This is a genomic window from Pseudoalteromonas sp. P1-8, assembly GCF_001399985.1.
Taxonomy (GTDB): Bacteria; Pseudomonadota; Gammaproteobacteria; order Enterobacterales; family Alteromonadaceae; genus Pseudoalteromonas.
On record NZ_LJSO01000001.1, the window covers coordinates 488,288 to 545,958 of the forward strand.

Sequence of the window (57,671 nt, forward strand, 5' to 3'; positions counted from 1 at the left end):
GCGGAAATTTAAAAAGCTTGAACGAAATACTAAAAATGTTTCCTCGCTCAGCGTTACTCCATACCCATGGGTACAAGGCAAGTATCATGGGCAAGTTAGTGTGTCGCTGGCAAAACCGCCCTTGTATTTCAACCTATCATGCCGGTGAAGCAGGCACGGGTAAGGTTTATTTTTACAATAAGCTCGACAAACTACTAAGTTACTTTTCACTTAACTTTGCTGTGTCTAGCAAACTCACCGAAGAGCTGTACAATGCTGAATTACTTGAAAATTTTATTCCAGTAAATGAATCTACTAAAGTTTTAGGTCTTAAACATAATAATGAATTAAACGTCGGATTTGTTGGTCGTTTATCCCATGAAAAAGGCCCTGACATTTTTATTGAAACAGCCAAACGATTCAACACGGCAAACTTAAAATTTCATATGTTTGGTGATGGCCCTATGCTCAATGAGCTTGATATGTCAGCGGTGAGTTATCATGGACAGTGTGAGCAACAACAAATATGGCAACAACTTGATGTATTGGTGATCTGCTCTCGGGCTGAAGGTCTACCTATGGTGGCATTAGAAGCAATGGCACACGGGGTACTCGTTATTGCATCGCCTGTTGGTCAGTTACCTCAGATAATTAATCACCTATCCAATGGGTTAATGATGACTGAAAGTACAAGCGATGCTTTGCATAAACAGCTGAACAACGTAATTATGTTGAGTGTTGATCAAAGAAGCTACATGCTAGGCAATGCACAAAGACTTGTTAAACAACGTTTTTCTGGAGAGCAGCAATTTAAGCAGCTAGATAGAGTCTATAGCTCTAGCTTACTTGCATCTCTTCCCAGCTTTTAATTTTACGATAAATCGTAGATGGACTCACATCCAAAAGAGCTGCAGCTTTAGGAATATTGTTATCACAAGCATCAATGGCTTGCTCAATATAACGTTTTTCTACCAACCAAAGCGGTTCAATATCGGCTTGAGAAAATGCTGTTGCAACTTCGCTTATAACAGGAGTGGCTTCAGTTGATGGCGATGTAAAGCTTTGTGACGGCATCACCTCCGAGGCTACAGTATTAACAGTTGCTGCTACTGGTTGTGATTGATTTTGTGCGTTTGGTAGTGCTGGTATCATACTCGCTTCAATGTAAGATTCATCATGCAAAACAAGAATGTTACGTATGGTGTTTTCTAATTGGCGAACATTACCAGGCCAGCCATAGCTCAAAAATAGATTTTTAACGCCTTCTGACATGCCTTTGTATGCACGGCCTTCTTCTTTACTTATTTTTTTAAATAATGCATCGGCAATTTCGATCACATCTTTGCCACGCTGATTCAACGGTGGTAAGGCAATAGGGATAACATGTAGGCGATAATATAAGTCTTCACGAAAACGGCCTTCTTGCACTTCTAATAATGGGTCGCGGTTGGTGGCGCACACAAAGCGCACATCAACTTTAACTTCTTTTTCGCTGCCTACCTGCTGGTAACAACCGGTTTGAATAAAGCGCAGTAGCTTACTTTGCAGATTGATGTCCATTTCACATAGTTCATCTAAAAACAACGTACCACCATCAGCTTGGCCAGCCGCCCCTTCACGATTGGCAATCGCGCCAGTGAACGCCCCTTTTAAGTGACCGAATATTTCACTTTCGATTAGATCTTTTGGTATTGCTGCACAGTTAAGGGCTACAAAGGGTTTATTCGCACGCGGTGACGCTAAATGTACCGCACGGGCGCACAGCTCTTTACCAGTTCCACTTTCACCAGTGATAAACACAGTGGCTTTACTTGCCGATGCTGATTTTATGATTTGGTAAACAGATTGCATTTCTGATGAGCTACCAATCAAATCATAGTATTTACCGTTCTCGTAAGTTGTTTGATAGCTTTTGACTGTTTGTTTTAAATCTTTAAGTTTTAATGCGTTGTTTACTGTAATGCGAAAACGATCTGCTTCGATTGGTTTTTCTAGAAAGTCACTGGCACCGAGTTTAATGGCTTTGATTGCCATTTCTTTAGTGGCATGCCCTGTTAAAACAATCACTTGTGGAGCTGTGTCAGAGTCTAAAGAGGATAAAATATCTAGCCCGTTCATATCTGGCAACATAACATCTAAAATCACTAAATCAGGCTCAAACTCCTGCAGAGCAACGACGGCTTGTTCACCATTATAGGCAATGCGTGTTTCGACCCCGGTTGGGATCAAATATGATTGGTACATCAGCGCTAGCGATTCTGTATCTTCAACAATGAGTATTTTAGGTGGCATTACAGACTTCCTTTATTATCGTTTTATGCTGAGATAAAGTGATTATTTAACAGTTCCTTATTAGTAGCTTAGTGCGTATTTGACCGGTTTGTAAACTCAAACTTTAGTGTTTATTGATCACAATTAACGAGGCATCGTCTATTTCAGCAGATAACTCAACTTGGCTTCCCTGCCAAAGTGCATAAGCAAGCTCTTCACTTTGCACATTTTCGTCAGTTAATTTAGTAATAATTTGGTCTACATCGCTTAATTGCTGATTATCAAGCCAACCATCGGTGAATAATAAAATGTGTTCAACGTCATTTAAGTTATAACTATAGTGTTGATAAACATGATCATCACTAAGGCCAAGCAAGGGATCAGTGCCGCTTAGCTGGATCAATTTACCATTTTTGGTTATCACACAGGGGGCTGGATGACCTGCGTTAAACCAGTGAAGTGTGTTATTTTCAATAAAACTTATTAGTAAAGTGACTAAACTAGTTTTACATAACCGCTGTTCATACAGGGCTTGGTTCAAGGTTGTTAAAACATTTCTTATTGGTATTTCTGTCGCTAAACAGCCACTTAAAAAGCCCTTTATGGCAAAACTTTCTTTTAGTGCTGTTATACCGTGCCCCATCATATCGCCAATGATCACAGGTGCTTGCTGCTGGTGGGGATACATACAAAAATCCCCCCCATTTTGGCTGATAATGGAGCCAAAATTATAGGCATTAAACTCCCCTATTTTTTGCCTTGTTTGCATGCGCTCTTCGTTAATTAAATACTTTAATGCAGAAAAACGATGCACAATGCGTTCAATACTTTGTAATAACCGAGTTTTGCTTACGGGTTTTACTAAATAATCATCAACCCCTAATAGGTTTATACGTTTTATAAGTTCTTCACTGTCATCACCTGTCAGCATAACCACAGATAAATTAATTTTTAGGTTAGATTGATTAAGCTTTTTAAGTAAAGGCTCACTAGTACCATTTTTAAGTTTATGATCAAGCAATAAAATTGTTGCCCCAGAGGTGAGAATTTCTTGCCACCCCGATTCACTATCCTCACAGCAAATAACCTGAAAATGCTCAGATAAATAAGCATTCAGTAAAGCAAGTTGTGCCTTATCATCATCTATGTAGATAAGCGTGGGTCGTTTATCGATATTGGTTAAACAAAAAGAGAATGTATTCTGCTGGCCAACAGTTTTATAACAAGCGTTTGGAAAGTAATGCTTGATGAGCGCCACCCCCATACCCCCTTCAACTAATTCACCACAGTCTAATTGCCAACCTGATGGTTGTTGATTAAATAAATCATAGCTTGGCATACTGTCTTTAAATTCAATTAGCAGCTGTTTATCGGGCAGTTTATGCATAGCAAACTGCACATGCATTGACGTTTCTTGGCTATGGCGTAACAGATTAGTTAGGTATTCGGTTGCTACTAACCCTGCTGCATCTATATCTTGATTTTTAACACTGATCGCCGTCAAAACATGTTTTAAAATATGGCGAATCTCACTGACTGTGGGCCAATCTAGACTAAATGATTTTTGATATAAGCAGTCCATACAGGTTCTCAATAAGGTAAAAACAACCAGCGCTGTTTAATAACTTTGTTTAATAAGTACTCTGTGAGTTTAGGCCATTTTGGTCGAAACGCTTTGAGCGTTTTCACGATGCGGCTACCCAATGGAGCAAACTGATGCTGCGCAACAACAATCTTTACGTTATTGACGCCTGCGTGTTCAAGATTTGCCATACCGTGACATAGAGCTTCTTCGTCGTTATAACCAAGCGATACCGTTAAAAATGTCAGTTCGGTACATAAACTAAGCGCATGCAGCGGTACATTGCCCCGATTACATTTAAGAGCTGGGCTCATATCTAAAAATATATAGTCATATTCTTGTTTTATGCGTTCTATTGCATCATTTAGTACGCTTTTGTTTTTCACCGATTCAAGCTCTTTAAGATGCGCCATGGTGAGCAGGTCTACCTGTTCAGTATTGATGATATTCAGCTGACACGAAATATCGCTGAAGCACCAAGATTCTGGTTTTTTTGGTTCATCAAACTTAAATGGATTTAACGGATTTAAGTCGATTATAAGTACTTTGGCGGCTTGCAAACTTAAGCGCTGTGCAACACTCGCACAAAGTGATGTAGAGCCTTCGTTGCCGGTTAACGAAATAAAGCAGATACAACGGGCTTTACTGTTATCTATTTCGTTACACACGGCTTCAAGTTCTTGGTATTGCGCTGGTATTAGTTTCATAAGCCCACCACTAAAGCTACAACAGTAATAAAATCTAAGAAGTTTGATTTAAACTGGCTCATTAAATCTTGGCCTTTGTCTGGTACATACAGGGTATCGCCAGCACGTAACACAGGGATATACGCTGAGTTAGGGTTTTTAACGAACTCTTCTAAATCAAATACACGAGACTGCTCTTTACAGCATGAATGATTTACCACCACGATTTTGTCGATAAGCGCTGAGCTTGATGGGCCGCCCGCTTCTGCAAGTACATCAAGTACAGTCATAGTGTCATCAAAGCTATAACGACCAGGCTTTTCAACTGCGCCCATGATGCGAACTACTTGCTCTTTTGGCGTACGTAACCAGTCTTTATCTTTTTCTGGGATATAGATGGTATCGCCCGGTAAAACGTGTGGAAATAAAGTTTCATCACCGGTTTCAAAATACAGTGCAAGGTTTAATTTGCTGACTCTTGCTGTATTGCCGTTACGATGAGTAATACGAATATTGCGTAAGTCAGCGTTATCTGTAGGGCCATCAGCAGCGGCTAAAATGTCGATAAAGTGCATATTAGTATTAAATGCATAGCGACCTGGTGAGCCCACTTGCCCCATAATGTAAATAGACTTGCTTGATTCTTGACGGATCCATTGAGATTTATTGTCTGCAGGGTCAACTGGTAACTCTTCAACAATAATGGTATCGCCAGCCATTAAATTTGGTAGTTCATATTTGCCCGAATCATTAATAGTGTATTGCTCTAAATCGAAACGTTTGGTCACCTCACCGTTTCTTACAATTTTAATATCATTGATATTGGCACCTTTAGTTGGGCCGCCGGCATGCGCAAGTAAATCGGTAAAGTCCATTTCAGGGCTCCACTCATAACGACCCGGAGATAAAATGGCTCCGATAATTTTGATGGCACGTTTTGGGGGTACTTTTAACCAGCTTTTTTCGTTTTGATCGGTTTTCTCTGGTACAAAAATCACATCGCCAGGGTTAAGGCTTGGCACTTTTACTGTAACTATGCCTTCGCTATAACCTTGTAAGTCAAATAAGATGCTTTCGCCTGCTGGAGTTAAGATTTTAATCTGACGAGTTTCTGCAAAACGGGTTGGGCCACCTGCATTAGCCAGAATATCTAAAAAGCTGGTGCTTTCGCCTGCTTCATAAGCGCCCGGCTTTTGTACTTCGCCCATGATATAAACTGTTCTTGAAGTGGTATTTACATCATCAACCATGATAGGCACATAAATAGTAGAACCCGCTTTTAGCTCTGGCATAGTGTCGTTATTAGGTTTATCTAAATATGCTTTTAAATCGAACACGACTGGGGTTTTATCAACGATAACGCGAATTTTGGTTACATCTGCATAGCGGGTTACACCCTCAGCACGCATTAGCGCATCAAGTACACTCATGTTTTCTTTAAATGAAAAGCTACCAGGATTGTGCACCTCGCCAAGCAAAGTAATAGCACTGTTATCACTTGCATCACCTGATGCACTTAAGGTTTGTGCATCAAAGTCAATTTGTACGTTACCTAACAGCGGAGACACAGGCACAAAGACCGTGTCAGCGCTTTGTAATGCAGGTAATAAATCAATGTTGCCTGAATCTAAGTAGGCTTTATAGTTAAACTCAATCATCTCGGTGCCACGGCGAATTTGTAAACGGTCTAGTTGAGCGCCTGGTTTTAAGCCGCCTGCACGGGCGATGACCATTTGAATGTTGCCATCTTTAGGAATACTTACTTGTGATGGGTCGTTCACATAGCCCATAACATTGATAAAAATATCTCGTGAATGAATTTCGACATAAAAGTCATCCATCGCCACATACATTTCACTTAATGCTGTGCGTAGCTGGCTTTGCACATCATCTAGCTGTAAGCCTGCTACTTTAAAACGACCTAGCTCTGGTAAGGTAATAGCACCTTCTTTATCAACTTCAAACGGTTCGCTAAATTCAGCTTCGCCTGGTAGGTATAAGTAAAGTTTATTACCGACTTCAATCTCTTCTGCGAAAGTAGGTAACGCGAATATAAGTAAGCAAAGTAAGATTAACTGTTTCATGTTATTGCTCCTTAGGACCATTTAAGATTTTGGTCCAGCTGGATAATGCATGTTTTTGTTTAGTGGCTTTATCGTCACTCATGTCGATAATAATTGCCTCTACTCGTCTATCTGAATGACGTTTTGAGCGTGAGTCAGGTTCGTCGCTGTACGGTGTTAAACTACCTTGCGTTAAGGTTGTTATTGTTGCTGGGTTTACACCATAGATACCTAGCCAGTGTTTTACTGTTTCGGCACGCTTAAGTGCTAACTCATAGTTGTTTTGTTGCTGACCACTAATGTCAGCATGACCAACAAGCAGTAAGTTAACCTCATCAACTTGTTTAATTAAGTCAGCCGCTTGTGCTAAGCGTGTGATGTATTTAGGAGTAACCTGAAAATCATTTAACGAAAACTGGTTATCACTATTTAAAAGCTCAGTGATCTGGTCTTTGAGTGATGCTGTCATGTTTTTTTCAGTATCAGTAACGCCTGCACATTGGCTCATCGCATTAACAGTTTCAAAGTGCTTCGCAAGCTGATTTAAACCGTGATAGTGAATAAGTAAATCATGCTCAGCATCAGACCACATTTGCGCTGCTATTAGGCGTCTTATACGGTTTTCGTATATTTGTGCTTTTAGCAATTGCGCTGGCATACATTGCTGTATACCTTGTGCTTTTAATAAATCTAACTTTAAAACATGATGTTCAAATTCGCTTAGCACCACGGTTTCTTGTGTGTCGTAAATCATCTCGTGTTGTTCATCAGTAAGCGGATAATTTTGATATTTTTCAGCCCAGCCTCCTTGCCCCTCATCAGGCCAAGAAGCACATCCACCAAGCGTTAGCAAAATGATTGTAAATAGTATGTGCTTCATAAATCACCTCACGCGATATCAGCTTGTTCGATGAATGGAATCGTCTTATCAACTCTTAATAGACTCATTAATTTGTGTGGTTGCCCAGACACATTAAGCAGTGATAGTTTTTGCCCTTTTTTCTCAATCCGTTTGTATAGGAACACCATGGCACCAATGCCAGATGAATCAATAAATGTAGTAGAGCTAAAATCGAGTACCACACTTTGCTGTTTGCCGTGTGCAACTTCTTCAAACTGATCTTTAAAGCCATCGACGGCTAGACCAGAAAAGTCACTAGGTAGTGAAATTAGTTTGGTATCGTTAGAAAATGATGTGTTGTTAGCCATGATCTTCACCTTAGTTAAATTGGTTAGTCATAGTAACTAGTACAACTAAAATGCCAGTTTATAAGATCTTGAAATTTAAAGGCTAAATGATGGAGCGATGCATAATGCAATTAACTTTTTACTGTTAATTTGCATTATGCAACGTGATTTGCTTAATTTATTTGGTAAAAAAGACGTGGATTGGTATCACTGCCCTTTGCCAGTAAAGATAACTTGTAATGTTTTAACCACAATTGAAAACTCAAGCTTCGCCCAAGCACGCGGTGATGACATACTCAGTGAATAGGCGTAATCCCAGCCAATTTTACTGCGTGCATCGTCAATGGTTTCATCGTAGCCGTTCATCACTTGAGCAAGACCAGAAATACCTGGTTTAACCCCGTAAGTACGCTGGCAAAAATAAGGAATGTCTTTTTCTAATTTACCATAAAACACAGGGCGCTCTGGTCTTGGGCCAATTAATGACATCTCACCTTTAAGCACATTAATTAATTGCGGAAGTTCGTCAATTCGTGTTTTACGCATAAAGCGCCCTACTGCCGTTATTCTTGGATCATCTTTACTGGCCCACACAGCACCAGAACGTGACTCAGCATCAACCACCATAGAGCGAAACTTATAAACATAAAATAACTCAACGAAGTCATCTGAGCTTTCACCCACTCTAAGTTGCTTAAAGATGATAGGACCTTTAGATGTAAGCTTTATAGCCAGTGCTGCAATTAAACAAACAGGCCAAACTAGACTTAGTGCAAATAAGGCACCTGCAATATCTAAGCTTCTTTTGATGACTTTAATAACAGATTTGGTTTGTGCTTTACTCGCAGATTTTACACGTTGCCAAGGGGTGTCGAAGTAACCTTGTTCATAACGAATGATCCCCCAAAGTGCTAAAAAGTAGCTATTTAAGATGTAATTAACTTTATCGACGATAGGAATGCGTCTTTTAAAGGCGAATATAGTTTTAACCGCTTGCAGTGTGTGAAGCGATAAAATGCCTGTAGCAATCAATTGTGACCATACAGATTGTGTGACGATAGCTTCTATAAATACACAAGCATAAATACAGGCTAAAATAATTGGCATAACCCCACGTAATACTTTGTGCGAGAAAAAGTTCATACAAGTCCAACCTAAACGCGGGTTAAGTAATAAAAGCAGCGCTTTTATTTGTTGCCAATTACCGGCACCTAATCTTACTCGGCGTTTATAATCTTCACTTTGCTCATCGCATTCGCGCTCGTAAATGACTACGTCTTCATCGACAATGGCTTTACCACCTTTACTTAAAGCTTTCATTGATAGCACGAAGTCGTCGTTAATGGTGTTTTTTTCTAATTCATTTGCATACTGAGCGCGCATTGCAAACATTGCCCCAGGTACGCCAATCACAGCGCCAAGGTTTGACTCGGATTTTTTCACTTGGTTTTGGTACTGCCAGTAGGCTTTTTGCGCATCTGGTGCATTTTCATCTAAGGTGTAAACACCTGTCGAAATTGCCACTTGCGGATCACTAAATTGCTTAGCTACTTTGTTTAATGCATCAATACTCAATAAAGCACTAACATCAGTGAACAGTAAAATATCATTGTGATATTTTGCCATCCCCATCAAGGTATTTAACCCTTGTACTTTCCCTTGGTTTTCATCACGATGGTGAAAATAGCACTGCACGCCTTGCTTATGTAATACCTGCTGTGCTTTAAGAGCTTGTTGATAGCTTTTATCGGTGCAACCATCAAAATAAACATGAATAGAATAATGATGAGTGTCATAAACTAGTGATGCTAAGTTATAAAGCTTTTCTGCAATATGCTGTTGTTCATTGTAAGCACACATCAAAACAGCAATATTCGGTGTGTAGCTGTCATCAAAAACGGTTTGCTTGCTTGGTTTTTGCTTTTTGCTTGCAACACACTTTAGTAATAATGGGTAGCCAATATGATGATACGCAGCAATACACATTAAAATGATAAATAATGTAGTAAAAATAGTCATGGTTGGCTCCTACACTGCTAATGCAGAATATAAATTATCGTATTTACTACTCATGGTTCTTGCATCAGCGACTGCAATAGCATGATGACGAATGCAAAGACCATGTGGCAGTTTACATGCTCTCAAAATAGCCGGTGCAAGCTTGTTAAACTCGTTCAAAGACACAAGCTCACCTTCGTTATCGGTGACAACTTCATGAATTCCACCTACATCAGACGCTACAACTGGAATACCACATGCCATGGCTTCAATAATCGATAATGGCAAACCTTCACGCTGTGAGTATAAACACATCACGTCGATACTCGAATAAAAGGCTCGCATATCGTGAACGTTGCCTAAAAAGTGCACACGCTCGTTAAGCCCTAAATTACGTACCAAATTCATTAAAATGACTTTTAGATCGCCATCTCCAGCAAACACCATATGGTAATCTTCAGGTAAGTAATGCAATGCATGAATAAGATCTTTGTGTCCTTTACCTTCAATTAACCTTGCAGCACAGCCAACTAGCTTAACTTTGTGGGGTAAATTGAGCTGATTTCTGGCGGTTGATTGATTAATTGCGACAAAATTATCGCAATCTATACCATTTAAAATGGTGCGCTCAGGAATAATTGCTGTTTTAGCTCTAAATTCATCAGCAACAATACGTGCATCTGCGACCCAATAAATATTCGTTAACGAGTTAAGTAACTTAGTGAAAGTACATTGCTTAACGTTATTTAAATACCAGGCATCATGAATTGTTGATATATGACGAACCGAATCACCGGTCAACGCACAAGCAAGGCCGGCATAAATAACAGGACCAACATGATGACTGTGAATAATATCGATATCATGCTCTTTTATTAATGCCTTTATCTTTGCGATAACAGAAATACTCACGCCTGGTTTTTTGTTTAAACAAATAACTCGATGGCTATATTGTTCAAGCTCTGGCCATTGCTCAAACGCAGATTGCCTGTTTCCTTCAAGAGAAACAATAATACTCGAGCTACTAAATTGACTATTTTTGAGTAAAGTAATTGCCATTTTTTCTAGGCCACCTACTTGTAGGTGTTGAACTAAGTGCATGACATTCATGATTTATCTCCTTCAATATTTCCGAAGTTAGTTTCGGCATTGACGATAGGAAGTACTGTTACCACCTCTGCGCTGGTGAGTTTTTCGATGGTTTTAATATCTTTTAAGTGACTGTCACAAAGTGCAGCAACAAATACGCTTGCACTACCTGTGAAAATACCAAGCACAATGCCAACGATAACGGTCATCAGCATTGAGGTATTGATAGGTTGTGTTGGGCTATAAGCTCGCTCGATAGTTTTAACTTTGTCTGGTCCTTCGTATTTCACTAATTTGCCCGTAACTTTGGCCATTTCGTAACGGCTCAGCATGTCTTTATAAAGTGACTGTTTAACATCGTAATCACGCTCTAGTTTACGTAATTGTTTTTCTACATCACTGGTTACTAACAGACGTTCACTGACTAGCTGAACTTGCTCTTCGAGCATTGCAAATTCTTGTTCTTGCTGAAGTAAATTATTACGGGCCTCTTCAAGCGCAAGAAGTTGTGAAACTAAAACGCTGCTCTCTTTACCATCACCAGAAGGAAGCGTATTAACCATTTGCCATAACTGATCAAGATTCGTTGTGTCTAGCTCTTCACTAGATGCTAACAGCGCCTGTTGGCGGCTTTTTAAATTTGTAAGGGTGCGTTTTTTCTCGATAATTTTGCTATGTTTATCGGTATAGCGTGTTCTCAAAAGACTTAACTCTGATTCAGTACGAATTATCTTTTCTTCTAAATTGCCTAAAATTGGATTGGCTTGCCCTACTTTACTCACTAAGGCATTCAGTTTTGCTTTAGCCCCTGAAAGAGCAATCAGCTTTTGTTGCTTTTCACTTAGTAAGCTGTCGAAGGTTTGGCGATTGCTATGTAAAACATCGGGTAAGGTGTTACTGTTTTTGGTTTTAAAATCAGCAAGTGCCTCTTCAGATAACTCAAGTTCTTCGCGTAAACTATCCAGCTGCTTAAAGAAAAACTGCTCAGAAGTATCAAGTGATGCCTTTGTAGGTGCTAATAAACGTTCAATAAATTTTTCTACCACCTTTTCAAGCACTGGCTTCATTTGTGATTGGTCATGCCAAATAAAGTTTATGCGGACCAGCTCATCACCAATTAACGAAAGTGATAACGCTTTAGATAGTTTTTGATGGATTTCTTCAACTTGCTTTGGCGTAGCATCTTCAGCTATTAATTTGGTTTCTTTTGCTACTGCAATAAGTACCTTGCGGCTGATAACTAAGGTACGCAGTGCTGCCATACGGTCAGAAAGCTGAAACGAGAAAGACAGATCATCTAAGTAAGGATTAAGTAGTGCTGACTCTTCAATTAAGATGGTAGCGTGATTGGTATATTGTTTTTGAGCAGATAAACCAAGTGCAATGACGACGATTGGCACAATGCAAAACGGAATAATAAAGAGCTTAATACGCGTGTAAAGCGCATAAAGCCCTAAATAAATTAACCGTTTGATCTGCTCTTTAACTAACATACTTTACCTTTTGCTTTGCATTTTGCGAAATTGCTCGGTTTTAATTTGCAAATTGATAAAAACAACCGAGATTTCTATAGATAGTTAGTTAATTGCAGTTAATGAGCCAAAATGAAAAAGCCGCATCTTGTAGCGATACAAGATGCGGCTTTGGGTTGAAAGGTTTATTTAGCAAAACCTAAGTTGTTTACAGACTAGCTTGGCTTTTGCTTGCCAGCTATGATCACTTGCCTGCTGAGATTGGTTGGCTCGCCAATTTAAGTTGTTTGATTTACTTAGGCTTACAGCATAGTCTAATCGCTCAATAAAGCCCTGGTGGTTGTCTGCTATTAATATGGTCTCTTGGTACGGATTAACCGCAGCAAAGCGTGTTGTCACAATTGGTGTGCCTGTGGCTATGTATTCTTTTAATTTAAGTGGATCACAGGCCCTGATCTGCTCATTATCAACAAATGGCAAGATAGATACCTGCCAATGCTGAGAAAATGAAGCTAAACGATCATGCTCTACAGCCGGTATATGGGTTACATTGTCTAACTTGAGTAGATCAGAGAAGTCTTCGACAAGGTGGCCTATCAATACTAATTGATACTCAGGCCTATCTTTAGCTAGCCTTAACAATAAGGCTTTATCAAGCCAAGCATTCAAAGAACCATAGAAACCAATAATTGGTTTGCTTATTTGCTCAAGTTCAACGGCTTTTGTGGTTTGCGTGGCAAAAAGCTCTAAATCGACACCATGAGAAAGCATTTTAACTTTAGATTTCGGCATTTTGTTGGCAAGAAACTCACTCACAACATAGATGGTGTCAGCTTTTTCGATAAGGTCACTTTCAAAAGGCGCGACCATTTTATGATCAACCCCCGCAAGTGCAGAGAAGTCATCACCACAATAATAAATGACCTTATCTTGCTCTCGCGGTGAAATTAGACTAATTGCAGTAGGCACACTAAGCCAATAAACAATTGGTTCATCATCTATGAAACCTTTTCGATTAAAAATCCATTTATTAAATAGCCTTACTATAACGTTATCGTGCCAGGGTAAAACCGCTAATGTGTGTGATGTTAAATTAATGTTTTGGCTAGTATTCGTTGTTTTAGCATTTGACCCTGTCCGCTTTGATAAAAAAAGGCTTTTTAATTTATTAAAAACTCGTTTCACATCAATCAAGCGAAATGTTGGTTTTCGCATACCAATCGAGTTAATCCAAATAACCTGATGTTGTTTTGATAGTTGTTTAAATAGGTGCTGTGTACTACTTGGGTGACTTTGCCAGTCTTCACCGAATACAATAAATTTCATAGCGTCCCCTCCAGCTGTTTAACAATTTTTGCTGGATTGCCAGCAACAATAGTATTTGCTGGGACATCTTTAGTAACTACCGCGCTTGCAGCAACTATAGCACCCTCGCCTATTGTTACACCTGCAAGCACAGTTGCGCCGGTGCCTATCCAAGCGCCTTGTTTGATAATGATATCGCCAACTTGGCATTTATCATCAGGCTCGCCTAGAGCACGTCTTTCAGAGTTTAGAGGGTGACCAGGAAAACCTGCTAAAAATACACGACCAGCAAGGCGAACATCATCTTCTAAAACAATTTTTCGTCCAACAGAAAACGCATTTTGCCAACCAATATCTACATTACTGCCAATTATAAGTTTGGGTGTGTTATTACCATGACTACGCCCACAAAAAGTACTGATGCCACTAATTCGTGTGTTGTCATTACAGCTAATTTCAAGTTTTCCTAAAATTTGCGGCATACCAGAATATAGGTATAAATTTGCTTTTGAGCCCTTGATTTGGCTTTTAAATAGTGGTGTGTAATAAAAAATGCGCCCTAGCTCACTCACTACTGTTTTAACCAATAAATGCAATTTATATATAAATGAATGAATACCTGGGATAACCCACATTTGCGGATTGCGAATCGATTTCGCAAATTGAAAAAGTGATTTTGCAAATGGGCTGTCACTTGATTTAAGCCATTGTTTAATATTTTCACTCATGTGAGATCTCCCTTTGTTTATCGATTACAAGCTTTTCTAATGCAATAGTTAAAGCAAGAATGATATAAATAGGCCATGTAAATGCCTGAGTTAAAAAGGTGCCTGACACCATAAAGCCAATTAGGCCGCCCTTTAGAGCTTTCGCATTTACATCAATTTGTTTGTCATTAATCTGTTTATTCATTAAGAACACACGGTTCAAGGTGCGATAAATACAGGCAATCACTAATACAAAAATGCATATTCCTACGATGCCCGTTTCACCTAATACCTGAAACCACGTACTGTGTACTGCATGATTCTTGCCATCCCAATGTGGGCTGTAGAAATAGTAATTAACGACAAAGTTATTAACCCCAACCCCAGTTAATGGATTATGTATTGCCATATTGATTGCAGCTTGCCATGCGTAAATACGGCCCATAGCAGATTCATCAACACCGCCCTCATGGGAGCCGCCACTTTGTCTATCTGCAATACCTGCAAAAGCAACCATGGCTAACATGCCCACGGCACCTATGCAGCCGACCACTACAGGATTTTTAACTTTCTGGTAAATAAAGAAACTAAGTACAGCAGCAATGCCAAGTAAGCCTCCTCGGCTTTGTGTTGCAATAACACCGCTGATTGCGATAACTAAGCAAATAAATGCAATGATGCGTCTAAATTTATGGGCACTTGAATCAAATACTTCAGCAGCTAAAAAAGACACGGGAAACATCATTACAAGTGATAAATCGTTAGGATCACCAAGTTGTGAGCGAAGTTCTCGCGAAATAGTGACGCGGGTACCTTCTACTAGGCCAATACCATTCATTTTGTTACTCAGGGCAACTAAAGCAATGGCGGCACCTGAGATCATGATGCCAATTCTAACCACATTAAAATGCTTTAATGTGCTCATCCACCACGAGATTGCAAATACCATAATGAGTACTTTTGTTAGTACACCTGACCAGTACTCCATCGCTAAACCCCGATTTGAGGCACTAAAAACGCAAACAGTCAGCCAAATAAACCAAACAAAAAATATCAGATGATTGGTATGCCAATGTGGCTTTAATTTTTGTGAGATAAACAGGTGCCAAGCTATTCCCAATAGCGACGCAAGCGCGAGTAACTTAGGAATTTTAAAAGGCATTAAAAAAGGAAAAGCTTCGTGTAATCTAAAGTAGCTAAATAAAATAAACAAAATTATAAAAGCCACACTTACCTTTACTGCAGTGAAAGCGGCAAAAGGTAATAGCAGCAATGCAAATACTGCTATTGGGCCCAAAATGGCATAGGTAACAACCACAAGTAAGGTTACTAAAATGCCATTAATGAATAACTGATTTTGTTTATAGTAATTGAGCATAGTGATGCTCCTTCATTAAGCTTTTTATTACTTGCTTAATTAATGCTCTATATTGATAAGCCATACCAACAATATAGATAAAACATACAATCCATTTAGCCAAACTTAGTTCGCTAAACTGTAAAGTGATCAGTGTTATAGAGCCTAATGCTAACCAGCTTGGTATTAATGCTGCAAAATTTAGCTTTAGAGGTTCGAAATGCTGACTAACTGAGTAAAGGCAAACTAATTTAAAACTTTGCATAATGATTAGCGCCAAAATAGCGCCTTCAACACCAAGTTTTGGCACTAAAAAGTACAGCAGGCTAAGGCCTAAAAGTGCCGTAAAGAAATTTATAATTGATACAAACACACCATTTTTATGCATGTAGCAACCAATATTAAAAATATCGCTGTGATGGCGTATGGCAACAACAATAATCAACAGAATCAGCCAGCTATCTTTGCCATGGTATTCAGCAGGAAGTACTGAGTTTAATGCGATTGGTGCCAATAAACTCATTAAAACACACATAGCTAAGCCTGCATTTAATGAGGTTATTGCATAATTTTGATATTGCGTTTTATCTTGCTTAATTAAGCTAAAACGTTTGGCGAACCACCAAAGCCTAATCGGCTCAAATGTGAACGAAGTTATAATGGCAAATTGCGCTGCAACGTAATAACTCGCTAAAACACTCTCGTTAAATTCGGCAACGATAAACCAGTTTTCAGCCCCATTACCGGCATAAACAAACAAACCTGATGCGATAATTGAAGTTAAGAATACAGTCTGTGATTTTTTTATTCTCCAGCTAAAGCGAGAATAGCTCACTTTAAGTGCACTTCGCATATCACTTAAGGTTAAACACATAATAATGAACGTGCAGACAACACCTGAAACCATTACACCGGTTACATTAAAACCAAGAAATAACAAAGTGATTGTTAAACAAGTTTGTATGACAGCATGCGCAATACTATAAAAACAATACTTTTGCGCGTAACCAAATAACCGGTAGTAGGTGTACGGGATAGCAAGTACCGAGGCAAAAGTTAAATTTAAAATAAGTAACCTAAAATCAATCACCTTTATTTGCGCAGGTAAGGTTGCAATAATTTGCTCGCTAAATATAAAGCTACAGCCTAAAAAAAGCGCACTAAAACAGATTGTTAATACCAGAGAGTCTCTAAATAACGCCATTTTTTCACGAAAAGATGGGTACTGTTGTTTTAGTAGTAGCTCAGGTAAACCAAGAGAAACCACTAAAGAGCATAGCGCTGACATGGTTACTAAGAAGTTCAGCTCACCAAACTCGCTCTTTTCTAAAAAGCGAGTTGTAATTGGTAAAAGTAAAAAGCCAAACCCTTTTACTGCAAAAATAGCTAAAGCAAAGTAACCAATTTGTTTTAAGTTACTCATAAAACCTCCCTATAAAGATTCAACCCACTTGGAAAGTTGCTGAGCTTGCTTAACTGCGTTGTAATGCTCGTTTACATGTTGCTTAGCATTTTGACCTAGTAGATAACGCTTATGTGGAGATAATTGGTGAAATTTATAAAGCATTTTGCTGAGTCCTGAGATACTACCTGGCATACATTTCATACCAACACTTGGGGTTACAATTTCGTTTGCTCCCATTAAGGTGGTAGTGAGAACAGGAAGGCCACAAGCCATGGCTTCTTTTAAAACTAACGGGCCTGTATCACGGTCGCCATTTTCTGCGACGCAAAAAGGGGCGATAAGCGCAGAATAATAAATTAGGTTTGAGCTAACCCAATCATGAGGTTTTTCACCTAGAAAGCGTATAGATTTACGAATACCAAGCTCTTCAGCCATATACATTAAATCGTTCAGCATTGGCCCGTCCCCTACTATATCTAGAGTTATACCAAACTCTTTTGGAATATGCTTAAGTGCCGGTAGTAGGAATTGCAGCCCTTTCTTTTCGACTAGACGACCGATAAAAATTAAACGAACAGATTCATTTAGGGACGATGGTACAAACTTAAATTGGCTAGTATCGATACCACAATGCAACAATTTAACATTGCTCTTCGAAAAGCGTTTAAATTGCATAGCCATTTCTTCACAAACTGCTATTGAAAAATCACAAAGAGCTAATTTAGGTTTTAAGTCTGCGTTGTTTACGTAAACATCATGGCCATGACCAATAGAAGATACTGTAATGTCAGCAAGTTTTGCCGCAACGATACCGTATGCAAGAGGCCCATGCATAAAATGGCAATGTAAATGATCTATCTTTGCAGCTTTTATATAACGTGCAATTTGATAACCATAAGCAAGCAAGGATTGTGTTGAAATTGATTTAAATTGAGCTGCAGTATGCGTTGCCCTTGCTAACTTATAAATGTTCAACATAGAAGGTAAGATTGATTTAAAAGCAGGCTTAGTGATTTTTTTAACTTCAATGGCACTGGTTAAGTTAATCATGACACTGGTTTTTTCAAATGTAAGAACTGTCACCTTATGCCCTGCATTTAGAAGAGCTTTAATTTCCGTTACAACAAATGTTTCAGATGCAATTGGAAAGCTTGGAACCAAAATAGCAATGTGCTTCATAAAAACGCTCCTATAAAAACTGTTATAAGAGCTATGGCAAGTTCCATACCCAGCAAAAAAACCGAAATATTCCCGAATTGAGATAAAAAATTACCGAAGATTTGCAAAATGCAACGCACAAAGAGAAAAGGCTGAGTAATTTCACAGAAAATACAGATTTAAAGCTGGCGTTTAAATTGCGTATCCTTTACTACGTGAAGAAATGCTATTGGAGCATATTATGAACAGCCAAGTCAGTATTATCATTCCTAACTACAACTGTTTGCAGTATCTAGATACCTGTATTAACAGCATTTACCAGCAAAAAAGTGTAAATTTTGAAATCATTATTGTTGATGATGGCTCTACAGATGGCAGTAAAGAATACCTTGAGCAACTTGCTGTTGACAAGAGTGAGGTACGCATCTTTAGCCAACAAAGAAAAGGCGTTGTCGCTGCTCGTAACCTTGCAATTACACAAGCAAAATCAGAGTACTTAGCTTTTTTAGATGCCGATGATTATTGGTCAGCCGATAAACTTGCAGCTCAGTTAGCATTTCATAAAAAACATCCAGACTGTGTTTTAAGTTTTACTGACTACATGCATTTTAATGAAAACAACGAAGATATAATTGGCTGTTTTGATTATTGGCCCGAATTTAAATGCAATAAAGAAAACACAGACTTCCAGTTTCTAGATAATCCAATAAGCCAAATGATCACAACCAATATCGTTGGCACATCGTCGGTCATGGTTAAACGTTCAACCATTGTTGATGTGGGTGGTTTTGACAATAAGTTAAGTAGCGCTACCGATTTAGATTGCTGGTTAAAAATAGCAAAAAAAGGTTATGTAGGTTATTCAACGCTATGTGCAATGCACTATCTAATGCGTGCTAACTCTATAACATCAAATAGAGAAAATAGACTAGCGGCTATGGTTGAAATTATTAATCGTAACCAATCTGTTGTATCAAACAATGAACTTAAAAAAATCAAAGCACGTTTAAGTGAATGTTATGGCGAGTTCTATCGTGAACTTGGTCAGTATTCAAAAGCCCTTATGTACTCAAATAGAGCCTTTTGGCTATTCCCTCATAAACGAAACTTTAAACATATGCTCTATGACTTGAAGCACTTATTTGGAGCACATTCATGAGAAAAAACATTGTAATCATCGATGATGATGAAGCAATTTTAAGGTCGCTAAAACGATTATTAGGTACTAATAACCATGTAATTTGTTTCAGCGACCCTCTATCGGCAATTGAGTATGCGAAACAGAACCCAATTAGTTTAGTCATTTGTGATCTGTTGATGCCTGCAATCAGTGGTTTTGCTGTTTTAGAGGACATTAAATTGCTACAGCCGAACTGCTCTCGCCTTTTGATTACCGGCTATGCAGAGCTAGAAGCTTCTAAAAGTGCGCTTAACAATAATATAGCTAATATGATTACCGCAAAACCTTGGGATAACTTTGAGCTAACTATGCTGGTTGATATATTAATTGAAAATAGTCACCTTAAATTTAATCAATCCGTAGAAAATGTGAGTTCATAGTGCAGCAGTTTGTGGTCGCTGCCGTTTACAGAGTTAACACCAACATTAGATAAAGAAACATCTTCACTCACTAAACAATGATCTATTGGTAAACCCAAAACTTTTAAATCACTTAGCTGGTTTTTTAAAGACCAAGATGTATAAAAACCTGCGTGATTAAAACAACTGCTTTTAATACTCATAAAGTATCGTGACCAAGGTACTGTATTAAAATCACCAGCAACTAACCAACTCCCCTTTAACTTTTTAATTTCTGAAGCAACTTCACTTAAAACTAAGTTTCTCTGACTCCACAAATTTTGAGTTCTAGGTGATGGAGGATGTAAAAACACACTATTTAACATAACGTTATTATGTAAAAAGCTAAGCTTTACGTAGCCAAGCTTAGGATTATCAAAGCGTTTAATTTGCCTTTGTACGATTGGAAGTTTTGATAGAACAATAATGCCAAATGGCGCCCCTTCAACTTCAGCATAACCAAATAAATAATATTGTGTGTTTAGCTCATCAAGCACATGCCGCTGCGTATCATTGAATTCAAACAGTACTAAGATATCATTTTGCGCATTTATAAATTGGCTACTGATGATATTTGCTAAGTTAGGGTTACTATATTGCAAATTTACCTGGGCGATTTTGATATCTGTGTTTTGAGTCGCTTCAGATGATGAGTAAGGTTTAAAATGAAATAGTACTAAGCAAATACTTAGAACAATTAAACTGAGAGATAGTTTTTTGTTCCACCACAACAAAAAAAATGCAGGTAAAAAACTACATACAATCAGCAAGCCTCGTAAAGCGGCGGCCAAATCGAACAAGTAACTATCAAATTGATTAAAGGCTAACACTAATATAGCTATATAACAGAATAAAAATATTAAACGCATCGCTCCCCTCCTCTGATAACTTATAGCTGCATATTTTGTTCCTTGCTGAGATATGCTTAAAACAAATATAGTATGATGTGTTCTTCTTATATATTAAATTAAGCACCCGAAGGTACTTAATTTATTTAAAACTTACTGTAAGTCTTATTCGAATCCGTTGATCATTTTGTCGCACACTACCGGAGTTGGTCTGTGGTTATCATCAACAGCAACAAACGTAAAGCTACCCGAAATAGCTAAGTGTTTATCGTCTTTGTGCATTGTTTCTAAGAAGATTTCAACATCTACTTTAAGGCTAGTATTACCTACGTGTACAACTTTAGAAATAAGCTCTGCAAATGTACCAGCCGGAATGGCCTCTTTAAAATCAACACGGTCAGACGAAATCGTTACAAGTGGCTTACGGCAAAAACGTGTAGCAGCAATAAACGCTACTTCATCCATCCATGCCAAAGCGTCACCGCCAAACAAAGTATTGTGGTGGTTAGTACGGCCAGGAAAAACTGTTTTTGTTACCGACGTTGTTGAGTCAGCAATACGCTTTGCAATAATAGCGTCACGATCGATTTGTTGTGTCATAGTCTCTACTTTTTATTAGCTAATGTGTCTTGCATCATTAGCGCAGGGTCAAGGCGTTCATTCTTCCAATTAAAACGCCAGTCTAAATGTGGGCCAGTTACGCGGCCGGTCGCACCGATCTCGGCAATTTTATCGCCACGCTTAATTTCGTCACCTACTTTTACATCTAATTTGCTTAAATGAATATAAGTAGAGGTAACACCATGGCCATGGTCAAGAATCAGGGTACCACCAGAGTAATATAAGTCAGCATCAGCAAAAACAACTGTGCCGCTCACTGGTGCATACACTGGGCTACCCGTTTTATTAGCAATGTCTAAACCAAAGTGCGGGCGGCGAGGTTCACCATTAAAGTAACGCTGGCTCCCATAAACACCTGAAATGCGCCCCGTTGCCGGCTTATAAACAGGGTCTAAAAAGTACCTTAAGTCAGAATTGACTTGCCTAGCTTTACGTACAGCTACAGCTTCACGGCTAATACGCTCAGACACTTCTTTAGGTGGCGAAACATATTTTTTTGCTACACCGGTGATTTTATCAATTTTGTAATCACGCTTAGTGATCACAATTGCTTGTTCGTGGCTTACACCAGCACTATCAACCCAAGAAAGGCTATGGTTTGTCTTGGCATCACGACCAAAGCCAAATACAAACTCACCATTTGTTGAAAGCTTAAGAGGCTCACCATTGAAGCTAACACTTTTAGCGCCATCAATTTGGCCTGTTACTAAACCACCTTGAGTTAAATGTCCTTTTAATTCAACAGCACTTGCAGTTAAAGAAAACAATCCTGCAAATGCTGCTATTAATAATCCTTTAAGCATAACTGATTGACCCCTTGCCAACCCCTTCGTAAGCTGTAATTTTAACTTCTGAATCAGGGTATTGGTTTTTAACTTGTGAACTTAAGTAGTCTGCAATGCACTCAACCGTAGTATCGCAAGGTAAAATGTCGCAGCGTGATTTGTCTATCGCCATTTCAAAATAGCCCTGCTGTGATGTGTAAGCAAAGCACACATCGTTCTCTTGTGCAGTTACATGCTTAAGGTCTGATTTATTGATTTCATCTTCAGCTGTTGCTAGATAAATGTCTTCCCATTTATCTGCCCACTCTTTTTGTAAGCGAGGCATAGCCATACCATCAAGGCTAATACCAATCTGAGAGCGATGACCATGAATAATACGCTGACAATTACCATCGTGCTTTTTAAGACCATGGCTGTAATGATAATAAAAACTTTGGCTATGCTCTGGGTATAAATTAATTTCAATCTTTTCGATGTTGCCAGGGAGCTCAGGCATAATAGTTTTAATTAAAAACTCAGTTACAGATTTTTCATCAATAACATCAGCATCGATTAAACAGTATGCTTGGTTAGGAGCACTCATAGCTAAGTGATAATTATCACCGAAGTGACAATCTAGCACGCTGTGCTCAGCATGCTGTTTTAGTGAACCGTTTAGAGAAGCTGGCACAGCAAGTTTATGGTCGATACAGTTATCAATAATGCCCTTGATTTGCTTTTTAACTAAGCCAAAATCAAGCACCATCGACTCATCATTTAATTGACCGTGCAGAGTTAAATCCACAATCCAGCTCTCGCCAACTGCGCCGCGTTTATTACACAAGTAAGAAAAATCAATCACTGTCAGTGAGTTTACAAAAAGGATCATAAATTTCCTTTAGACTGGTTAAAGAATCACAGCAATTATAATGATTTTTACTTCACAATGCGCGGTTTTATCTCCCTTTATCAGCGACAGTTTAATTAAATGGTCATAAAACAAGCTAAAAATAGCAAATAATTAACTGCTCCGAGTTGTTTAGCGTACAAGTGTACGCTAAAGTACGGGGCAATTTCTAAGCGATGAATGAGAGTTATGGAACCTAAAAACAGCTATACAAAAGAAGAATTGGTCCTTTGCGGTCAAGGTGAAATGTTCGGTGAAGGCAACTGTCGTTTACCAAGTGACAACATGCTAATGATGGACCGCATTATCTCTATCACTGCTGATGGTGGTGAGCACGGTAAAGGCCAAATCGTTGCAGAACTAGATATCAACCCTGATCTTTGGTTCTTCGACTGTCATTTTAAAGGTGACCCAGTAATGCCTGGTTGTCTTGGTCTTGATGCTATGTGGCAATTAGTTGGTTTCTTCCTAGGTTGGTCTGGTGGTCCAGGTCTTGGTCGTGCACTTGGTGTAGGTGAAGTTAAATTCACTGGTCAAATCTTACCAACAGCTAAAAAAGTAACTTATCGTTTAGACATGAAGCGTGTTATTAAACGTAAATTATTCATGGGTATGGCTGATGGTACTGTAGAAGTAGATGGCCGAGTAATCTATGAAGCAAAAGATCTTAAAGTAGGTCTTTTCCAAGATACATCTGCGTTTTAATCTTTAATTTAAGATACAAAATAGCAGATACAAAAAAGCCCCTAGATGGGGCTTTTTTGCGTAAATAAGGTGCCTATATTAAGTTTTAAACATGTTTCGGTTTTCAATGGCTTCTCGCCAGCCACCTAACCACTCAGATTTAGGGTCGATTTGTTGATAAGGGCATTGTTCTTTGGAACGGCCTGCCAAGCCTGCTTTATAACCTTGAGAATGAGCTCTTTCTAAACGATCTCTTTTCTGTCTCTTCATAGGTAATATCCTCACCTTTTTATATTTATAGATATGTAGCGAAATTGACATCTACATTTAATGAATAGTTAATAAAACTGTTAAATTCAAATAGCAAAAAGCAATTAAATAAATTGACAATAACTAACGTGCTGATGCTCAAATGAATTAACATTTTAAATGACTAGGTGGTCGTACCTCTTTAACTAAAACCATCTATTAATACACTTAAATTCAGCTAAAAACGATACAGCTCTTCTAGCTTCATTATTTTTGACCAAGCCAATTTCGGCAAAGTTCCCAATTAAATTGTAATCATGACAAAATTATGATGATTACAATTTAGTCAATTTAATGCTTGCATATTAAAAACCGATCGGTCTAATATAGTCGGTATGGAAACAAATAACTCTGTGCCAAGCCGTCGTGGCAGGCCACCAAAAATAGCGCGTTCAAATGCAGATACCCGTGCCCTTTTGATTAATACGGGGCTAGCTGTATTAACCGAAAAAGGCTTTAGCGCAACCGGCATTGATTTAATATTAAAATCAGCTCAGGTACCTAAGGGCTCTTTTTATCATTACTTCAAAAGTAAGAATGATTTTGGCTTAGCACTCATTGATGCTTACGACAGCTATTTTCAGGCAAAGTTAAAACGCCACCTAAACAACGATGCAACAACCCCTCTTGAGAGGATTGTGCTATTTGCCAATGACGCCAAACAAGGCATGGCAAAGTTTGAGTTTAAACGCGGCTGCTTAATAGGTAATTTAAACCAAGAAATCAGTCACCTTGATGAGCCTATGATTGACCGCATAAAACAGGCTTACGCCAACTGGCAAGCTTTAATCGAGCAATGCTTAGTTGATGCTAAGAAGCAAAAGCAAATTCCTCAATCATCAGATTGCAAAATGCTTGCTGAGTTTTTCTGGATTGGCTGGGAAGGCGCAGTGATGCGCTCTAAACTTGATAAATCAAGTGAACCGCTTACCCTTTATACAGCACAATTTTTACACTTAATTTTATAAAGCCGTTTAAATACGGTTTTATTTTAACCATTAAAAGACGATCGGTCTAAAAGGAGTCAACATGACAACATCAGTAAAATCGGTAGTTATAAACAAAGATGATCAAGGCTACCGTGCCGAATACACAGACTTTCCTGTAGAAAGCATCCACCAGCAAGATGTAAATATTGATGTTGACTACAGTACATTGAATTACAAAGATGCCCTAGCCATTACAGGTAAAGGACCTGTGGTAAGAACATTTCCTATGATCCCCGGGATAGACCTTGCAGGTACAGTAACAGACTCTAAAAGCGATGAATTTAAAGTAGGTGATAAAGTTCTGTTAAATGGCTTTGGTGTTGGGGAAAAATACCTAGGTGGTTTGAGTTCAAAAGCGTCTATGAGTGCTGATTGGATCATCCCCCTCCCTGCTAATTTAACACCAAAACAGGCTATGCAAATTGGTACTGCAGGTTATACGGCAATGCTGAGTATCATCGCTTTAGAAAAACAAGGTATCACACCCCAAAGTGGCGAAATTCTTGTTACCGGTGCTAATGGCGGCGTGGGTAGTTTTGCTATCTATTTATTAAATAAACTAGGTTTTGATGTAGTTGCGACAACAGGACGAATGAACGAAGCAGATCACCTTGAAAAATTAGGCGCAAAACGCGTTTTATCTCGCGAAGAATTCTCAGCACCTGGGAAACCACTCGCTAAAGAGCAATTCGCTGGCGCAATTGATTCTGTGGGTAGCCACACCCTTGCAAATGTGTGTGCATCGATTAAATACGGTGGTGTTGTAACAGCGTGTGGTTTAGCACAAGGTATGGACTTTCCAGCAACGGTAGCGCCGTTTATCCTTCGTGGCATTAGTCTAATGGGTATAGATAGTGTAATGCGCCCTAAAGCTGACCGAATTGAAGCATGGCAACGTCTAAGTGAGTTAGTTGAAGCTCAGTACCTCGATGCTATTTCGCAAGAAATTCCACTTTCTGAAGCCGTTGCAAATGCAGAAGCCCTATTAAAAGGTGAAATTCGCGGCCGTGTAGTGGTCAATTGTAAGTAACATAGTTAAAGGCTCTAAACTCTTTAGAGCCTTTTCCAAAAAAGTTTTAAGCACCGAAAGATGATAGCTTTTCGTTTAGCTCATCTTTTGAAATTAATTTCATATCGTACTGTTTTTTTGCTTTGCGAATATTCTCAAAATTATCCAATTTAAGTTGAGCCTTTGCTAATTTTTCCTGCATCTCTTTTTCAGTTAATACATCCAGTTTCACAGCTTTCTCTAACTTTTCTTTTTCTTCATCAAACTCACGTTGAAAAATTGCTTTTTCTTGTAAGATTATCTGATCTTTTAATTTTTTCTCAATTTCTACTGCCTCTTTCTCAAGCTCAATTTTCTTCTCTAAAATAGGCTCTATTTTGTCGAGAGTATCTTGTAGAACAGCTTCAACGTTTTCACCCTTGTTATCGAGTAAGTTAGACACATACTTTTTACCAATGTCTTGATAAGCAATATTTAGTTGCCCGTTAAGTGAAGTAATTTCAGAATTGATTGCTGATAGCTTTGATTTTTCTTTTGACGCAGTAGAGATATCACTGGTTAGTTTAGAGGTAGATTCACTAATATTTGTTCCAATTGTATTAGCTTGTGTTTTGATCTTATCAAAAAGTCCCATTTATAGAATCCTTAATCAATTTAATAAATTAGCCTCATGCCAATTCAAGCGCATAGATTACCTATATAAGGTAAATATGTAAACTTTTAAAATGGTTACGTATATCAAATCGATAAGCGGTATCTAAATTAGATCTTTCAAATTATAATTAACTAATACGTAGACAATAAACAAGAGCATGATATGAGTAATAAAGAAATTTTCAGCAATAACCCACTGCAAGGTGTTGGTATCGAGCAAGTCGTTACAGAGCTTGTCGAGCAATATGGCTGGGAATTACTCCACGCCTATATGCGTTTGAACTGCTTTAAGAATAACCCAGATGTAAAATCTGCGGTTAAGTTTTTACGTAAAACCCAATGGGCTCAAGAAAAAGTCGAAAACTTTTATTTGTATCGTCTTAAAAATTTACCACGCCCAGACGATGTAAACTATGAATTGCCGCCGCGCGATCGTGTGATCCCTGCGGATCAAAAACCAGGTGAACCGTGTGAGTTAAGTTTTACCGATGCTAAACGCATTCACGCTAAAAAAGAAGCTAAACAAAAAGCCCGCACCCGTAAACAACGTTCAAGTGCGAGTAATCCTTGGGGTAATTAAGCTTTAGCTCTGAGCTATAAGCTTTTAGCTGTTAGTTGAAATATGCCGCCTGTTATGGCGGTTTTTTATTTGAGTTAGCGAGTTAAGATTTGAAGGGCTATCTAAAGACGTCAATATTATTTGTTATTAATTTAAGGGTAACGTGATTATGTTAGACTGAGTTAATCATCATTAATGTCATTAAAAAAGGATGTGTATGTCTAACTACAACGAATCACCTGAACAAATCGCAAATGCAACGCAAGATTTCGTGATGCAACAAACAATGTTGCGCATTAAAGATCCAAAGCCTTCTTTAGATTTCTATCAAAATGTTTTAGGCATGAAGTTACTGGGTAAATATGACTTCCCTAAAATGGAGTTTACGCTGTACTTTTTAGGTTATGAGCAAGAAATGCCAAAAGGCACAGATAAAGAAAAAGCACAGTGGGTGTTTCGTCGCCCTGCTCTTATCGAGCTTACACACAATTGGGGCACAGAAAACGACGACAGTTTTGCTGGTTACCATAGTGGTAATAATGAACCAAAAGGCTTTGGTCATATCGGTATTAGTGTGCCAGACGTATATGCAGCATGCGAGCGTTTTGCAAGATACGATGTTGAGTTTGTAAAAAAACCAGACGATGGCTCTATGAAAGGTCTAGCCTTTATAAAAGACCCAGATGGTTATTGGATAGAGATACTTTCTGCTGAAGGGATCACTGAGATAATTGAAGAGCATAAGTAAAAGCCAATTACCCACAAACCTGCTATTTAGCAGGTTTTTTAATTTATAAATTAGAAATCATAGAATCTAATTTCTAAAAATTAGAAAAGCCATTACTTTCATCATCACTTGATACTGTAACTGAAAGCTCTTCATCTATGCTTTCAAAAACTAAAAAGTTTATTGGTTTACAACAAACCTGGCAATCTTCAATATACTGCTGATTTAAGTCTGCAGGATCCAGTAAGATATCTATTTGCTCACCACAATACGGACAAGTAATCTTTTTCTCTGTTAATTGATTCATCAGCCATATCCTTACTATTGTGATCACTCTTAGTGACTTTGTTTAAATACATTCAACATGTAGTTATTAGTTTCATCAAAAAGCTCATAGCACTTAGGAAGATATCCCCAAATTCTTAATGTTGTTTTACCTTTATCGTAAGATAAGCCTATCTTATCTAAAAGCTCAGTTAAGCTCTCTGAGTGATCATGCTCTTTTATAGAGTGATGCCTTCTGACGTCTACTATCTCTTCAATAAAGTATAAATCTAGCCACTGAACACCAATAAAAGGAAATGGTAAATGATAGCACCACTCACAATCCCATTCTGATATATGCCCAGTTACCCATTTCGAACGAAAAGGTGGTTTCCAATTTTTCCATTCTCGCACTTCACAGATGAGCTCATTCCACTTTGTATTGTTTGCAGCTCCTACAAGATTCCGCATTTTAATACATCTTAATGCATCAATTTTGTCTTTCTCACTAGCTGAAGCATCAGCCATAGGCAGAAGGCTCATATGTCTAACACTCTTTTGGGATCTCGCGGATAAAACTCATCGGGCTGTTTAGTACATAAATCAAATTCACGGGTATTTTTGTAAGGTAGCTTCATAAAGCCTGCCACACCTACATCTGTGATATTAACTGCGTATTGCATAAGCTTACTTAATAAACGTTTAAATTCAGGCTCTTTACTGGCATCAAGCAAACGATAGTAATGATGTATTTTCATCCTATCAGGTAAAGCTTCAAAAATGATACAGCCTGTATGGTGTATTTGGTTTAGCTCAAATACGCACTTAATAACCTTTTTCGGGAGCTGTAATTGCTCATCAGGGTCTTTACCATCTTCAAAGTAAGAGTGTGGCCTGGTTACGTCTGAAGCTTGTACATCCATTACTTCGTAATCAAGCTCAGGTAAATTCTCAAACTTAAACGCACCTGTGCCATCACGCTCGAGCTGAATGGTTTTACGCGCATCAAACAAGCAACATTTAAAGAGACCTTTTTGTTCAATTCCTTGCGCTAACATCACCGTGTTGTTAATCGCATCGGTAAACGCAGTGCCAAGCGTTTCATCATGCAGAATAAGGGAAGACTCGACAAACAGTGAGTTTTCTTTCCAATGAAAACTTAAGCCCCCTACTACTGGGTATTTTGCTAATCGGCTTATTGAGGCCAAAAATGCTTTTTCGGTGTCGCCGGTATCAAATAAAAACTCTTTGTAGTATCTGTCGAGCTGGGCATCGTTTACATCTAGTAATTGTTGATTATGGTCCGCTTGTCTTAAAAATTGCTTACGAGAGCTATATACCACCGTGTCTGGGTGTTCATCAAACTCACTAAACCAATAAGGAATATACGGGCGAATGACTTTACGGGGCAGCTCAGGGAGGTAAGCTTTAGCCATTGTAGGCATGTTTCGCATAAAATAATCACCTGCGCCATCTCTGGTTGCCTTATCTTTTGAAAGCATACCGTCAATAACCCGGGCAAGCTCCATAGGTAAATTCAGGCTTGTAGCCGGAATAACCGCAGCACCAAATCTACAAGATTGTGCAGAGGCCAATGCATAAAGGGTTGAGGCAACACCTTGTTCATCAAAACGTGGCGATGACTGCCCGCCTGACATTTGCTCATCACCAATAAAGTACACATCACCCATACGTGCATTAGTGGTACTAATATCAGCAGACATAAGATCCATAAAATTGCTGGCAACCGGATTACCATCAGCATCTATTTGTGCATAAACAGAGCTGCCCCAGTCTACCAAAGACAACTTGTTAGTTTGTTCATCATAAACGATGTTAGAGGGTTTAATATCGCCATGCACAATTGGCTGTGGGCTTAAGCCATTTTTGTGTTCACGTAAATCTAAAAGCACATTACGTAGCCTAAGTGCCAGCGCCATAACTTTTGCTGCACTAAAACGCCCCTGTTTAATGGAGATTTTTTCTAAGTCTTCACCTAGAGCGCGCTCCATCATTAAAATGCCTTGCTTTTTAATGCGTTCAAAGGCATAAAATTTTGGCACGAGCGGATTATTAACTTGCGAGAGCATGTACGCTTCGTCTTCTAGACGATCACGTACACTTTGTGCAAGGGTTATACGTGAAAACTTAAATACCCAAGGTAAGTCTTCATCATCAACACCGGCAAAAACAAATCCAAACGCACCAGAGCCAATTAATTCAACGTCACTGTAACCAAGCAAAGTAAGCTGTTTAATACAAATATTAAGCCATTGGCGGTGCTTTTTAGCATCATGGTGAGACAGTAAATAAACAGACTGTTCTTCATTGATATAAAAATTGCGGATTTGTTTGGGATTCACTACATCTCTCAAAGTTAAGCGGCTTTTAACCGCTTAATTATTGAATGCTAGGCAGTTAATTACAAGGCTTTTGCTCTTCGATGATCCAGCCATGATTTTTAAAAACTATTTCGGAAAAAATTAAAATGGCACCAGCAAGTAAAATTAGCTCGTTCAGTGATATTGCTTCTGCCATGAATACCCATCCCAAAACAAAAAAAGCTAAGAGATCGAGATACCTGAAATACCAAGCGACTTTTCGTGTTTTACCGTATGTGAGTCTGTAGCGCTGAACTAATTCACCTTCACACTCTAATGATATAACGGCTGAGAACTTAAAAAAGGGTTTAACCCTTACACACAACTGACAGGCTTTACCATCAATACTAAACTCATGAACAGATTTAGTTTTAAAGTTACGTGATTCTGCTATTAATTCACCGTCTACTTTCAGTACTTCTTTTCCTGAATAAGCCGAACCCCAGTATTCAATTAAATGTTCACCTAGTTTGAAGTTAGCTTTGATTCCCTTGCTCATTGATACTGTAATGCCATCAGTGTTCATAACAAATCTCCTTATCATTATGAATTTAAAATACTTTAAAAATAAAAAAACGGCAAGCTAGGCTTACCGTTTTGGTACTTTCAATGGGTAAAGGGTTACCTTTTGAAATTAAAGGCGAATACCGCCATCAATTTCAACAACACGACCTGTAAAGAAGTCATTCTCTACAATGTATTGTGCTGTTTGGGCAATTTCTTCTGCTTCACCAAAACGACCCACTGGCGTTACCGCCATCATGCGTTGTTTTGCTTCTGGTTTCATTGCATCTGTCATTGCTGTGCGAATAACACCTGGTGCGATTGCACCAACACGGATACCAAAGCGACCTAATTCTTTCGCCCAACCCGTTGTCATCGCAACAACACCGGCTTTAGACGCAGCATAGTTTGTTTGGCCAATGTTACCAGCACGGGCAACACTCGACATATTAACAATAACGCCACCTTTGCTAGACTCAATCATGTGGCTCGCAGCTTCACGACCTGCTAAGAATACACCGGTCAGGTTCACATCAATAACAGATTGAAATTGAGCTAACGACATTTTATCTACCACTTTGCCTTCTTTTGCTTTGATAAACATACCATCGCGTAAGATACCTGCGTTATTAATTAACACGCCGATATGGCCAAAGTCTTTGTTGATAGTGTTGAACGTTGCTACCACGGCGTCTTCGTCGGTCACATTAGCAGCATACGCCATAACTTTTGTACCATATTTAGCAAGCGCTGATACTGCAGTATCAAGAACGTCTTGTTGCATATCGATAAGGGCGATGTTCGCGCCAAGGGATGCAAATTTCTCCGCCATCGCAAAGCCTAAACCTTGCGCACCACCGGTAATTACGATGTTGTTGTTTTTAATTTCCACAACAATCTCCTACTTCGAGAATAATTTAAAAATAGCGCTAAAATCATCACTACCCGCACCTTGATGCTGAAGCATAGTGTATAGATTCTTCGCCATTGACCCCATTGGGGTAGATGAATTACTTTGCTGAGCCGCTTCCATAGCAAGACCTAAGTCTTTTGCCATCAAATCAACCATAAAGCCAGGTTTATAATCATTACTTGCTGGTGCTGTTTCCATTACACCAGGGCATGGGTTGTAAAGCTCAAGCGTCCAGTTACGGCCAGAGCTTGCAGTCATGATGTCACTTAACACTTTTGGATCGAGCCCGTTATTTATGCCCATTTGTAGTGCTTCGCTAGTACCTGCCATTAAAATGCTTAGCAGCATGTTGTTACAGATTTTTGCGACTTGGCCTGCGCCAATATCACCAGCATGGAAGATGTTTTTACCCATATCTGCTAAAGCCAGTTTGGCTTTTTCAAAGTGGCTTTGCTCACCACCGACGATAAAGGTTAAAGTACCCGCTGTTGCACCTGCAACACCACCTGATACAGGTGCATCAACAAAATCAATGCCTTTTTGAGCAAGTTCGCTACCCACTTGACGCGCTGATTCTGCATCAATGGTTGAGCAGTCAATCACTAAAGTTTTGCTATCAAGTAAGTTGATAAGGCCTGTTTCGCCTAAATAAAGAGACTTAACGTGTTTGCTTGCTGGCAGCATACTGATAAAAATATCAGCGCCAATGGCACACTCAGCTGCATCGGTAGCAGCAATTGCACCTTTATCGGCAAGCTCACTGACCGCTGCTTTATTTAAGTCAAACACACGAACTGTATGACCTGCATTGACAAGGTTTGCCGCCATTGGGCCACCCATGTTGCCTAAACCAATAAATCCTATTGTTAATTTAGCCATTTGTTTACCCCTTGGACTTAAGATGACGTTAATGAGTTTAGTGGGTGAGATTGCTCATCCCAGCGTGCTGTAAAGAAGCTATCTACAACTGCTTCGTCGATATCGCTGAGCGATTTAAACTGCCAGCTAGGTGCACCGTCTTTGTCGATTAATAGCGCACGAACCCCTTCTTGAAACTCGCCTACTTCGCCACAGCGTACTGACATACCTAGCTCCATTTTAAAGCAATCTGCTAACGTCATCTCTTTTGAATTAGCTAATTGACGTTCAACCAGCGCACAACTAAGCGGACAACCATGTGCTAATGACTTTTGCGCACGGGTAAGCCATTTGTCTTCAGTTTGTAAAGCTTGAATGTAGTCAATTTTTCCCTGCAATGAATCAAACTCAGCCAGCTTTTGAATAACCGCTAAGTTATCTTTTACATTGCCTTTAGGAACACGGCCTGAAATATTATCAATCGAGATTAGAATGTTAGTCAGCTTTTCGTGATTTAATGAGGCTGTTTTGCCCCATTTTTCAGCGGTGATAGCCGTTAAAATAGCGTCATATTTATCTGCTGTTGCATAGTGATCAGCAAGATTAACAAACAAGGCATCTTCAGCATTGATAGACGCCGCAGTTAACCCTAAGAATAGACCCACTTGCTCAGGCATTTTATGTAAGAAGTAACTGCCGCCAACATCTGGGTATAAACCAATGGTTAGCTCAGGCATTGCAATACGCGATGTTTCTGTTACCACTCGGTGACTTGCCCCAGCCATTAAGCCAAGGCCGCCACCCATAACAATGCCATTACCCCAAAGTAATATTGGCTTTTCATAACAGTGAATTAGGTAGTCTAATTTGTACTCAAGGGTAAAAAAGTCTTCAATGTAGTTAGCAGGCTCACCTGTGCTCATTGCTTTATGCAGGCTTACTACATCGCCACCGGCACAAAATGCTTTTTCGCCAGCCCCTTTTAGCACGACCATGGCAACGGCGTCATCGTCAGCCCATTTTCTAAGCTGAGGCTCAAGCAGTTGGATCATGTCGTAATTTAAAGCATTTAACGATTTCGGCGCATTGAGTGTCGCAATTGCAATGAGGCCACTCTCGGCCTCTGCAGTTTCAAACACCACAGGCGCATCTTGATGATTTAGTAGTGTTACGTTAGTCATTAGCCATTTACCCAATTTGCTTTACGCTTTTCTAAGAACGCATTCACGCCTTCTTTTTGGTCTTGCGTATCAAACAACTGAACAAATAGCTCACGCTCTAATGGCAACGCATGAGCCATAGGTTGTGTGCGTCCTTTTTGAATAAGTTCTTTACATGCAGTCACAGCAACCGGGCTTTGTTCACCAACTTGGTTAGCAAGTTTCATTGCCGCAGCTAAACTTTCGCCAGCACCAACCACTTCTTCAACAAGGCCAATTTCGCGTGCTTTTTCAGCTTTTAGGCGCTCGCCACATAAGATCATGCGTTTTGCCCAACCTTCACCGACAAGCCATGCAAGGTTTTGCGTACCGCCAGCACAAGGCAGTAAGCCAACTTTCGCTTCAGGAAGTGCCATTTGAGCTTGCTCTTCAGCAATACGAATATCACACGCAAGAGCCACTTCTAGACCACCGCCCATGGCATAACCATTAATAGCCGCGATTGATACACCACGGAAATTAGTTAATGCTTCAAATGCATCACCAAACACTTTTGACATAGTGGCAGCAACGCCTTTGTCACCGCTGGCAAACACGTTTAAATCGGCACCTGCACTAAAGAACTTTTCACCTTGACCTGTAATCACTAATGCATAGACATTTTTGTTAGCATTTAACTCAGTTACAGTGTCTTTAAGCGCGGTTAATGTATCTTGTGTCCAGGTATTCGCTGGCGGGTTATTCATGGTTAAAACCGCTACGTTACCTTCAATATTTAAATCAATCGATGGATTAGACATAGGTTGCTCCTTATAGAATGTCGCCAGCTGACTCAGCTAAGATACGACGTGCGATAATCACACGCATGATTTCGTTTGTGCCTTCAAGAATTTGATGCACACGTACGTCTCTGAAATGACGCTCTAATGGGTATTCTTTGATGTAACCATAACCACCATGAATTTGTAGTGCGTCGTCACATACTTTAAAACCAACATCTGTAGCAAAACGTTTTGCCATCGCGCAGTAAGTGGTTTTTTCGCTGTCACCGGTATCTAGTTTAAATGCGGCTAAGCGCACCATTTGACGAGCTGCAACAAGCTCGGTGTTCATGTCGGCAATTTTAAATTGCAGTGCTTGGAAAGCAGCTAATGGCTTACCAAATTGCTCACGTTCTTTTAAGTATTCGCGCGCAGTATTAAGAGCTGCTTGTGCTGTACCTAATGAACAGGTAGCAATATTAATTCGGCCACCATCTAGGCCTTGCATTGCAAACTTAAAGCCTTCGCCTTCTTGGCCTAGTAAGTTAGCCGCAGGAATTCTGACACCTTCAAAGCTAATTAAACGTGTTGGCTGTGCATTCCAGCCCATTTTTTCTTCAGCTTTACCATATTCAATACCTGCTGCGTCAGCAGGCACAACAAATGCCGAAATACCGGCTGCGCCTTCACCACCAGTGCGCGCCATAACTACAAGTAAATCAGTTTCACCAGCACCCGAGATAAACATTTTAGAGCCTGAGATCACATACTCATCGCCCTCTTTTACCGCTTTAGTTTTTAGTGATGCTGCATCAGAGCCAGAGCCAGGCTCTGTTAAGCAGTAAGAAGCAAGTAACTCACCCATGACTAATTGCTCACAGTACTGAGCTTTAACATCTTCAGTACCAAAGCTTGCAATCATCCAGGTTGCCATATTATGAATTGTCAACATAGCAGTCGTTGCTGTACAACCCATTGCAAGCTGTTCAAAGATAATGCTTGAATCTAAGCGAGATAAACCTAAGCCGCCCGCTTCTTCTGGGGTATATAAACCACAAAAGCCAAGCTCACCGGCTGCTTTAATGGTGTCTTTAGGGAAAATGTGTTCTTGGTCCCACTTAGCAGCATGTGGAGCAAGTTCAGACTCTGCAAACTGACGGGCTGTTTCAGCAAACGCTTGCTGATCTTCGGTTAAATTAAAGTCCATAGTAGACCTCTATTTTGTTGTCTTATTCTTGTGTGAATAACGATTGTTGTCGTTTAAATGTGTGTTCTTTGAGCGAGCATGTGCTCGCTCAGCAGTAAATTAATTACGGCTTATTTAAGGTTGATACTCATGTTCGGACCTGAGGCGATATCATCCTCGAACCAACGTGAAGTAATTGTTTTCGTTTCTGTGTAAAAACGAATACCTTGCTTACCATAGGTGTGTTGGTCACCGTAGAATGAGCCTTTCCAACCTGTGAATGAGAAAAACGGTAGTGGCACAGGAATTGGCACATTGATACCAACTTGACCTACTTCGATTTCATGTTGGAATTTACGTGCAGCTGCTCCACTTGATGTGAATAACGAAGTACCGTTACCGTAAGGCGAGTTATTGATAAGCTCAATCGCCTCTTCAAGGGTATCTACAAACATACAAGCCAGTACAGGACCAAAGATCTCTTCTTTGTATAAATCCATCTCGGTTGTTACATCAGTAAATAGCGTTGGACCAACCCAGTTACCTTGCTCGTAACCTTCAACAGTAAAGTCAGAGCCATCAATTAAGCACGTTGCACCTTGTTCTTTACCACTTGCGATAAGTGATAAAATACGATCTTTAGCTGCTTTTGATGTTTGTGGGCCGTAAGCCGCGTTAGCATCATCCCATACACCTGGGCGTACGTTTTCAAAGCCTGCTTTAATTTCATCAACCCAGTCTTTTGCTTGACCAACGAATACAGCAACCGAAATACCCATACAGCGCTGACCTGCAGCACCTACAGACGCACCTACAAGGTTGTTTACAACATGCGATTTACTTGCATCAGGCATAATAACCATGTGGTTTTTTGCACCTACACAAGCTTGCACGCGTTTAAGGTTTGCTGTGCCTTTTGAATAGATGTATTCACCTACACCACACGAACCAACAAATGAAATAGCACGTACTGCTGGGTCTTCTAATAAACGGTCAACTTGTGGTTTTGTACCATGAACAACTTGTAACACCCCTTTTGGTGCACCTGCTTCAACAAATAGTTCAGCTAAACGCATTGGTGTTAGTGGATCTTGCTCTGATGGTTTCAGAATAAAGGTATTACCACACACAATAGCCAGTGGGAACATCCATAATGGGATCATCGCAGGGAAGTTAAATGGCGTAATACCCGCACATACACCTAGTGGCTGCATGTAAGAATAAGTATCGATTTTACGCGCTACGTTTTCCATTGTTTCGCCCATCATGAGTGATGGTGCATTGGCTGCTTGCTCAACAACTTCAATACCACGCCAAACATCACCTTTGGCGTCTTCAAATGTTTTACCCAACTCATGACAAATAATCGTCGCAAGCTCATCATGGTTTTCTTTTAGTAGTGCTGCGTATTTCATCATAATGCGCGCACGCTCAGAAATTGGCACTTCTTTCCATGTTTTAAATGTTTCTTTTGCAGAGGCAATGGCTGCATCCATTTCAGCATCTGTTGCACACGGAACTTGAGCTAACACTTCTTGGTTTGCAGGATTGATAACATCAATCAGCTGCGATGAACTTGATTGGGTAAATTCGCCGTTGATAAATAAAGGTACTTGGTGCATGAGGCACTCCTCCCCAGTGGGTATAAAGAGGCCGCAACATGATAGTTTTTAAAATACGTTGCGGCTGTGAGAGATTAAAATTCTAAAGCGATTAAAGAGCTTCAACTGCCATAGCAACAGCTTCACCACCACCGATACACAATGAGGCAACACCTTTGCTAAGACCACGATTCTTTAATGCATGAATTAAGGTAACTAAGATACGCGCGCCGCTTGCACCGATTGGGTGACCAAGTGCACAAGCACCGCCGTTTACGTTTACTTTGCTTTCATCAAGTTTTAGCTCGTTAATTGCAAGCATAGTCACCATGGCAAACGCTTCGTTGATTTCCCATAAATCAACATCATTAATAGACCAACCGGCTTTTTCTAAAAGCGATTGCATCGCGCCAACTGGTGCTAAAGTAAATTCGCTTGGTGCTTGAGAATGTGTGCTGTGAGCAACGATACGACACAGTGGTGTTAAACCTTGTGCTTTAGCATCAGATTCACGCATTAACACAAGCGCTGCTGCACCATCAGAAATTGATGACGAGTTTGCAGCTGTAATAGTGCCGTCTTTTTTGAATGCAGGACGTAAACCTGGGATTTTATCAGGACGTGCATTGCCTGGTTGCTCATCAATCGCAACGGTCACATCACCTTTGCGTGTAGAAATAGTGTGCGCGGCAATCTCGTTTGCAAATGCACCTGTTTCAATCGCACTATTCGCTTTTGTCAGTGAGCTAAGTGCAAAGTTATCCATTTGTTCACGACCAATTGAATACTGATCGGCAGTGTCTTGTGCAAAACAACCCATTGCTTTGTTGTCGTAAGCATCTTCAAGGCCATCACACATCATATGATCTTTTACTTCGCCATGACCCATACGCATACCTGAACGTGCATTTGGTAACATATAAGGTGCATTACTCATGCTTTCCATACCACCAGCAACCGCTGAGTCGATAGAGCCTGATTTAATTAAGTCATGGGCAAACATTGCAGCTTTTAAGCCAGAGCCACATACTTTGTTGATTGTTGTAGCGCCAGTGCCTTGATTAAGACCCGCTTTTAACATTGCTTGGCGAGCGGGTGCTTGACCAAGACCAGCTGGTAATACACAGCCCATGATCACTTCGTCAATCTTATCGGCAGATAAACCGGCTTGCTCTAAGCTACTTTTAATAGCTGTAGCACCTAAATCAGTTGCGTGTGCACCACTTAGTGCGCCCATAAAACCACCCATAGGGGTACGTTTTGCGGCAACAATAACAACGGCTTCAGTAGTCATAATTGGCTCCATGTAAGTGGTTATCATCATGTGTTCAAATCATGTGTAACCAAACAGTTAATTTGTTATAGTTTAATTTCGATTTAATTCAGCATACATAATATTTACGTTTACGCCAACGTAAATCTAAAATCAACATTTTTGCGGCCGGTAAAACTGTAAACTTATCTGTATTTTGTTGTATGAAAAATCGAACATGTGCTTACAAGGCTAGATAAATAAAGCTTTTCAACAAATCCAACCAGTTATCTTTATAAGTCTAAAGTATAACCCCTAAATCCCCCTTTACCTTTACGTAAACTTCACTTATATTGGTGTTATTCGAATGAGGTAAATAAATCATGAAACAAGATAATCAAACAAACTTTGAAAGCGCAGCAGTTGAACCTGCTAGCAATGAGCAAACGTTTAGTATCAGCGAACTAGCAAAAGAATTTGATATAACGACCCGCTCTATCCGCTTTTATGAAGACCAAGGCCTGATCTCACCTGATCGCAATGGTCAAACCCGTATTTATTCAAAACGCGACAAAGTAAGACTAAAACTTATTCTACGTGGTAAACGCTTAGGCTTTACCTTGGCTGAAACGGGCCGTTTGTTTGAACTTTACGATGCAGATAAATCGAGTGCTAAACAGCTAGTCACTATGCTTGACCTTATCGCAGAGAAAAAAGCGGACCTAAGCCAACAAATGGACGACATTAAAGTTGTACTAATGGAATTGGTGACCGCAGAACGTCGCTGTCGTGAAACCCTTAATAATTTAGACGAATAACCTGACAACAATCTCGTCAACAGACTCTCACAGGAACACACATTATGAGCACTATTTCACTTTATAAAGAAATGAACTTCGGACTTGGCGAAACAGCAGACATGATCCGCGATCATGTAAATAGCTTTGCTAGCCAAGAAATTGCCCCACTTGCAGAACAAACAGATGTAGACAATGCCTTCCCTAATCAACTTTGGCCACAGCTTGGCGAAATGGGTTTATTAGGTATGACAGTACCTGAAGAATTTGGCGGTGCTGGCCTTGGCTACCTTGAACATGTTATTGCAATGGAAGAAATTAGCCGTGCAAGTGCATCGATTGGTTTAAGTTATGGTGCTCATTCAAATTTATGTGTTAACCAAATTAACCGTAATGGGTCTCAGGCTCAAAAAGAAAAATACCTACCTAAGCTTATCAGCGGTGAGCACATTGGTGCCCTTGCGATGAGTGAGCCAAATGCGGGTTCTGATGTTGTATCAATGAAATTAAAAGCTGAGAAAAAAGGCGATGTATTTGTACTTAACGGTAACAAAATGTGGATCACTAATGGTCCAGATGCCGATACCTTTGTTATCTACGCAAAAACAGATTTAAATGCCGGCCCTAAGGGCATTACAGCGTTCATCGTAGAACGTAACACGCCAGGATTCTCTACTGCGCAAAAGCTAGACAAACTTGGTATGCGTGGCTCTAACACCTGTGAATTAGTGTTCGAGAACTGCGAAGTACCAGCAGAAAACATTCTAGGTAACTTAAACGAAGGCGTAAAAGTACTTATGAGTGGCCTTGATTATGAGCGTGTTGTTTTAGCTGCAGGCCCGCTTGGTATTATGCAAGCATGTATGGACATTGTGGTTCCTTATATTCATGAACGTAAACAATTTGATAGCCCAATTGGTCAGTTCCAACTTATTCAAGGCAAAATTGCTGACATGTACACGCAAATGAATGCAGCTCGTTCATACGTTTACACGGTAGCTCGTGCATGTGACCGCGGCGAAACAACGCGTAAAGATGCCGCTGGCGCTATTTTATATGCAGCAGAGCTTGCAACTAAGATGGCCCTAGATGCTATCCAAATCTTAGGTGGTAATGGTTATATCAACGAATATGCGACTGGTCGCTTATTACGTGATGCAAAACTATATGAAATTGGCGCAGGTACTTCAGAAATCCGCCGCATGCTAATTGGTCGCGAATTATTCACTGAAAGCCGATAGGACCTTGTTATGACGATTTTAAAATCGAGTGTAAATCCACACGATCCGCAATTTTTGCAAAATCACGACAACATGGCAGCGCTCGTAAGTGATTTACGTGAAAAAGTCGCTGATATCCGTTTAGGTGGTGGCCCTGCCCTGATTGAGCGCCACCAAGGCCGTGGTAAGTTATTTGTTCGTGACCGTATTGAAACGCTACTTGATGAAGGCTCGCCATTTTTAGAGATTTCTCAATTTGCTGCCTTTGGTGTGTACGAACAAGCTATTCCTTGTGCCGGTGTTGTGGCTGGTATTGGTCGTGTGAAAGGCGTTGAATGTATGATCATCGCCAATGATGCAACCGTAAAAGGCGGTACATACTTTCCACTAACAGTGAAAAAACATCTACGTGCCCAAGATATCGCAGAACGTTGTCATTTACCGTGTATTTATTTAGTTGATTCAGGCGGTGCAAACCTGCCTGAACAAGATGATGTATTTCCTGATAAATTACACTTTGGCCGTATTTTCTATAATCAGGCTCGTATGTCTGGTAAAGGCATTCCACAAATTGCAGTCGTAATGGGTTTATGTACCGCAGGTGGTGCTTATGTACCAGCGATGGCTGATGAGAGTATTATCGTAAAAGAACAAGGCACAATTTTCTTAGCAGGCCCGCCACTGGTTAAAGCAGCTACGGGTGAAGAAGTGAGTGCTGAAGAGCTAGGTGGTGCTGATGTTCACTGTAAAACATCCGGTGTTGCCGACCACTATGCTGAAAACGATGCCCATGCACTTTCTATCGCTCGCCAATGTATTGAACGAATAAACTATCAGCGCCCTACTGCACCATTACTTGATGATGTTAAACCACCGCGTTACGACATTAACGAAATTTACGGCATTGTGGGTACTGATCTTAAAAAGCCATTTGATGTACGCGAAGTAATTGCCCGTGTTGTTGATGATTCATCGTTTGATGAATTTAAACGCTACTTTGGCGAAACCTTAGTAACCGGCTTTGCAAAAATATTTGGTCACCCTGTCGGTATTGTTGCCAACAACGGCATTTTATTTAGTGAATCAGCGCAAAAAGGCGCGCACTTTATACAACTATGTGCACAACGCAAAATTCCTTTGGTGTTTTTACAAAACATTACTGGCTTTATGGTTGGTAAAAAGTACGAAGCCGAAGGTATCGCCAAACATGGTGCAAAAATGGTAACCGCTGTTTCATGTGCTGACGTGCCAAAATTCACCGTGTTAATTGGTGGCTCGTATGGTGCAGGTAACTACGGTATGTGCGGCCGCGCGTTTGAACCTACCATGATGTGGATGTGGCCAAATGCCCGTATCTCTGTAATGGGTGGTGAACAAGCGGCTGGCGTTCTTGCACAAGTTAAACAAGATGGTTTAGCCCGTAAAGGCGAAAGCATGACTGATGAACAAGTCAGTGAGTTTAAAAAGCCAATTATCGAGCAATACGAAAAACAAGGTCATCCATATTACGCCAGTGCCCGCCTTTGGGATGATGGCATTATCGATCCTGCTGATACTCGCAATGTATTAGGGCTTGCCTTAAGTGCAGCTAAAAATGCACCAGAGCGCGATTCTCAGTTCGGCGTATTTAGAATGTAATGGAGGCCTTATGTCAGTAACACTCGAAATAACAAAATCAAATGTGGCTGTACTGGTACTAAGTCGCCCAGAAAAACACAATGCATTTAACGAAGAAGTCATCAGTGAGCTGATCCGTTTAATTGAACACGCAAATAGCTGTGATGTGCGCGCACTGGTTTTAAGAACCGAAGGTAAGCACTTCTCTGCTGGCGCTGATTTAAACTGGATGAAGTCGATGGCAGGCAATGACTTTGCTGAAAACTTAGCGGACTCTATGCAGCTAGCAAAGCTTATGAAAGTTCTTGCTACAAGCCCACATCCAACAATTTGTGCCGTACAAGGTGCTGCATTTGGCGGTGCGTTAGGCTTGATTGCGTGTTGTGATATCGCAATTTGCCAAGACGATGCACAGTTTTGCTTAAGTGAAGTAAAGCTGGGTCTTATTCCTGCGGTTATCAGCCCTTATGTCATTAAAGCCATTGGTGAACGCGCTGCACGTCGTTATTTTTTAACGGCAGAGATTTTTGACGCGCATACAGCTAAGCAACTGGGTTTAATTCACCAGATCACCGGCGATTTACAAACAGCGCTCGATAAACACTTACAAAACCTTGTCAACAATGGTCCTGTTGCTGTTAAAGCAGCTAAGCAGCTAATCAATGATGTCGCTGGCAACGTAATAGATGATGCGCTGATTGAGTTAACCGCTGAGCGCATTGCGCGGATTCGTGTATCTGAAGAAGGCCAAGAAGGCCTAACTGCATTTTTTGAAAAACGTGCCCCTAACTGGCAGAAATAGGAACCATTATGACAACAAAATCATTGAAAAAAATTCTCGTTGCCAACCGTGGTGAAATTGCCTGCCGAGTTATGCGTACAGCTAAACAAATGGGCTTAACAACGGTTGCAGTGTACTCAGATGCCGATAAACATGCTCAACACGTAAAGCTTGCTGATGAGGCGTATCATATTGGTCCTGCGCCAAGTAAAGACTCATACTTAGTGGCAGACAAAATCATCGATGTTGCAAAACAAGCTGGTGTTGATTGTATTCACCCTGGCTATGGTTTTTTATCAGAGAACTGTGACTTTGCGCTCGCGTGTGAGAAAAATGATATCGCCTTTATAGGCCCGCCAGCATCAAGTATTGAAGCCATGGGCTCAAAAACCCGCGCTAAAGAAATTATGCACCAAGCAAATGTACCTTTAGTGCCTGGTTACTATGGTGACAATCAAGATACTGAGTTCTTACAAGCCGAAGCTGAAAAAATTGGTTACCCGGTACTGATTAAAGCGGCTTTTGGTGGCGGTGGTAAAGGTATGCGAGTTGTAGAACACGCAAAAGATTTTATCAGTGCACTTGAAGGCGCAAAACGTGAAGCAAAAGCCGGTTTTGGTAACGATTTAGTACTGTTAGAGCGCTATGTCACTAAACCTCGCCATGTTGAAGTACAAGTATTTGCTGATAGCCACGGTAACTGTGTGTACTTAGGCGACCGTGACTGCTCTTTACAGCGTCGTCACCAAAAAGTAATTGAAGAAGCCCCTGCTCCGGGTCTATCTGATGCGCTTCGTAAAGAAATGGGTGAAGCCGCGGTGCGTTGTGCCCAAGCGATTAACTATCGCGGTGCTGGTACGGTTGAGTTTTTATTATGCGGTGATGAATTCTTCTTCATGGAAATGAACACCCGTTTACAAGTAGAGCACCCAGTAACAGAAATGGTAACCGGTGTTGATTTGGTGAATTGGCAAATCAATATTGCGGCAGGTGAAGTTTTACCACTTAGCCAAGCAGATATTCAGCTACAAGGTCACAGCTTTGAAGCGCGTATTTATGCTGAAGATCCAAGTAATGACTTTATTCCGTGTTCTGGTCACATTGATGCCCTATTTACACCGAACGAATCTGAATTTGTACGTATAGATACAGGGATTGCAGCGGGTGATGAAATTAGCCCGTTCTACGACCCTATGATTGCTAAATTAATTGTTCATGACGATAACCGTGAGGCAGCGCTTGGGCGTTTATCAAAAGCACTAGAGCAATTCCACCTAGCAGGTTTTAGCTGTAACGTTAATTTCTTATTTAACCTTGCTAACCACCCTACTTTTCAAGCTGGTGCACCCGATACGCACTTTATTGAAGACCAAGGTGAGCGCCTTGTTGCTAAAAACGCGCAACACTCTGTTATTGCAAGCGTTGTGGCAGCCTATGCGTATGCACACCAACTAAAAGGTGAAAGCAGCAGCCCATGGCAACAATTAACAGGCTTTATACTAAACAGTGACGCTAAAACAACAATTCCGTTTGTGGATTTAAATGTTCATGCGGTTAAGACCTCAGATGGCTTTAAAATCAGCCTAGATGGAGTTGACTATACAACCTCGGGCAAGGTTGAAAATGGCCTTGCAAACCTAGTCGTTAATGGCGAAAAAGTTGTAGCTCATATTAATCAAACAGACTCTCACATCACAGTGATGTACAAAGCACAACAAACGGTGCTAGAACTGATTGATAAACACTATATTAGTGAACACGAAAGTGATGCATTGCCACTCGCTGCACCACTCAATGGTACTGTTGTTAAACATTTAGTTAAGGTGGGTAGTACAGTTACTAAAGGTGACGCTGTTGTCATCATCGAAGCGATGAAAATGGAATATACCCTAAATGCCCCGCATGATGGTGTATTAACAAGCTATTGCTTTGCTGAAGGTGAACTGGTGAGTCACGGTGATATGCTCGCGATTGTTGAAGAGCCGGAGGCGTAATGGCACAGTTTCCTGATTTTGTTCGCATTGTAGAAGTTGGCGCCAGAGACGGCTTGCAAAATGAAGCCGCCGTTAGCACTCAAGATAAAGTCGCTCTTATCAACGCCCTTGCAGATGCTGGGCTTAAAGATATAGAAGCAGGCGCCTTTGTGTCACCTAAATGGGTGCCACAAATGGCTGACTCAAGCGATGTAATTAGCGCGTTAAATTTGCCTAATGTTAACTTAAGTGCCCTCACCCCGAATTTACGGGGTGCAGAGGCGGCAATACAAGTCGGTATACAAGAATTTGCTATCTTTACAGCGGCAAGTGAAGCGTTTTGTCAAAAGAATATCAACTGCTCTATTGATGAAAGTATTGATCGCTTTAAAGATGTAATGGCTTTTGCCAAAGCGAATAACATTCGCGTTAGAGGCTATGTTAGCTGCGTCATGGGTTGCCCCTATCAAGGTGATGTCGACTACAATGATGTATTAAAAGTATCAGAGCGATTACTCGAGCTTGGTTGTTACGAAATTAGCCTTGGCGACACCATTGGTGTAGGTACGGCGAAAAAAGTCGATGAGTTATTAGATTTACTCTTGCAACATATTGATAAATCAAAACTCGCTGTACATTTTCACGACACTTACGGACAAGCGCTCACAAATATTTACACCGCCCTAACACGCGGTATAGCAACGGTTGATAGTGCTGTTGCAGGCCTTGGTGGCTGCCCTTATGCCAAAGGTGCGTCAGGAAATGTTGCCACTGAAGATGTAGTTTACTTACTACAAGGGCTTGGCATAGAGCATGGAATTGATTTAGAAAGACTGGCGAAAGCTGGTTGGGCTATTTGCAGTGCACTAAATAAACAACCTGTCAGCAAGGTATCACTTGCTCTAAAGAACACTCAGAATAATTAAGGAGTAGGCTCATGGCCGGTTTCGATAAAGTGGTTTCAAGTTATGAAGCTGCAATGGAAGGTTTAAAAGATGGCGATACTATTATCGCTGGTGGCTTTGGCTTGTGTGGTATTCCTGAAGGACTTATCAGTGAAATTAAGCGTAAACAGACTAAAAATCTAACCGTTGTTTCGAACAACTGCGGTGTTGATGATTTTGGTTTAGGGATTTTACTTCATGATAAGCAAATTAAAAAAATCATCGCTTCTTATGTAGGTGAAAATGCGCTATTCGAAAAACAACTACTCGATGGCGAAATTGATGTTGTTTTAACACCACAAGGGACACTCGCTGAGAAGATGCGCGCTGGTGGTGCGGGTATTCCTGCGTTTTATACAGCTACAGGTTACGGTACTCCTGTTGCCGAAGGTAAAGAAGTCAAAGAATTTGATGGTCGCCCATATATCTTAGAAGAGTCAATTACAGGTGAGTTTGCTATTGTTAAAGCATGGAAAGCTGACCGCTACGGTAATCTTGTATTTCGCCACACAGCGATGAACTTCAACCCGATGGCCGCGACAGCAGGTAAAATTACTGTTGCTGAAGTTGAAGAAATTGTTGAGCCAGGTGAACTTGAACCAAGCCAAATTCATACCCCAGGTATTTATGTTAATCGCGTGATCAAAGGCGACTTTGAAAAACGCATTGAACGTGTAACAACTCGCGATTAAGGAGCAATAAAATGGCATTATCACGTGAACAAGTTGCAATGCGTGTTGCACAAGAACTACAAGATGGCTATTACGTAAACCTAGGTATTGGTATCCCTACTCTGGTGGCTAACTATGTACCTGACGGTATCGAAGTCATGTTGCAGTCTGAAAATGGCTTATTAGGTATGGGTGCGTACCCAACCAAAGACCAAGTTGATGCAGATATGATCAACGCGGGTAAAGAAACCGTGACAGCAGCCACAGGTGCAGCAATATTTAATAGTGCAGATAGTTTTGCCATGATACGGGGTGGTCATGTAGACTTAACAGTATTAGGTGCATTTGAAGTTGACCAGAACGGTAACATCGCATCGTGGATGATCCCAAAAAAGCTAATTAAAGGCATGGGTGGCGCGATGGACCTCGTTGCTGGCGCGAAGAATATTATTGTTACGATGACTCATGCAAGCAAGCATGGCGACTCTAAGTTATTAGAAAGTTGCACTTTACCGCTAACTGGGGTTAACTGTGTAAAGAAAATCGTAACTGATTTAGCCGTACTAGAAGTTAAAGACGGCGCATTTCATCTAATCGAACGCGCTCCAGGCGTGTCGGTAGATGAAATTATTAGCAAAACGGCAGGCAAATTGCTTGTTGAAGGTGATGTTCCAGAGATGGCTTTTTAAGCCACTCACATCCCATGTACCGACCTCATTCCCAGTGCCAATGGCGCTGAGTTACCCAAAATCCCTCGCAAGAGGGATTTTTTTTATCTAAAGTCAGCCTTTCGCCGCACCATTTTGTCACATAAATAGTATAAAATGCCCTGCTTTAGTGAATTGGCAGTTTCTAATACTGAGACTATGACGAAATAGCTAAAACTGCTAAGATCACTTTTATACTAAACATTTGCCTAAACATAGATTAAACGAGCGATTCACGATTGTTTTTTATACAATATGGCAAGAGTTAGCTATATTCATTCTTTACTCTCTATTTTTTTACATTTTGGGATAATAATTGCTTAGCAGTTAATTAACTAACAAGCGCTATTGAGACTTACTGAAATTAACTATGCAAACACCTATTCGTGGCCTACGCTCATTTTGTTTTGCTGCACGCACCCTTAGCTTTAAAGATGCTGCAAACCAACTTTACCTTACACCGTCTGCCGTAAGCCATCAGATCAAACAATTAGAAGAACAATTGGGTATTGAACTATTTGAACGTCAAACCCGCTCTATCCGCCTAACTGCTGCGGGGAAGAATTTTTATGACTCTGTATCACCGCTGATCAAAGCGCTAGAAAAAACCATCAATGAATTTAGTCAGTTACAAGAAAACGTAACGATCAGTATTACGCTACCTGAGTTTTTTGCCAGTGAGCTTTTAATGCCAAAACTGAGCGAATGGACCAGTGAGCACCCAAATACAAACTTACAGCTTAATACCTTAAAAACGCGTAAAGAGCTGACTAAGCAAAGCGATTTGTCGATTGTATTATCTTCATCTAAACCGCACGAAGGCGTTGTACATGAGCTATTTTCGCTATCGTATACACCAGCTTGCAATAAAGAAAACTGGCAAGCATGGCAAGAAAACCCGTTTCAGGCATTAAATGAAGTACCTCTTATACTTCATAAAGCGCGTCCTTGGGCTTGGCACCAATGGGCAGAGCATGCTGGTATTGAAGACTTTGCACCAAAGCAAATTATTCAAGTTGATAGTATGTTTGGTGTGGCACGTGCCGCGCAACAGGGTATGGGTATTGCCCTAATCCCCTTACCTATCAGTCAGACTTGGTTTGATGAGCAGTGGTTATTTAATTTCACCGATATGCCATTAAAAACGAAAGATAAATATTACTTAGTGCAACACGATCCTAGCGAAACTAATGCACAATTAGAGCTATTTATAAAATGGATGATTGATACTTTTAAACATCTAAAATAATAGATAAAAGACCCTCAATTTTGTTGAGGGTCTTTTATTGCTAATTTAACTTTTCGACTTGGTTACTAAAATACTCACTTTGTTTTCACCAATTTCGAAAGACGCCTGTTTACCATACTCCACAATAAAAGAAGGAGTAAAATAGCTGCCAGCGAGTGTGATTGATGTTTCTACAGCTGCCGTATTATTTTGTTGTGGTATCACTGTAACTTCATAGCTAAACCCCTCACCTATAGAGATGCTCGCAGGTTGTTTTTCTTCCACCAGCATTACTGGCGATGCTAGAAGCTCATTCGCTCTATAAACAGCAGTTTCAACTTGAAAACTATCAGCTGCGAAACAGTTCGATGATGCTAGTAATACCCCAGCTACTAAACCTAACTGTTTGTTCATATTTATTTCCTTATCTCATTTATAAGGTTTATCCGTAATTAATATCAGTTAGTAAGTTTATTTGATACACGGAAATTTCTGAATGTTAACTATCTCTATCAAAGCTCTCGATAATACACATCAATGGTATGTGATATAGCTTCATAGCTATTATTTTCGTGTTTAAAACACGCTTTTCTTAGTTCCTTCTCTTCGTAGTTTTTACCTGCTACTACGACTTGATCTAAAGTTTGAGAACTTGCACAGAATTGCTGTTTTGAAATTGTTTCTATTATAACTGATTCAGCTTTTGAGCGCGGTAATGAACTAGGGTTAGGATTTTGCTTCATGCCTTCAAGTAACTGAGCTTTAGTAACAGGTACAGTATCTGACCCTATGCCTGGAATATGCAATGTTTGTCTAATCGTATAGTTTTTACTTAATAATGGCGTAAACAAAGATACATCATTGCTCAAATAAGCCTGCTCAAAATTAAGATAAACAGCGACTTTATCTTCAGCTGCATTGGCAATAACAGATCCTAAAAGTAACAACGCAAATATCAGTTTCATGGTTATACGCTTATTCTAAATAAATTAAGTCATCAACTATACATACCATCATAAAGTACCGATTTTATTTTTAATTAACAACAATTTGTTTGTTTTGCGTACTCTGCCTCCTTATTTTTCTTTATCGTAAACATTAGCTATTTAAACCCCGTGTCTACTTTATCGGGGTCAGATCACAGACCTGACAGCTATAAGACTAACTCACTACATTAGACTAAAGTCTATAGGTTAAATTTCTTCATCTATTAGGTCATTTTTTATCGTTTGTTGAATTTGCTCTGCTCAATTAAAGTTCATTTGTCGGCGATTGATACCGATTCAAATAGAGGAAAAGATTATGTTTAGTACACTTATGAAACGCGTTGCACTTAGCTCTTTATTAACTTGTTCAGCTATGGCAGTGGCTGATCAGAGTGACTACAAATTGATGGTAATTGACCAATCTATCACTGCTGATGTTGCAGAGAACCGTCAATACGAACAAGCATTTAATGACTGTGCTTTGAGTGTTAAAGAGAAAAAATTCTCTGAAGCTGAAACATTATGCTCAAAAGCAATCAGCTTACTAAGTACGAGTAAAGTACCTAGCTATAAACGTCGCGAACTAACGTCATTTACGTTAAGTAACCGTGGTGTTGCACGCATCATGTCTGAAAATGACACTGCTGCATTGTCAGACTTTTACGAAGCAGTACAAATTTCAGGGAACGAGTTAGTTGAGCACAACTTAACTCGTGCGAAAAAGAACTTAGCGTTATAAGTTCTCACAGAATTGTGTTGTCTCAAAACCCAGCTTAGGCTGGGTTTTGTCGTTTAGGTGTTTAGTTTTTTAGCCTTCCGCTTTTATTAATAAATCAAGCTCTTTTAGCAATAGGCTCTCTACTGTCTTTTTATCCATTTTAGCCAATTGCTCTAAGCTGTAATTTTTGCCAATTTCTTTAGCTAAAATAAAACCTAGGTAATAACCTCTTCGGTATGGCAGCTTTGTCTCGTCCTTTGCGAAGTTGAAAAATGAAGAATATATTTCAGGTTTTTTTGAATAAAACTTTTTCTTGAGGTCAACGAGAGAATCGAACTGCCTTGAGCGAATCTTTTTTACTAGATTGCTAGGTATGTTTAGCATCAATTCATCATCACTGGCTGACGGAGTTAATTTATGTGAAACGTAAGTAGCTAATCCCTCAGTCCAAATAGAGCACCATAGCTCATCCTTACATTGAAATAATTTTTCATGGTAAACATGAAATAACTCGTGATGAAAGAATGGCGTATCGCTTTTCCAGGTATGATATTTGGCCATAAGGTCTACACCAAACATTAAGTAATACTTACCATTTAACTCTCGCGTTGCCCCATTGAACCTTCCTAATGAGTGGAGTATGTAAATGGGAGTTTCAGATTTAAACTCAGGGAAAATAGCAATAAATGATTCCATACTGCTGTTTAAATCTTTAGATAAACGCCTATTTTTTGATAAATATACTTCTTCTATTTCACTGAAACCCTCAATAGCTTTTAAAAAGCTTTTATCACTATAAAAAGGTGCAAATTGAGAAGCGAAATGTTGAGAAAACTGCTCTGCTCTATTTTCTGCAGTCAACGTATTGCTTGACTGATATAAAGTATAAAAATCATCCGCGAGATTAATGACTTCGACGTCAGCTGACTGGGCGTTAGCAAACGCCTTAAATGAAAGCACTCCAGATATGAATGTTGGCAGTAAAAGAGCTTTAGATAATTTTTGCATAATTATAGTTAGAATTATTTGTTAGGTGAGTAGTCTATTGCGACGATATCTCAATACTCGAGGAAATATAACCGTTAATAATCTCGATTTGAGAAGGCAGACCATAGATAGGCTCTGAAACAGCTTGAATTGGAAAGTTTAGTTTTGGTAAATCAATTGTATTAGGTGTTGATATGCCAAACCAAAAGCCAACTGGTTCATCATCAACAAACATGGTTGCGTATACTCAATCCCGGCTAAGCCGATATTAATGTAGCCCAAGAATTTATTGCCATTAGCATCAGTAAACAGGGATTTTACGAGTAACTGCATAAGTGACGGCATTAATTTATCAAGCACTAAGCTAAAGTAATTTTACTTTTTAATACAGGAATAAAACAACTTCACCTCCTCTACACCACAGTAAAACCCTGAATACTGAGTAATTACTCTATAGATTAAATTTCTTCATCTATCAGTTTTAATTTAATCGTTTGTTTAGCTTATAGGAATATTTTAAAGTTCACTCGTTGGCAAGAAACACCAACTTATTCAGAGGAAAACTATCATGTTAAAAACACTTGTAAAAACTATTGCACTTAGCTCTTTATTAACTTGCTCAGCGATGGCAGTAGCCGACCAAGCTGATTATAAACTGATGGTTATTGAGCAAGCTCAATCTAACGACAATGCAACTAGCCAATACGAAACTGCCTTCAACCGCTGTGCATTAAGCGTTAAAGAAAAGAATTTTTCAGAAGCGGAAAGCCTGTGTACACAAGCAATTTCTCTTCTAAGCACAAGTAAAGTACCAGGTTACAAACGCCGTGAACTAACATCGTTTGCACTTAGTAACCGTGGTGTTGCACGCATCATGTCTGAAAACGATACTGCTGCTCTTTCTGACTTTTATGAAGCAGTGCAAATTTCTAAAAACGAACTTGTTAACCACAACTTAAGCCGCGCAAAACAAAACCTAGCGCTGTAAAAGTTACCCCAACCAAATTGTTGTCGAAAGCCCGGTTCTTGTGTGTTCTGACCGGGCTTTTTTTCGTCTAAAATATCTGCGTTATAGAATACTTTTCTTCACCTTATGGGTGCGATTATATCGTTTGTCAGTTTTATACCCTGTTTTCTAACTTTATAGAGTAAGCACAACGCTTACGCTAACAAGGAGAAAACAATGTTTAAATTAAATCTTAAACCCTGCGTGTGGTTAATATTATTTGTTTGTTCAAATTTTGTATTCGCCAACAACAACGACTTTAAACTCATGGTTGTTGACGATAACGCAAGCTCAAAAGCAATTATGCAAGGCAACTTTGCAAATTCATTAGAGACAATGAACGAAGCTAACAACTATATCGTGCCGTTTAACCGCTGTGTTGCGAGTGTGAAACTGAAGCAGTTTGATAAAGCTGATCAAGATTGCTCTCAAGCAATCGCGATGCTTAAAAAGGTCAATGCCTCGCACTATAAACGAAATGAACTGACATCTTATGCATTAAGTAATAGAGGCATTGCTCGACTAATGGCGAAAAATGATACAGCAGCCATTGCCGATTTCTATGAGGCTGTGCAGCTAAATAATAACGAGCTGGTGTCGTTTAACTTAAATCTCGCTAAACAGGAATTAAAATTGTGGTAAAAAGTCATCAGGCTAAAAGAAAACCAGCCATGTCGGCTGGTTTTCTTACGTCAGTTACCTTTTAAGATTTATCTCTTGGCACAAAATCAAGCACTGTAGCATTTATGCAGTATCTATCTTTACCTCTTGGCCCTTCACCAGGGAACAAATGACCTAAATGAATACCCGAGCTTTTTGATTTAAGCTCAATACGTTGCATGCCATAACTGTTGTCTTCATGCATAGTTACACTGTCTTTTACTGGATGTGTAAAAGAAAGCCAGCCAGTGCCCGAATTAAATCTATCTCGGGTATCGAATAGCGGCGCTCCACTTAGCTTATCAATAAAAATACCGTCGGGTGTATTTTTAAAGATATCGTACTGCTTACAATATGGGCTGTCAGTTCTGGCATGAAATGCCACTCTAAAAGCTTCACTATCACCTAGTTTAAATGCGCCTAAGGCTTTGTAAAACTCATCTTTACTGACATATCCTTGGCGACCATAAACCTCTTCACCATTTTCTATAAATAATAACGTGGGTGTTGCCCAAGTCGGCGTTTTAACCGTTAAGCCATCAAGTTGATCAGCATGACGGAATGTCATAGGTATCGAGCCCATGTACTCATTAGCGACCTCTTTTTTAAATTTTTCACAGTATGGGCAATAACCTTTAGCATCAATCACTACTATTTGCTTACCTGCCAATAAGGCTGTGTTATCAACCTGCTGTTTTTCTACTGGTGTGAATACAACGCCCGTTGAATGATCAGGGCAATAGCCATTGGGGTTTTTCTTTAAATAATCTTGATGATAATCCTCAGCAGCATAAAATGCATCAAGGGGTTTTATCACAGTCACAATCTTGCCGTAGCCTGCTGCGGTTAATTTGCTTTGGTATTCATCTTTAAGTTTATTGGCAATCTCGAGTTGCTCATTATTACTTACCAAAATTGTTGAGCGGTATTGAGTACCAACATCATTCCCTTGGCGATTTAGCTGAGTTGGATCATGATTTTCAAAATAATGCTTTAAAAGCGATTGAGTTGTTAACTCGTTACTGTTGTATGTCACTTTAACAACTTCTGCATAATTGTTTTTATCAAAGCGTCGTGAGCTACGTGTTATGTTCTTGTAGGTCGCTTTAAACCCATGCCCATCAGCATAGCCAGATACCGCATCCAATACACCATCAAGTGCTTCGTATCGTTTTTCTGCTCCCCAAAAGCAACCCGAACCAAGCACAATGGTTTCAATATGCCCTGTCGCGTTATCTGGCATTGTGTCAGCTTTAATTGGGCTGGTGGTAAAAATGGCACTGCAAGTGAATAGTGTCAGTAACATCGACTTAATTGTCATACTTATTTCCTCTTAAAAGCCTGTATTTAAGACAGACCGAGCATAGGTATTAATAATTTCAACTTAAACGCATGCAAACAGCGATTCACCGCTAACAATTTAACTCTTAACCTTATTTACGGTAAAAAACAGCTTTTTAACATTGGGATATTAAAAAATGAAAATTGCACACAGCTTATCTGCTATTGCATTAGGATTAACACTTGCTACGCAAGTGAATGCAGCAGAGTTCACTTTTGCGAAATCAATTAAACCGAACGACAACACCCTAGTTTTATTTTTAGATACAGATAGCCAAGTTGCTAACTTTAATTATTTAAAGCCAGAAACCCAAACTCACCTAAATAAAGTCATTGAATTTAGCGACTTTAAAGCAGCCTATGGCAAAACTTTAGAAGTTATCGCACCAAACGGTAGCGACCATCAGCGCATCTTACTTGTTGGCTTAGGAGAGCAGCCAAAACTAGATGCAGCAAAAATGGCAAAACTAGGTGGTAACGTTCACGCTAAATTGCAGTCGGCTAAACAGGAAAATGTTAGCCTTGATTTTTCAGAGCTAAAAGACAGCGCAATCAATGCTAAATATGCAGCAGAATTTGCACATGGCGCAAATTTACGTGACCACCGTTTTGAGCAATACAAAAAAGAACAAGACAGCCATGTTGTTAACTACACATTAGATGTTGAAAATTTAGACCAAGCGGTCAAAACCCATAAACTACTACAAAGCATTGAACAAGGTGTATTTTTAGCGCGTGACTTAACGTCTGAAGTTGCAACAGAAATGACGCCGGTTGATTTTGCTAAAGCGGCAAAAGAGCTTAAAAAGTTAGGTGTTAAAATTACTGTTTTAGAGCCTAAGCAACTTAAAAAGCTGGGCATGGGTGCACTTGAGGCTGTTGGCCGTGGTAGCGAAGAAGGTGCACGTTTAGTGGTTGCACATTATCAAGGTAATAAAAACACCCCTATCGCATTAGTGGGTAAAGGTATTACCTTTGATTCTGGTGGTTACAGCCTTAAAACAGGCGCTTCAATCGCCCGCATGAAATCAGACATGGCAGGTGCAGCTGCTGTACTGGGTACTGTAAAAGCAATGGCACTGGCTAAAGCCGACACAAACGTTGTTGCTGTAATGGGCATGGCAGCTAATATGGTATCGCAATTTGCTGTCGCGCCGGGTGACGTTGTAAGAACCGCTGAAGGTTTAAGCGTTGAAATTGTAAATACAGATGCTGAAGGCCGTTTAGTATTAAGTGATGCAATGTGGTATGCCCGCGACAAGTACAAACCAAGTATTATGGTTGATGTTGCTACCCTAACAGGGTCTAAAATTCGTGCTGTAGGTAATGACTATGCGGCTGTGTTTTCTGACGACGACACCCTTGTAGAGCAACTAACTCTTGCTGGTAAACAAGTAAACGAAAACCTATGGCGTTTACCTCTAGGTTATGAAGATGCGTTAAAGTCAGACATTGCTGATCTTAAAAACATCGGTTCACATGGCCCAGGTGCTACTACAGCAGCGAGTTTCTTACAAAACTTTGCCGGTGACACACGTTGGGTTCACATTGATATTGCTGGTAACGCGCTAAATTCTAAAGCAAAAGATGAACTAGCTGAAGGCGGTACAGGCTATGGCGTACGTTTACTGTCTAATTGGTTACTAAATAACGCACAGTAATTAGGCATTGCACTTTATCAAGTGGTTATAAGCTATTATAGCCACTTGATTGTCTTGAGTTTTTCTAATTAACACTAAAGACACATTTACATCATCAACAAACAGCCTATATGCTAATAAGCATTAAGGGATAATAATAAGATTGATACGCAATGACGACGACCAATAGTACACCTAAAATTATGGCGCTCACTACGCATAGCATCTTTTTTGATGCCTATGAAACAGCAAGCGACACACTCACTACGCAAAAGAAAATATGGGCATTAGCCCAATATTGCCAAAGCAGTGATGACTTTGTTGATGTAGTCCCTGCCAATAATAATTTAACGCTTTACCTGAAAGAGCCCGCTCAACTTGCTGGTTGGCTGCCACGATTGCTAGAACAATGGCACGAACTTAAAGCCACAGACTTTAACTCACGTCATCATAAACTTGCGACTCGTTATGGTGGTGAATATGGGCCTGATATAGCGCATGTTGCTAGACATCATAAGCTTTCTGTTGATGATGTTGCTCAAATGCACAGCAGTGCCAAATACCACGTGCTTTTTTTAGGCTTTAAGCCCGGTTTTGCTTATTTAGATGGTTTAAATCCACAACTTTACACACCTCGTCATGCTGAACCAAGGCTCTCTGTTCCAAAAGGTTCTGTTGCTATCGGCGGCGATCAAACCGGTATTTACCCTGAAAGCTCACCTGGTGGCTGGCAAATTATTGGTCATACAGATTTTCGTCTGTTTGATATCAATGCAGCCTCGCCTTGTGCTATTGAACCTGGTGATACTTTAGAGTTTGTTATTCAGGAGGTGTTAAAATGATCACTATCATCAAACCTGGCATGCAAATGTCTATACAAGATCAAGGCCGAACAGGCTCTCGCCATTTAGGCATTGGTCAATCAGGTTGCATAGACCCTTACGCTCAAGTTATTACAAACCGTTTAGTTGGCAACGACGACAACAACCCCGTTATTGAGATCACTTTAGGTCTTGCCGAAATTCAGTTCGATAACGATTACTACATTGCTCTGCACGGCACTGATATGAAAGCCACAGTGAATGGCAACCCTGTTGATCCTGGCTGGAGCTTTTACATAAAAAAAGGCGATGTATTAAAGTTTAATGCTGCACGTCATGGTTTTAGAAGCTACCTTGCTATTGGCGGCGAGTGGCATTTACCTGAGCCCATTTTAGATTCTTACTCAACAGATATATTAGCGGGTTTTGGTGGCTTAACCGGTCAAGCACTACAGGCTGGCGATAGTTTTGATATAACGCCAAGGTACAATACCAAAGTTGGCTTAGGTGCCATGCTACCACCTAAAAGTACACAAATTCGTATTCATGCTGCACCACATGCAGCACTGTTACCAAAGGAAACCATCGTTAACTTTATAAATCATTCTTGGCATGTATCGCCTAATAGCAACCGTATGGGCACAAGACTATTAAGTGATGAGTGTGATATCAGCCATGATGTTTCATTACCCTCTATGGCTGTTGCTCCTGGCTGTATTCAGCTTCCGCCAAATGGTGAACCCATAGTACTATTAAACGATGCGCAAACAACGGGTGGTTATCCA

At 39.9% G+C, this 57,671-nt stretch carries 58 protein-coding genes (2 of these 58 running past the window's edge); 23 read left to right on the forward strand and 35 right to left on the reverse strand.

Features of this window, described 5'->3' with window-relative positions:
- Window positions 1-848: the 3' portion of a glycosyltransferase family 4 protein gene (locus AN213_RS02225; protein WP_055197150.1), read on the forward strand. The gene continues 187 nt to the left of window position 1, outside the view; only the last 848 of its 1,035 coding nucleotides appear in the window; its start codon lies beyond the left edge, outside the window; it ends in the stop codon at window positions 846-848.
- Here AN213_RS02225 and AN213_RS02230 read toward each other — a convergent pair.
- From AN213_RS02230 to AN213_RS02295, 14 genes are all read right to left on the reverse strand, one after another.
- A complete protein-coding gene (locus AN213_RS02230; protein WP_054561485.1) occupies window positions 817-2,271 on the reverse strand; it encodes a sigma-54 dependent transcriptional regulator in 1,455 nt (484 codons plus the stop codon). The genes AN213_RS02225 and AN213_RS02230 overlap by 32 nt on opposite strands.
- 103 nt (window positions 2,272-2,374) lie before the next feature.
- Window positions 2,375-3,832, reverse strand: a complete 1,458-nt coding sequence (locus AN213_RS02235; RefSeq protein WP_055197152.1) for a SpoIIE family protein phosphatase — start codon at window positions 3,830-3,832, stop codon at window positions 2,375-2,377.
- 8 nt (window positions 3,833-3,840) lie between these two features.
- Window positions 3,841-4,539, reverse strand: coding sequence for an AAA family ATPase (locus AN213_RS02240; RefSeq protein ID WP_055197155.1), 699 nt, complete (start codon window positions 4,537-4,539; stop codon window positions 3,841-3,843).
- Window positions 4,536-6,602: an SLBB domain-containing protein gene (locus AN213_RS02245; RefSeq protein ID WP_055021336.1), complete on the reverse strand. Its 2,067-nt coding sequence runs from the start codon at window positions 6,600-6,602 to the stop codon at window positions 4,536-4,538. Before AN213_RS02245 ends, AN213_RS02240 begins: the two co-directional genes overlap by 4 nt.
- Window position 6,603: 1 nt before the next feature.
- Complete coding sequence (locus AN213_RS02250) at window positions 6,604-7,461, reverse strand: OmpA family protein (RefSeq protein WP_054561489.1); 858 nt, start codon at window positions 7,459-7,461, stop codon at window positions 6,604-6,606.
- 8 nt (window positions 7,462-7,469) lie between these two features.
- Window positions 7,470-7,790, reverse strand: a complete 321-nt coding sequence (locus AN213_RS02255) for an STAS domain-containing protein (RefSeq protein WP_054561490.1) — start codon at window positions 7,788-7,790, stop codon at window positions 7,470-7,472.
- A 186-nt stretch (window positions 7,791-7,976) separates the two neighbouring features.
- Window positions 7,977-9,788 carry a sugar transferase gene (locus AN213_RS02260; RefSeq protein WP_055197157.1) on the reverse strand — a complete coding sequence of 604 codons (1,812 nt, stop codon included), beginning with the start codon at window positions 9,786-9,788 and terminating at the stop codon, window positions 7,977-7,979.
- A 9-nt stretch (window positions 9,789-9,797) separates the two neighbouring features.
- Complete coding sequence (locus tag AN213_RS02265) at window positions 9,798-10,877, reverse strand: glycosyltransferase (RefSeq protein WP_055197159.1); 1,080 nt, start codon at window positions 10,875-10,877, stop codon at window positions 9,798-9,800.
- A complete protein-coding gene (locus AN213_RS02270) occupies window positions 10,874-12,349 on the reverse strand; it encodes a GNVR domain-containing protein (protein WP_055197161.1) in 1,476 nt (491 codons plus the stop codon). Before AN213_RS02270 ends, AN213_RS02265 begins: the two co-directional genes overlap by 4 nt.
- A 168-nt stretch (window positions 12,350-12,517) precedes the next feature.
- Window positions 12,518-13,654, reverse strand: coding sequence for a glycosyltransferase (locus AN213_RS02275; protein ID WP_055197163.1), 1,137 nt, complete (start codon window positions 13,652-13,654; stop codon window positions 12,518-12,520).
- Window positions 13,651-14,361: an acyltransferase gene (locus AN213_RS02280; RefSeq protein WP_055197165.1), complete on the reverse strand. Its 711-nt coding sequence runs from the start codon at window positions 14,359-14,361 to the stop codon at window positions 13,651-13,653. The genes AN213_RS02275 and AN213_RS02280 overlap by 4 nt, the downstream gene beginning before the upstream one ends.
- Window positions 14,354-15,718 (reverse strand): O-antigen ligase, encoded by a 1,365-nt coding sequence (locus tag AN213_RS02285; protein WP_055197167.1) that lies wholly within the window; start codon window positions 15,716-15,718, stop codon window positions 14,354-14,356. Before AN213_RS02285 ends, AN213_RS02280 begins: the two co-directional genes overlap by 8 nt.
- Entirely contained in the window at window positions 15,702-17,120 is a 1,419-nt protein-coding gene (locus AN213_RS02290) for a lipopolysaccharide biosynthesis protein (RefSeq protein ID WP_054561497.1), read from the reverse strand. The genes AN213_RS02285 and AN213_RS02290 overlap by 17 nt, the downstream gene beginning before the upstream one ends.
- A gap of 9 nt (window positions 17,121-17,129) precedes the next feature.
- Complete coding sequence (locus AN213_RS02295; protein WP_055021344.1) at window positions 17,130-18,281, reverse strand: glycosyltransferase; 1,152 nt, start codon at window positions 18,279-18,281, stop codon at window positions 17,130-17,132.
- A gap of 220 nt (window positions 18,282-18,501) precedes the next feature.
- Here AN213_RS02295 and AN213_RS02300 point away from each other — a divergent pair, with 220 nt between their 5' ends.
- Together AN213_RS02300 and AN213_RS02305 are read left to right on the forward strand one after the other, a co-directional pair.
- Entirely contained in the window at window positions 18,502-19,419 is a 918-nt protein-coding gene (locus AN213_RS02300; protein ID WP_055197169.1) for a glycosyltransferase family A protein, read from the forward strand.
- On the forward strand, window positions 19,416-19,820 hold the full coding sequence (locus AN213_RS02305; protein WP_055197171.1) for a response regulator: 405 nt from the start codon (window positions 19,416-19,418) through the stop codon (window positions 19,818-19,820). Before AN213_RS02300 ends, AN213_RS02305 begins: the two co-directional genes overlap by 4 nt.
- Here the strand turns inward: AN213_RS02305 and AN213_RS02310 are convergent.
- From AN213_RS02310 to AN213_RS02325, 4 genes are all read right to left on the reverse strand, one after another.
- Window positions 19,793-20,707, reverse strand: coding sequence for an endonuclease/exonuclease/phosphatase family protein (locus tag AN213_RS02310; protein ID WP_055197173.1), 915 nt, complete (start codon window positions 20,705-20,707; stop codon window positions 19,793-19,795). The genes AN213_RS02305 and AN213_RS02310 overlap by 28 nt on opposite strands.
- Window positions 20,708-20,851: 144 nt before the next feature.
- Window positions 20,852-21,286 carry an acyl-CoA thioesterase gene (locus tag AN213_RS02315; protein ID WP_054561502.1) on the reverse strand — a complete coding sequence of 145 codons (435 nt, stop codon included), beginning with the start codon at window positions 21,284-21,286 and terminating at the stop codon, window positions 20,852-20,854.
- Between the two features lie 5 nt (window positions 21,287-21,291).
- Window positions 21,292-22,110 (reverse strand): M23 family metallopeptidase, encoded by an 819-nt coding sequence (locus AN213_RS02320; RefSeq protein ID WP_055197175.1) that lies wholly within the window; start codon window positions 22,108-22,110, stop codon window positions 21,292-21,294.
- On the reverse strand, window positions 22,103-22,960 hold the full coding sequence (locus AN213_RS02325) for a 6-carboxytetrahydropterin synthase (RefSeq protein WP_055197177.1): 858 nt from the start codon (window positions 22,958-22,960) through the stop codon (window positions 22,103-22,105). The genes AN213_RS02320 and AN213_RS02325 overlap by 8 nt, the downstream gene beginning before the upstream one ends.
- 207 nt (window positions 22,961-23,167) lie before the next feature.
- Between AN213_RS02325 and fabA the strand changes: the two genes are divergently transcribed.
- The gene (fabA, locus tag AN213_RS02330; RefSeq protein WP_054553819.1) at window positions 23,168-23,683 is read left to right on the forward strand and encodes a bifunctional 3-hydroxydecanoyl-ACP dehydratase/trans-2-decenoyl-ACP isomerase; all 516 of its coding nucleotides are present in this window, start codon (window positions 23,168-23,170) and stop codon (window positions 23,681-23,683) included.
- 78 nt (window positions 23,684-23,761) lie between these two features.
- Here the strand turns inward: fabA and rmf are convergent, their stop codons facing one another.
- Window positions 23,762-23,932 carry a ribosome modulation factor gene (gene rmf / locus AN213_RS02335; protein ID WP_036968408.1) on the reverse strand — a complete coding sequence of 57 codons (171 nt, stop codon included), beginning with the start codon at window positions 23,930-23,932 and terminating at the stop codon, window positions 23,762-23,764.
- Window positions 23,933-24,306: 374 nt separating this feature from the next.
- Here rmf and AN213_RS02340 point away from each other — a divergent pair, with 374 nt between their 5' ends.
- Both AN213_RS02340 and AN213_RS02345 read left to right on the forward strand, forming a co-directional pair.
- Window positions 24,307-24,939, forward strand: a complete 633-nt coding sequence (locus AN213_RS02340; protein WP_055197179.1) for a TetR/AcrR family transcriptional regulator — start codon at window positions 24,307-24,309, stop codon at window positions 24,937-24,939.
- 61 nt (window positions 24,940-25,000) lie between these two features.
- The gene (locus tag AN213_RS02345) at window positions 25,001-25,990 is read left to right on the forward strand and encodes an MDR family oxidoreductase (protein WP_055197181.1); all 990 of its coding nucleotides are present in this window, start codon (window positions 25,001-25,003) and stop codon (window positions 25,988-25,990) included.
- Between the two features lie 46 nt (window positions 25,991-26,036).
- Here AN213_RS02345 and AN213_RS02350 read toward each other — a convergent pair whose 3' ends face one another.
- Window positions 26,037-26,603 (reverse strand): hypothetical protein, encoded by a 567-nt coding sequence (locus AN213_RS02350; protein ID WP_055197182.1) that lies wholly within the window; start codon window positions 26,601-26,603, stop codon window positions 26,037-26,039.
- 183 nt (window positions 26,604-26,786) lie between these two features.
- Between AN213_RS02350 and AN213_RS02355 the strand changes: the two genes are divergently transcribed.
- The gene (locus tag AN213_RS02355) at window positions 26,787-27,203 is read left to right on the forward strand and encodes a VF530 family DNA-binding protein (RefSeq protein WP_055021352.1); all 417 of its coding nucleotides are present in this window, start codon (window positions 26,787-26,789) and stop codon (window positions 27,201-27,203) included.
- A gap of 196 nt (window positions 27,204-27,399) precedes the next feature.
- Window positions 27,400-27,930, forward strand: coding sequence for a lactoylglutathione lyase (gene gloA / locus AN213_RS02360; RefSeq protein WP_055197185.1), 531 nt, complete (start codon window positions 27,400-27,402; stop codon window positions 27,928-27,930).
- A gap of 73 nt (window positions 27,931-28,003) precedes the next feature.
- Here gloA and AN213_RS02365 read toward each other — a convergent pair whose 3' ends face one another.
- From AN213_RS02365 to AN213_RS02415, 11 genes are all read right to left on the reverse strand, one after another.
- The gene (locus tag AN213_RS02365) at window positions 28,004-28,216 is read right to left on the reverse strand and encodes a CPXCG motif-containing cysteine-rich protein (RefSeq protein WP_054561509.1); all 213 of its coding nucleotides are present in this window, start codon (window positions 28,214-28,216) and stop codon (window positions 28,004-28,006) included.
- Between the two features lie 29 nt (window positions 28,217-28,245).
- Window positions 28,246-28,701: a DUF6678 family protein gene (locus AN213_RS02370; RefSeq protein ID WP_054561510.1), complete on the reverse strand. Its 456-nt coding sequence runs from the start codon at window positions 28,699-28,701 to the stop codon at window positions 28,246-28,248.
- An 11-nt stretch (window positions 28,702-28,712) separates the two neighbouring features.
- Entirely contained in the window at window positions 28,713-30,536 is a 1,824-nt protein-coding gene (locus AN213_RS02375; protein WP_055197189.1) for a protein kinase domain-containing protein, read from the reverse strand.
- 55 nt (window positions 30,537-30,591) lie between these two features.
- The gene (locus AN213_RS02380; RefSeq protein ID WP_054561512.1) at window positions 30,592-31,080 is read right to left on the reverse strand and encodes a hypothetical protein; all 489 of its coding nucleotides are present in this window, start codon (window positions 31,078-31,080) and stop codon (window positions 30,592-30,594) included.
- A 108-nt stretch (window positions 31,081-31,188) separates the two neighbouring features.
- A complete protein-coding gene (locus tag AN213_RS02385) occupies window positions 31,189-31,950 on the reverse strand; it encodes an SDR family oxidoreductase (RefSeq protein WP_055021357.1) in 762 nt (253 codons plus the stop codon).
- Window positions 31,951-31,959: 9 nt separating this feature from the next.
- Window positions 31,960-32,850: a 3-hydroxyisobutyrate dehydrogenase gene (gene mmsB / locus AN213_RS02390; protein WP_054561514.1), complete on the reverse strand. Its 891-nt coding sequence runs from the start codon at window positions 32,848-32,850 to the stop codon at window positions 31,960-31,962.
- Window positions 32,851-32,867: 17 nt separating this feature from the next.
- On the reverse strand, window positions 32,868-34,010 hold the full coding sequence (locus tag AN213_RS02395) for an enoyl-CoA hydratase/isomerase family protein (RefSeq protein ID WP_055197191.1): 1,143 nt from the start codon (window positions 34,008-34,010) through the stop codon (window positions 32,868-32,870).
- Window positions 34,010-34,789, reverse strand: coding sequence for an enoyl-CoA hydratase (locus tag AN213_RS02400; protein ID WP_055021359.1), 780 nt, complete (start codon window positions 34,787-34,789; stop codon window positions 34,010-34,012). Before AN213_RS02400 ends, AN213_RS02395 begins: the two co-directional genes overlap by 1 nt.
- Before the next feature lie 10 nt (window positions 34,790-34,799).
- Window positions 34,800-35,957 (reverse strand): acyl-CoA dehydrogenase family protein, encoded by a 1,158-nt coding sequence (locus tag AN213_RS02405; RefSeq protein WP_054561517.1) that lies wholly within the window; start codon window positions 35,955-35,957, stop codon window positions 34,800-34,802.
- Window positions 35,958-36,067: 110 nt separating this feature from the next.
- A complete protein-coding gene (locus AN213_RS02410) occupies window positions 36,068-37,558 on the reverse strand; it encodes a CoA-acylating methylmalonate-semialdehyde dehydrogenase (RefSeq protein WP_055197193.1) in 1,491 nt (496 codons plus the stop codon).
- A gap of 91 nt (window positions 37,559-37,649) precedes the next feature.
- Window positions 37,650-38,831: an acetyl-CoA C-acyltransferase gene (locus AN213_RS02415; RefSeq protein ID WP_055197195.1), complete on the reverse strand. Its 1,182-nt coding sequence runs from the start codon at window positions 38,829-38,831 to the stop codon at window positions 37,650-37,652.
- A 341-nt stretch (window positions 38,832-39,172) separates the two neighbouring features.
- On the opposite strand from AN213_RS02415, the gene AN213_RS02420 reads away from it, so the two are divergent.
- The 9 genes from AN213_RS02420 (at window position 39,173) to AN213_RS02460 (ending at window position 48,748) form a co-directional block, all read left to right on the forward strand.
- The gene (locus tag AN213_RS02420; protein ID WP_054553803.1) at window positions 39,173-39,607 is read left to right on the forward strand and encodes a MerR family DNA-binding transcriptional regulator; all 435 of its coding nucleotides are present in this window, start codon (window positions 39,173-39,175) and stop codon (window positions 39,605-39,607) included.
- A gap of 44 nt (window positions 39,608-39,651) precedes the next feature.
- Entirely contained in the window at window positions 39,652-40,827 is a 1,176-nt protein-coding gene (locus tag AN213_RS02425) for an isovaleryl-CoA dehydrogenase (RefSeq protein ID WP_054561519.1), read from the forward strand.
- 9 nt (window positions 40,828-40,836) lie between these two features.
- Complete coding sequence (locus AN213_RS02430; protein ID WP_054561520.1) at window positions 40,837-42,444, forward strand: carboxyl transferase domain-containing protein; 1,608 nt, start codon at window positions 40,837-40,839, stop codon at window positions 42,442-42,444.
- Window positions 42,445-42,454: 10 nt separating this feature from the next.
- The gene (locus AN213_RS02435; protein ID WP_055197197.1) at window positions 42,455-43,225 is read left to right on the forward strand and encodes an enoyl-CoA hydratase/isomerase family protein; all 771 of its coding nucleotides are present in this window, start codon (window positions 42,455-42,457) and stop codon (window positions 43,223-43,225) included.
- 8 nt (window positions 43,226-43,233) lie between these two features.
- Entirely contained in the window at window positions 43,234-45,198 is a 1,965-nt protein-coding gene (locus AN213_RS02440; RefSeq protein WP_055197199.1) for an acetyl/propionyl/methylcrotonyl-CoA carboxylase subunit alpha, read from the forward strand.
- Window positions 45,198-46,103 carry a hydroxymethylglutaryl-CoA lyase gene (locus AN213_RS02445; protein ID WP_055021363.1) on the forward strand — a complete coding sequence of 302 codons (906 nt, stop codon included), beginning with the start codon at window positions 45,198-45,200 and terminating at the stop codon, window positions 46,101-46,103. The genes AN213_RS02440 and AN213_RS02445 overlap by 1 nt, the downstream gene beginning before the upstream one ends.
- An 11-nt stretch (window positions 46,104-46,114) precedes the next feature.
- Window positions 46,115-46,813 carry a CoA transferase subunit A gene (locus AN213_RS02450; protein WP_055197201.1) on the forward strand — a complete coding sequence of 233 codons (699 nt, stop codon included), beginning with the start codon at window positions 46,115-46,117 and terminating at the stop codon, window positions 46,811-46,813.
- 11 nt (window positions 46,814-46,824) lie between these two features.
- Window positions 46,825-47,481: a 3-oxoacid CoA-transferase subunit B gene (locus tag AN213_RS02455; protein ID WP_054561524.1), complete on the forward strand. Its 657-nt coding sequence runs from the start codon at window positions 46,825-46,827 to the stop codon at window positions 47,479-47,481.
- A 388-nt stretch (window positions 47,482-47,869) separates the two neighbouring features.
- Entirely contained in the window at window positions 47,870-48,748 is an 879-nt protein-coding gene (locus AN213_RS02460) for a LysR family transcriptional regulator (RefSeq protein WP_054561525.1), read from the forward strand.
- A 45-nt stretch (window positions 48,749-48,793) separates the two neighbouring features.
- On the opposite strand, the gene AN213_RS02465 is transcribed toward AN213_RS02460, so the two are convergent.
- Together AN213_RS02465 and AN213_RS02470 are read right to left on the reverse strand one after the other, a co-directional pair.
- Entirely contained in the window at window positions 48,794-49,141 is a 348-nt protein-coding gene (locus AN213_RS02465; RefSeq protein WP_055197203.1) for a hypothetical protein, read from the reverse strand.
- A 98-nt stretch (window positions 49,142-49,239) separates the two neighbouring features.
- Window positions 49,240-49,692, reverse strand: a complete 453-nt coding sequence (locus AN213_RS02470) for a hypothetical protein (RefSeq protein ID WP_055197205.1) — start codon at window positions 49,690-49,692, stop codon at window positions 49,240-49,242.
- 337 nt (window positions 49,693-50,029) lie between these two features.
- Here AN213_RS02470 and AN213_RS02475 point away from each other — a divergent pair, with 337 nt between their 5' ends.
- A complete protein-coding gene (locus AN213_RS02475; RefSeq protein ID WP_055197207.1) occupies window positions 50,030-50,452 on the forward strand; it encodes a hypothetical protein in 423 nt (140 codons plus the stop codon).
- Between the two features lie 69 nt (window positions 50,453-50,521).
- On the opposite strand, the gene AN213_RS02480 is transcribed toward AN213_RS02475, so the two are convergent.
- On the reverse strand, window positions 50,522-51,439 hold the full coding sequence (locus AN213_RS02480; protein WP_055197209.1) for a DUF5700 domain-containing putative Zn-dependent protease: 918 nt from the start codon (window positions 51,437-51,439) through the stop codon (window positions 50,522-50,524).
- Between the two features lie 547 nt (window positions 51,440-51,986).
- Between AN213_RS02480 and AN213_RS02490 the strand changes: the two genes are divergently transcribed.
- Window positions 51,987-52,406 carry a hypothetical protein gene (locus AN213_RS02490; RefSeq protein WP_055197213.1) on the forward strand — a complete coding sequence of 140 codons (420 nt, stop codon included), beginning with the start codon at window positions 51,987-51,989 and terminating at the stop codon, window positions 52,404-52,406.
- Between the two features lie 195 nt (window positions 52,407-52,601).
- Complete coding sequence (locus AN213_RS02495; RefSeq protein ID WP_055197215.1) at window positions 52,602-53,066, forward strand: hypothetical protein; 465 nt, start codon at window positions 52,602-52,604, stop codon at window positions 53,064-53,066.
- A gap of 61 nt (window positions 53,067-53,127) precedes the next feature.
- Here the strand turns inward: AN213_RS02495 and msrA are convergent, their stop codons facing one another.
- A complete protein-coding gene (gene msrA / locus AN213_RS02500; protein WP_055197217.1) occupies window positions 53,128-54,405 on the reverse strand; it encodes a peptide-methionine (S)-S-oxide reductase MsrA in 1,278 nt (425 codons plus the stop codon).
- Window positions 54,406-54,562: 157 nt separating this feature from the next.
- Here msrA and AN213_RS02505 point away from each other — a divergent pair, with 157 nt between their 5' ends.
- From AN213_RS02505 to AN213_RS02515, 3 genes are all read left to right on the forward strand, one after another.
- On the forward strand, window positions 54,563-56,086 hold the full coding sequence (locus tag AN213_RS02505) for a leucyl aminopeptidase (RefSeq protein WP_055197219.1): 1,524 nt from the start codon (window positions 54,563-54,565) through the stop codon (window positions 56,084-56,086).
- Between the two features lie 152 nt (window positions 56,087-56,238).
- Window positions 56,239-56,907, forward strand: a complete 669-nt coding sequence (gene pxpB, locus AN213_RS02510) for a 5-oxoprolinase subunit PxpB (protein WP_054561536.1) — start codon at window positions 56,239-56,241, stop codon at window positions 56,905-56,907.
- A protein-coding gene (locus AN213_RS02515; protein ID WP_054561537.1) for a biotin-dependent carboxyltransferase family protein crosses the window boundary here: on the forward strand, window positions 56,904-57,671 show its 5' portion. The gene runs 168 nt beyond the window's last position; only the first 768 of its 936 coding nucleotides appear in the window; it begins with the start codon at window positions 56,904-56,906; the stop codon falls past the right edge of the window. The genes pxpB and AN213_RS02515 overlap by 4 nt, the downstream gene beginning before the upstream one ends.

Bases quoted from the DNA above. Each gene is read 5' to 3' on its own strand.
- AN213_RS02230 (WP_054561485.1), bottom strand. From the start codon at position 2,271: ATGCCACCTAAAATACTCATTGTTGAAGATACAGAATCGCTAGCGCTG.
- AN213_RS02235 (WP_055197152.1), bottom strand. From the start codon at position 3,832: ATGGACTGCTTATATCAAAAATCATTTAGTCTAGATTGGCCCACAGTC.
- AN213_RS02240 (WP_055197155.1), bottom strand. From the start codon at position 4,539: ATGAAACTAATACCAGCGCAATACCAAGAACTTGAAGCCGTGTGTAAC.
- AN213_RS02245 (WP_055021336.1), bottom strand. From the start codon at position 6,602: ATGAAACAGTTAATCTTACTTTGCTTACTTATATTCGCGTTACCTACT.
- AN213_RS02250 (WP_054561489.1), bottom strand. From the start codon at position 7,461: ATGAAGCACATACTATTTACAATCATTTTGCTAACGCTTGGTGGATGT.
- AN213_RS02255 (WP_054561490.1), bottom strand. From the start codon at position 7,790: ATGGCTAACAACACATCATTTTCTAACGATACCAAACTAATTTCACTA.
- AN213_RS02260 (WP_055197157.1), bottom strand. From the start codon at position 9,788: ATGACTATTTTTACTACATTATTTATCATTTTAATGTGTATTGCTGCG.
- AN213_RS02265 (WP_055197159.1), bottom strand. From the start codon at position 10,877: ATGAATGTCATGCACTTAGTTCAACACCTACAAGTAGGTGGCCTAGAA.
- AN213_RS02270 (WP_055197161.1), bottom strand. From the start codon at position 12,349: ATGTTAGTTAAAGAGCAGATCAAACGGTTAATTTATTTAGGGCTTTAT.
- AN213_RS02275 (WP_055197163.1), bottom strand. From the start codon at position 13,654: ATGAAATTTATTGTATTCGGTGAAGACTGGCAAAGTCACCCAAGTAGT.
- AN213_RS02280 (WP_055197165.1), bottom strand. From the start codon at position 14,361: ATGAGTGAAAATATTAAACAATGGCTTAAATCAAGTGACAGCCCATTT.
- AN213_RS02285 (WP_055197167.1), bottom strand. From the start codon at position 15,718: ATGCTCAATTACTATAAACAAAATCAGTTATTCATTAATGGCATTTTA.
- AN213_RS02290 (WP_054561497.1), bottom strand. From the start codon at position 17,120: ATGAGTAACTTAAAACAAATTGGTTACTTTGCTTTAGCTATTTTTGCA.
- AN213_RS02295 (WP_055021344.1), bottom strand. From the start codon at position 18,281: ATGAAGCACATTGCTATTTTGGTTCCAAGCTTTCCAATTGCATCTGAA.
- AN213_RS02300 (WP_055197169.1), top strand. From the start codon at position 18,502: ATGAACAGCCAAGTCAGTATTATCATTCCTAACTACAACTGTTTGCAG.
- AN213_RS02305 (WP_055197171.1), top strand. From the start codon at position 19,416: ATGAGAAAAAACATTGTAATCATCGATGATGATGAAGCAATTTTAAGG.
- AN213_RS02310 (WP_055197173.1), bottom strand. From the start codon at position 20,707: ATGCGTTTAATATTTTTATTCTGTTATATAGCTATATTAGTGTTAGCC.
- AN213_RS02315 (WP_054561502.1), bottom strand. From the start codon at position 21,286: ATGACACAACAAATCGATCGTGACGCTATTATTGCAAAGCGTATTGCT.
- AN213_RS02320 (WP_055197175.1), bottom strand. From the start codon at position 22,110: ATGCTTAAAGGATTATTAATAGCAGCATTTGCAGGATTGTTTTCTTTA.
- AN213_RS02325 (WP_055197177.1), bottom strand. From the start codon at position 22,960: ATGATCCTTTTTGTAAACTCACTGACAGTGATTGATTTTTCTTACTTG.
- fabA (WP_054553819.1), top strand. From the start codon at position 23,168: ATGGAACCTAAAAACAGCTATACAAAAGAAGAATTGGTCCTTTGCGGT.
- rmf (WP_036968408.1), bottom strand. From the start codon at position 23,932: ATGAAGAGACAGAAAAGAGATCGTTTAGAAAGAGCTCATTCTCAAGGT.
- AN213_RS02340 (WP_055197179.1), top strand. From the start codon at position 24,307: ATGGAAACAAATAACTCTGTGCCAAGCCGTCGTGGCAGGCCACCAAAA.
- AN213_RS02345 (WP_055197181.1), top strand. From the start codon at position 25,001: ATGACAACATCAGTAAAATCGGTAGTTATAAACAAAGATGATCAAGGC.
- AN213_RS02350 (WP_055197182.1), bottom strand. From the start codon at position 26,603: ATGGGACTTTTTGATAAGATCAAAACACAAGCTAATACAATTGGAACA.
- AN213_RS02355 (WP_055021352.1), top strand. From the start codon at position 26,787: ATGAGTAATAAAGAAATTTTCAGCAATAACCCACTGCAAGGTGTTGGT.
- gloA (WP_055197185.1), top strand. From the start codon at position 27,400: ATGTCTAACTACAACGAATCACCTGAACAAATCGCAAATGCAACGCAA.
- AN213_RS02365 (WP_054561509.1), bottom strand. From the start codon at position 28,216: ATGAATCAATTAACAGAGAAAAAGATTACTTGTCCGTATTGTGGTGAG.
- AN213_RS02370 (WP_054561510.1), bottom strand. From the start codon at position 28,701: ATGGCTGATGCTTCAGCTAGTGAGAAAGACAAAATTGATGCATTAAGA.
- AN213_RS02380 (WP_054561512.1), bottom strand. From the start codon at position 31,080: ATGAACACTGATGGCATTACAGTATCAATGAGCAAGGGAATCAAAGCT.
- mmsB (WP_054561514.1), bottom strand. From the start codon at position 32,850: ATGGCTAAATTAACAATAGGATTTATTGGTTTAGGCAACATGGGTGGC.
- AN213_RS02395 (WP_055197191.1), bottom strand. From the start codon at position 34,010: ATGACTAACGTAACACTACTAAATCATCAAGATGCGCCTGTGGTGTTT.
- AN213_RS02400 (WP_055021359.1), bottom strand. From the start codon at position 34,789: ATGTCTAATCCATCGATTGATTTAAATATTGAAGGTAACGTAGCGGTT.
- AN213_RS02405 (WP_054561517.1), bottom strand. From the start codon at position 35,957: ATGGACTTTAATTTAACCGAAGATCAGCAAGCGTTTGCTGAAACAGCC.
- AN213_RS02410 (WP_055197193.1), bottom strand. From the start codon at position 37,558: ATGCACCAAGTACCTTTATTTATCAACGGCGAATTTACCCAATCAAGT.
- AN213_RS02415 (WP_055197195.1), bottom strand. From the start codon at position 38,831: ATGACTACTGAAGCCGTTGTTATTGTTGCCGCAAAACGTACCCCTATG.
- AN213_RS02420 (WP_054553803.1), top strand. From the start codon at position 39,173: ATGAAACAAGATAATCAAACAAACTTTGAAAGCGCAGCAGTTGAACCT.
- AN213_RS02425 (WP_054561519.1), top strand. From the start codon at position 39,652: ATGAGCACTATTTCACTTTATAAAGAAATGAACTTCGGACTTGGCGAA.
- AN213_RS02430 (WP_054561520.1), top strand. From the start codon at position 40,837: ATGACGATTTTAAAATCGAGTGTAAATCCACACGATCCGCAATTTTTG.
- AN213_RS02435 (WP_055197197.1), top strand. From the start codon at position 42,455: ATGTCAGTAACACTCGAAATAACAAAATCAAATGTGGCTGTACTGGTA.
- AN213_RS02440 (WP_055197199.1), top strand. From the start codon at position 43,234: ATGACAACAAAATCATTGAAAAAAATTCTCGTTGCCAACCGTGGTGAA.
- AN213_RS02445 (WP_055021363.1), top strand. From the start codon at position 45,198: ATGGCACAGTTTCCTGATTTTGTTCGCATTGTAGAAGTTGGCGCCAGA.
- AN213_RS02450 (WP_055197201.1), top strand. From the start codon at position 46,115: ATGGCCGGTTTCGATAAAGTGGTTTCAAGTTATGAAGCTGCAATGGAA.
- AN213_RS02455 (WP_054561524.1), top strand. From the start codon at position 46,825: ATGGCATTATCACGTGAACAAGTTGCAATGCGTGTTGCACAAGAACTA.
- AN213_RS02460 (WP_054561525.1), top strand. From the start codon at position 47,870: ATGCAAACACCTATTCGTGGCCTACGCTCATTTTGTTTTGCTGCACGC.
- AN213_RS02465 (WP_055197203.1), bottom strand. From the start codon at position 49,141: ATGAACAAACAGTTAGGTTTAGTAGCTGGGGTATTACTAGCATCATCG.
- AN213_RS02470 (WP_055197205.1), bottom strand. From the start codon at position 49,692: ATGAAACTGATATTTGCGTTGTTACTTTTAGGATCTGTTATTGCCAAT.
- AN213_RS02475 (WP_055197207.1), top strand. From the start codon at position 50,030: ATGTTTAGTACACTTATGAAACGCGTTGCACTTAGCTCTTTATTAACT.
- AN213_RS02480 (WP_055197209.1), bottom strand. From the start codon at position 51,439: ATGCAAAAATTATCTAAAGCTCTTTTACTGCCAACATTCATATCTGGA.
- AN213_RS02490 (WP_055197213.1), top strand. From the start codon at position 51,987: ATGTTAAAAACACTTGTAAAAACTATTGCACTTAGCTCTTTATTAACT.
- AN213_RS02495 (WP_055197215.1), top strand. From the start codon at position 52,602: ATGTTTAAATTAAATCTTAAACCCTGCGTGTGGTTAATATTATTTGTT.
- msrA (WP_055197217.1), bottom strand. From the start codon at position 54,405: ATGACAATTAAGTCGATGTTACTGACACTATTCACTTGCAGTGCCATT.
- AN213_RS02505 (WP_055197219.1), top strand. From the start codon at position 54,563: ATGAAAATTGCACACAGCTTATCTGCTATTGCATTAGGATTAACACTT.
- pxpB (WP_054561536.1), top strand. From the start codon at position 56,239: ATGACGACGACCAATAGTACACCTAAAATTATGGCGCTCACTACGCAT.